This is a genomic window from Joostella sp. CR20, assembly GCF_038433465.1.
Taxonomy (GTDB): Bacteria; Bacteroidota; Bacteroidia; order Flavobacteriales; family Flavobacteriaceae; genus Galbibacter.
On sequence record NZ_JAESVF010000006.1, the window covers coordinates 57,672 to 115,342 of the forward strand.

56 protein-coding genes (2 of these 56 cut by a window edge) are annotated in these 57,671 nt (G+C 34.7%); 14 read left to right on the forward strand and 42 right to left on the reverse strand.

Translation table 11 applies throughout. From position 1 onward, the window contains the following. The 5 genes from JMA43_RS09455 to JMA43_RS09475 form a co-directional block, all read right to left on the reverse strand. A protein-coding gene (locus tag JMA43_RS09455) for a substrate-binding domain-containing protein (RefSeq protein ID WP_342156257.1) crosses the window boundary here: on the reverse strand, window positions 1-539 show its 5' portion. It extends 319 nt beyond the left edge of the window; the window shows 539 of its 858 coding nt (coding positions 1-539); its start codon is at window positions 537-539; the stop codon falls past the left edge of the window. A gap of 45 nt (window positions 540-584) precedes the next feature. Further along, entirely contained in the window at window positions 585-1,457 is an 873-nt protein-coding gene (locus JMA43_RS09460; RefSeq protein ID WP_342156259.1) for a nucleoside phosphorylase, read from the reverse strand. 4 nt (window positions 1,458-1,461) lie between these two features. Further along, window positions 1,462-2,394, reverse strand: coding sequence for a DUF1835 domain-containing protein (locus tag JMA43_RS09465; protein ID WP_342156260.1), 933 nt, complete (start codon window positions 2,392-2,394; stop codon window positions 1,462-1,464). 129 nt (window positions 2,395-2,523) lie between these two features. Continuing rightward, entirely contained in the window at window positions 2,524-2,853 is a 330-nt protein-coding gene (locus JMA43_RS09470; RefSeq protein ID WP_342156262.1) for a translation initiation factor, read from the reverse strand. A 23-nt stretch (window positions 2,854-2,876) separates the two neighbouring features. Next, window positions 2,877-3,827 carry an isopenicillin N synthase family dioxygenase gene (locus JMA43_RS09475; protein WP_342156263.1) on the reverse strand — a complete coding sequence of 317 codons (951 nt, stop codon included), beginning with the start codon at window positions 3,825-3,827 and terminating at the stop codon, window positions 2,877-2,879. 240 nt (window positions 3,828-4,067) lie between these two features. Between JMA43_RS09475 and JMA43_RS09480 the strand changes: the two genes are divergently transcribed. From JMA43_RS09480 to JMA43_RS09490, 3 genes are all read left to right on the forward strand, one after another. Next, the gene (locus JMA43_RS09480; protein WP_342156264.1) at window positions 4,068-6,071 is read left to right on the forward strand and encodes an alpha-ketoacid dehydrogenase subunit alpha/beta; all 2,004 of its coding nucleotides are present in this window, start codon (window positions 4,068-4,070) and stop codon (window positions 6,069-6,071) included. Between the two features lie 109 nt (window positions 6,072-6,180). Beyond that, window positions 6,181-6,678, forward strand: a complete 498-nt coding sequence (locus tag JMA43_RS09485; protein ID WP_342156265.1) for a lipocalin family protein — start codon at window positions 6,181-6,183, stop codon at window positions 6,676-6,678. A gap of 78 nt (window positions 6,679-6,756) precedes the next feature. Next, window positions 6,757-7,443 carry an OmpA family protein gene (locus JMA43_RS09490; protein WP_342156266.1) on the forward strand — a complete coding sequence of 229 codons (687 nt, stop codon included), beginning with the start codon at window positions 6,757-6,759 and terminating at the stop codon, window positions 7,441-7,443. A 69-nt stretch (window positions 7,444-7,512) separates the two neighbouring features. On the opposite strand, the gene hpf is transcribed toward JMA43_RS09490, so the two are convergent. The 15 genes from hpf to JMA43_RS09565 form a co-directional block, all read right to left on the reverse strand. Continuing rightward, window positions 7,513-7,815, reverse strand: coding sequence for a ribosome hibernation-promoting factor, HPF/YfiA family (hpf, locus tag JMA43_RS09495; RefSeq protein ID WP_342156267.1), 303 nt, complete (start codon window positions 7,813-7,815; stop codon window positions 7,513-7,515). A 132-nt stretch (window positions 7,816-7,947) separates the two neighbouring features. Further along, the gene (gene trxA, locus JMA43_RS09500; RefSeq protein WP_342156268.1) at window positions 7,948-8,247 is read right to left on the reverse strand and encodes a thioredoxin; all 300 of its coding nucleotides are present in this window, start codon (window positions 8,245-8,247) and stop codon (window positions 7,948-7,950) included. 85 nt (window positions 8,248-8,332) lie between these two features. Further along, window positions 8,333-8,629: a DUF3817 domain-containing protein gene (locus JMA43_RS09505; RefSeq protein WP_342156269.1), complete on the reverse strand. Its 297-nt coding sequence runs from the start codon at window positions 8,627-8,629 to the stop codon at window positions 8,333-8,335. A gap of 67 nt (window positions 8,630-8,696) precedes the next feature. Continuing rightward, window positions 8,697-10,517 carry an SLC13 family permease gene (locus JMA43_RS09510; RefSeq protein ID WP_342156270.1) on the reverse strand — a complete coding sequence of 607 codons (1,821 nt, stop codon included), beginning with the start codon at window positions 10,515-10,517 and terminating at the stop codon, window positions 8,697-8,699. A 209-nt stretch (window positions 10,518-10,726) separates the two neighbouring features. Next, window positions 10,727-11,776, reverse strand: a complete 1,050-nt coding sequence (locus JMA43_RS09515) for an NAD(P)-dependent alcohol dehydrogenase (protein ID WP_342156271.1) — start codon at window positions 11,774-11,776, stop codon at window positions 10,727-10,729. Window positions 11,777-11,786: 10 nt separating this feature from the next. Next, window positions 11,787-12,185 carry a (R)-mandelonitrile lyase gene (locus tag JMA43_RS09520; RefSeq protein WP_342156272.1) on the reverse strand — a complete coding sequence of 133 codons (399 nt, stop codon included), beginning with the start codon at window positions 12,183-12,185 and terminating at the stop codon, window positions 11,787-11,789. Window positions 12,186-12,300: 115 nt separating this feature from the next. Next, window positions 12,301-13,170 (reverse strand): helix-turn-helix domain-containing protein, encoded by an 870-nt coding sequence (locus JMA43_RS09525; RefSeq protein ID WP_342156273.1) that lies wholly within the window; start codon window positions 13,168-13,170, stop codon window positions 12,301-12,303. A 39-nt stretch (window positions 13,171-13,209) separates the two neighbouring features. Then, a complete protein-coding gene (locus JMA43_RS09530; RefSeq protein ID WP_342156274.1) occupies window positions 13,210-14,187 on the reverse strand; it encodes an aldo/keto reductase in 978 nt (325 codons plus the stop codon). Between the two features lie 146 nt (window positions 14,188-14,333). Beyond that, window positions 14,334-15,065, reverse strand: coding sequence for a LytR/AlgR family response regulator transcription factor (locus JMA43_RS09535; RefSeq protein WP_342156275.1), 732 nt, complete (start codon window positions 15,063-15,065; stop codon window positions 14,334-14,336). Then, entirely contained in the window at window positions 15,058-16,095 is a 1,038-nt protein-coding gene (locus JMA43_RS09540; RefSeq protein WP_342156276.1) for a sensor histidine kinase, read from the reverse strand. Before JMA43_RS09540 ends, JMA43_RS09535 begins: the two co-directional genes overlap by 8 nt. 1 nt (window position 16,096) lies before the next feature. After that, entirely contained in the window at window positions 16,097-17,314 is a 1,218-nt protein-coding gene (locus JMA43_RS09545) for an ABC transporter permease (RefSeq protein ID WP_342156277.1), read from the reverse strand. 19 nt (window positions 17,315-17,333) lie between these two features. Then, window positions 17,334-18,074, reverse strand: coding sequence for an ABC transporter ATP-binding protein (locus JMA43_RS09550; RefSeq protein WP_342156278.1), 741 nt, complete (start codon window positions 18,072-18,074; stop codon window positions 17,334-17,336). Window positions 18,075-18,095: 21 nt separating this feature from the next. Then, window positions 18,096-19,301: an efflux RND transporter periplasmic adaptor subunit gene (locus JMA43_RS09555; RefSeq protein ID WP_342156279.1), complete on the reverse strand. Its 1,206-nt coding sequence runs from the start codon at window positions 19,299-19,301 to the stop codon at window positions 18,096-18,098. 17 nt (window positions 19,302-19,318) lie between these two features. After that, on the reverse strand, window positions 19,319-20,653 hold the full coding sequence (locus tag JMA43_RS09560; RefSeq protein WP_342156280.1) for a TolC family protein: 1,335 nt from the start codon (window positions 20,651-20,653) through the stop codon (window positions 19,319-19,321). A 336-nt stretch (window positions 20,654-20,989) separates the two neighbouring features. Beyond that, window positions 20,990-22,270 (reverse strand): serine hydrolase domain-containing protein, encoded by a 1,281-nt coding sequence (locus tag JMA43_RS09565; RefSeq protein ID WP_342156281.1) that lies wholly within the window; start codon window positions 22,268-22,270, stop codon window positions 20,990-20,992. 129 nt (window positions 22,271-22,399) lie between these two features. Between JMA43_RS09565 and JMA43_RS09570 the strand changes: the two genes are divergently transcribed. Together JMA43_RS09570 and JMA43_RS09575 are read left to right on the forward strand one after the other, a co-directional pair. Next, on the forward strand, window positions 22,400-23,911 hold the full coding sequence (locus tag JMA43_RS09570; protein ID WP_342156282.1) for a family 43 glycosylhydrolase: 1,512 nt from the start codon (window positions 22,400-22,402) through the stop codon (window positions 23,909-23,911). Between the two features lie 7 nt (window positions 23,912-23,918). After that, window positions 23,919-24,734 carry a DUF1853 family protein gene (locus tag JMA43_RS09575; protein WP_342156283.1) on the forward strand — a complete coding sequence of 272 codons (816 nt, stop codon included), beginning with the start codon at window positions 23,919-23,921 and terminating at the stop codon, window positions 24,732-24,734. Window positions 24,735-24,809: 75 nt separating this feature from the next. Here the strand turns inward: JMA43_RS09575 and JMA43_RS09580 are convergent, their stop codons facing one another. Together JMA43_RS09580 and JMA43_RS09585 are read right to left on the reverse strand one after the other, a co-directional pair. Further along, on the reverse strand, window positions 24,810-27,068 hold the full coding sequence (locus tag JMA43_RS09580) for a xanthine dehydrogenase family protein molybdopterin-binding subunit (protein ID WP_342156284.1): 2,259 nt from the start codon (window positions 27,066-27,068) through the stop codon (window positions 24,810-24,812). Between the two features lie 37 nt (window positions 27,069-27,105). Continuing rightward, complete coding sequence (locus JMA43_RS09585) at window positions 27,106-27,564, reverse strand: (2Fe-2S)-binding protein (protein ID WP_342156285.1); 459 nt, start codon at window positions 27,562-27,564, stop codon at window positions 27,106-27,108. Between the two features lie 253 nt (window positions 27,565-27,817). On the opposite strand from JMA43_RS09585, the gene JMA43_RS09590 reads away from it, so the two are divergent. Beyond that, on the forward strand, window positions 27,818-28,822 hold the full coding sequence (locus JMA43_RS09590) for an NADP-dependent oxidoreductase (protein ID WP_342156286.1): 1,005 nt from the start codon (window positions 27,818-27,820) through the stop codon (window positions 28,820-28,822). 209 nt (window positions 28,823-29,031) lie between these two features. Here the strand turns inward: JMA43_RS09590 and JMA43_RS09595 are convergent, their stop codons facing one another. The 3 genes from JMA43_RS09595 to JMA43_RS09605 form a co-directional block, all read right to left on the reverse strand. Continuing rightward, window positions 29,032-29,337 carry a hypothetical protein gene (locus JMA43_RS09595; RefSeq protein WP_342156287.1) on the reverse strand — a complete coding sequence of 102 codons (306 nt, stop codon included), beginning with the start codon at window positions 29,335-29,337 and terminating at the stop codon, window positions 29,032-29,034. A 103-nt stretch (window positions 29,338-29,440) separates the two neighbouring features. Beyond that, window positions 29,441-30,388: an EamA family transporter gene (locus JMA43_RS09600; protein ID WP_342156288.1), complete on the reverse strand. Its 948-nt coding sequence runs from the start codon at window positions 30,386-30,388 to the stop codon at window positions 29,441-29,443. A gap of 2 nt (window positions 30,389-30,390) precedes the next feature. Further along, window positions 30,391-31,752 carry a DEAD/DEAH box helicase gene (locus JMA43_RS09605; protein ID WP_342156289.1) on the reverse strand — a complete coding sequence of 454 codons (1,362 nt, stop codon included), beginning with the start codon at window positions 31,750-31,752 and terminating at the stop codon, window positions 30,391-30,393. A gap of 103 nt (window positions 31,753-31,855) precedes the next feature. Here JMA43_RS09605 and JMA43_RS09610 point away from each other — a divergent pair, with 103 nt between their 5' ends. Then, window positions 31,856-32,437: a pseudouridine synthase gene (locus tag JMA43_RS09610; RefSeq protein ID WP_342156290.1), complete on the forward strand. Its 582-nt coding sequence runs from the start codon at window positions 31,856-31,858 to the stop codon at window positions 32,435-32,437. Here the strand turns inward: JMA43_RS09610 and JMA43_RS09615 are convergent. Both JMA43_RS09615 and JMA43_RS09620 read right to left on the reverse strand, forming a co-directional pair. Beyond that, window positions 32,432-33,439 carry a bestrophin family protein gene (locus tag JMA43_RS09615; protein WP_342156291.1) on the reverse strand — a complete coding sequence of 336 codons (1,008 nt, stop codon included), beginning with the start codon at window positions 33,437-33,439 and terminating at the stop codon, window positions 32,432-32,434. The genes JMA43_RS09610 and JMA43_RS09615 overlap by 6 nt on opposite strands. A 101-nt stretch (window positions 33,440-33,540) precedes the next feature. Continuing rightward, the gene (locus JMA43_RS09620) at window positions 33,541-34,809 is read right to left on the reverse strand and encodes an MFS transporter (RefSeq protein WP_342156292.1); all 1,269 of its coding nucleotides are present in this window, start codon (window positions 34,807-34,809) and stop codon (window positions 33,541-33,543) included. Between the two features lie 349 nt (window positions 34,810-35,158). Between JMA43_RS09620 and JMA43_RS09625 the strand changes: the two genes are divergently transcribed. Beyond that, window positions 35,159-35,992, forward strand: a complete 834-nt coding sequence (locus JMA43_RS09625; protein ID WP_342156293.1) for an OmpA/MotB family protein — start codon at window positions 35,159-35,161, stop codon at window positions 35,990-35,992. A gap of 140 nt (window positions 35,993-36,132) precedes the next feature. Here the strand turns inward: JMA43_RS09625 and arsB are convergent, their stop codons facing one another. The 10 genes from arsB to aroC form a co-directional block, all read right to left on the reverse strand. Beyond that, the gene (arsB, locus tag JMA43_RS09630; protein ID WP_342156294.1) at window positions 36,133-37,176 is read right to left on the reverse strand and encodes an ACR3 family arsenite efflux transporter; all 1,044 of its coding nucleotides are present in this window, start codon (window positions 37,174-37,176) and stop codon (window positions 36,133-36,135) included. Further along, complete coding sequence (locus JMA43_RS09635) at window positions 37,176-37,787, reverse strand: arsenate-mycothiol transferase ArsC (RefSeq protein WP_342156295.1); 612 nt, start codon at window positions 37,785-37,787, stop codon at window positions 37,176-37,178. Before JMA43_RS09635 ends, arsB begins: the two co-directional genes overlap by 1 nt. A gap of 16 nt (window positions 37,788-37,803) precedes the next feature. Beyond that, the gene (locus JMA43_RS09640) at window positions 37,804-38,274 is read right to left on the reverse strand and encodes a DUF6428 family protein (protein ID WP_342156296.1); all 471 of its coding nucleotides are present in this window, start codon (window positions 38,272-38,274) and stop codon (window positions 37,804-37,806) included. Window positions 38,275-38,326: 52 nt separating this feature from the next. Continuing rightward, window positions 38,327-38,665, reverse strand: coding sequence for an ArsR/SmtB family transcription factor (locus tag JMA43_RS09645; RefSeq protein ID WP_342156297.1), 339 nt, complete (start codon window positions 38,663-38,665; stop codon window positions 38,327-38,329). 101 nt (window positions 38,666-38,766) lie between these two features. Next, entirely contained in the window at window positions 38,767-39,441 is a 675-nt protein-coding gene (locus JMA43_RS09650) for a hypothetical protein (RefSeq protein WP_342156298.1), read from the reverse strand. A 197-nt stretch (window positions 39,442-39,638) separates the two neighbouring features. Further along, window positions 39,639-40,913, reverse strand: coding sequence for a carboxypeptidase-like regulatory domain-containing protein (locus JMA43_RS09655; protein WP_342156299.1), 1,275 nt, complete (start codon window positions 40,911-40,913; stop codon window positions 39,639-39,641). 377 nt (window positions 40,914-41,290) lie between these two features. Continuing rightward, window positions 41,291-41,659: a hypothetical protein gene (locus tag JMA43_RS09660; RefSeq protein ID WP_342156300.1), complete on the reverse strand. Its 369-nt coding sequence runs from the start codon at window positions 41,657-41,659 to the stop codon at window positions 41,291-41,293. 261 nt (window positions 41,660-41,920) lie between these two features. Next, window positions 41,921-43,081 (reverse strand): flavohemoglobin expression-modulating QEGLA motif protein, encoded by a 1,161-nt coding sequence (locus tag JMA43_RS09665; protein ID WP_342156301.1) that lies wholly within the window; start codon window positions 43,079-43,081, stop codon window positions 41,921-41,923. Then, on the reverse strand, window positions 43,078-44,514 hold the full coding sequence (locus JMA43_RS09670) for a dicarboxylate/amino acid:cation symporter (RefSeq protein ID WP_342156302.1): 1,437 nt from the start codon (window positions 44,512-44,514) through the stop codon (window positions 43,078-43,080). The genes JMA43_RS09665 and JMA43_RS09670 overlap by 4 nt, the downstream gene beginning before the upstream one ends. 50 nt (window positions 44,515-44,564) lie before the next feature. Next, on the reverse strand, window positions 44,565-45,635 hold the full coding sequence (gene aroC / locus JMA43_RS09675; protein ID WP_342156304.1) for a chorismate synthase: 1,071 nt from the start codon (window positions 45,633-45,635) through the stop codon (window positions 44,565-44,567). 186 nt (window positions 45,636-45,821) lie between these two features. Here aroC and JMA43_RS09680 point away from each other — a divergent pair, with 186 nt between their 5' ends. After that, entirely contained in the window at window positions 45,822-46,652 is an 831-nt protein-coding gene (locus tag JMA43_RS09680; protein ID WP_342156306.1) for a UDP-2,3-diacylglucosamine diphosphatase, read from the forward strand. 28 nt (window positions 46,653-46,680) lie between these two features. Here JMA43_RS09680 and JMA43_RS09685 read toward each other — a convergent pair whose 3' ends face one another. Further along, a complete protein-coding gene (locus JMA43_RS09685) occupies window positions 46,681-49,575 on the reverse strand; it encodes an FAD-binding and (Fe-S)-binding domain-containing protein (RefSeq protein ID WP_342156390.1) in 2,895 nt (964 codons plus the stop codon). Between the two features lie 69 nt (window positions 49,576-49,644). On the opposite strand from JMA43_RS09685, the gene JMA43_RS09690 reads away from it, so the two are divergent. Both JMA43_RS09690 and JMA43_RS09695 read left to right on the forward strand, forming a co-directional pair. Continuing rightward, the gene (locus JMA43_RS09690; RefSeq protein WP_342156308.1) at window positions 49,645-50,145 is read left to right on the forward strand and encodes a hypothetical protein; all 501 of its coding nucleotides are present in this window, start codon (window positions 49,645-49,647) and stop codon (window positions 50,143-50,145) included. Window positions 50,146-50,273: 128 nt separating this feature from the next. After that, the gene (locus JMA43_RS09695; protein ID WP_342156310.1) at window positions 50,274-51,383 is read left to right on the forward strand and encodes a TlpA disulfide reductase family protein; all 1,110 of its coding nucleotides are present in this window, start codon (window positions 50,274-50,276) and stop codon (window positions 51,381-51,383) included. A gap of 75 nt (window positions 51,384-51,458) precedes the next feature. Here the strand turns inward: JMA43_RS09695 and JMA43_RS09700 are convergent, their stop codons facing one another. Together JMA43_RS09700 and JMA43_RS09705 are read right to left on the reverse strand one after the other, a co-directional pair. Further along, window positions 51,459-52,145: an SIMPL domain-containing protein gene (locus JMA43_RS09700; RefSeq protein ID WP_342156312.1), complete on the reverse strand. Its 687-nt coding sequence runs from the start codon at window positions 52,143-52,145 to the stop codon at window positions 51,459-51,461. A gap of 102 nt (window positions 52,146-52,247) precedes the next feature. After that, window positions 52,248-52,895, reverse strand: coding sequence for a rhomboid family intramembrane serine protease (locus JMA43_RS09705; protein ID WP_342156313.1), 648 nt, complete (start codon window positions 52,893-52,895; stop codon window positions 52,248-52,250). A 56-nt stretch (window positions 52,896-52,951) separates the two neighbouring features. Between JMA43_RS09705 and JMA43_RS09710 the strand changes: the two genes are divergently transcribed. Further along, on the forward strand, window positions 52,952-53,860 hold the full coding sequence (locus tag JMA43_RS09710) for a lysophospholipid acyltransferase family protein (RefSeq protein WP_342156314.1): 909 nt from the start codon (window positions 52,952-52,954) through the stop codon (window positions 53,858-53,860). 405 nt (window positions 53,861-54,265) lie between these two features. Here the strand turns inward: JMA43_RS09710 and glmM are convergent, their stop codons facing one another. Further along, on the reverse strand, window positions 54,266-55,654 hold the full coding sequence (gene glmM / locus JMA43_RS09715; RefSeq protein WP_342156315.1) for a phosphoglucosamine mutase: 1,389 nt from the start codon (window positions 55,652-55,654) through the stop codon (window positions 54,266-54,268). A gap of 10 nt (window positions 55,655-55,664) precedes the next feature. Next, on the reverse strand, window positions 55,665-56,690 hold the full coding sequence (locus JMA43_RS09720; protein WP_342156317.1) for an L-dopachrome tautomerase-related protein: 1,026 nt from the start codon (window positions 56,688-56,690) through the stop codon (window positions 55,665-55,667). A gap of 220 nt (window positions 56,691-56,910) precedes the next feature. Between JMA43_RS09720 and JMA43_RS09725 the strand changes: the two genes are divergently transcribed. Both JMA43_RS09725 and ggt read left to right on the forward strand, forming a co-directional pair. Beyond that, window positions 56,911-57,495, forward strand: coding sequence for an acyl carrier protein phosphodiesterase (locus JMA43_RS09725; RefSeq protein ID WP_342156318.1), 585 nt, complete (start codon window positions 56,911-56,913; stop codon window positions 57,493-57,495). Window positions 57,496-57,498: 3 nt separating this feature from the next. Next, window positions 57,499-57,671: the 5' end (the start) of a gamma-glutamyltransferase gene (ggt, locus tag JMA43_RS09730; RefSeq protein WP_342156320.1), read on the forward strand. 1,510 nt of this gene lie beyond the right edge of the window; the window shows 173 of its 1,683 coding nt (coding positions 1-173); the start codon lies at window positions 57,499-57,501; its stop codon lies beyond the right edge, outside the window.

Below are 57,671 nucleotides of genomic sequence, written 5' to 3' on the forward strand. Positions count from 1 at the left end.
CAGTCGCTAATTCTTCTAAAAATACCTTTGTCTACCAACGGTTTTGTGGTGAAGTGCTCCCACATGAAATAATCGGCAGTACCATTTGTTAGCGCATCTACGGCGCCATTAATATTATTAACAACTTCAAACTTTAAATCGTTATGATCCCAACCATTATTGTTTGCGTTTACATACGCCATTAAATGACTTCCACTTCCGTATCTAGAAATAGCAGTGGTTGTGTTTTTTAAATCATTTAGAGTTTTATGATTTGATTGTGCGCCTACGTGAATACCCCAATACAATGGCGATTGCACAAAAACTTGTACAATTTTTGAAGGATTTCCGCCAACTATATCTTTTACAATACCTTCGGTAAGAATAATTGCAATGTCGGTAGTTCCTTCACGGAGCATATTGCACATTTTACCTGTTCCTTCTGGAACATCTGTCCATTCTAAATCGATTCCTCTTTCTTCAAAAGCACCTTCTTCGATTGCTAAATGCCAAGGTAAATTAAAGTGTTCTGGAACACCTGCAATTTTAATTGTCTTCATATAGCTGTTTTGTATGTAAGCAATATCAAAGCTAAGTAAAAGCGATTAAAAATTTGAGATTTTTTCTAAGGTATATTGAATTAGTTTTTCGGTTGCTGAAGTTGGATTTTTAGAAAAATTCTTATTCGGACGATTTGCTAAAATACAATTCATAGAAACTGCTCGGTGTCCTAAAAGGTTTGATAAACCATATATTCCAGCTGTTTCCATTTCTAAATTAGTTATTTTCAGTCCGTTAAAATCAAAAGATGCTAGTTTGTCATTCAGAAGAGGATCTTGTGTGTCTAATCTTAATTTTCGAGATTGTGGTCCGTAAAATCCAACATTGGTAGCAGTAAACCCTAAATGAACATTTTTAGAAAGTAGTTGCTTTCCTAAAGATTCATTGAATTTAACTACATACGGTGTCGATTTTTCTTTAAACCATTGCGTATGCTTCACTATTTCTTCTTGAATTTCTTTGTGCTGAATATGTTCACTTTTATAAAAATGAAGTAAACTATCAAACCCAACGGCATATTCACTCATCAGAAAATCGTCTACTTTAATTTCAGGCTGTAAAGAACCCGTAGTACCAATTCGGATAATGTCTAATTGTTGTAAATTACTTTTAACGGCTTTGGTTTCAAAGTCAATATTTACAAGCGCATCGAGTTCATTAAATACAATGTCTATATTGTCGGTACCTATTCCTGTTGAAATGACCGAAATTCGTTTTCCATTTAAATAGCCCGTATGGGTAACAAACTCTCGTTTTCCTTTTTTGAGTTCAACCGAATCAAAATATTTTGAAACTGTTTCAACTCTATCGGGGTCTCCAACGGTAATGATGGTATTTGCAATATCTTCTGGACGTAGATTTAAATGGTAGATACTCCCGTCGTCATTCAGGATAAACTCAGAAGCTGGAATTTTCACTCGATTATAATTTTAGCAGTTGCGCACCATCTTCTACAAACAAAAAAGAATATTTTGGCGTTCCACCTAAATATTCTTTGTCATTCCTAATGATAGGGTAGTAGTTTTCGATAGCTTCGGCTACATTCACTCCGGTTTTTGTAAGTTTAACGGGGTTAAACGATTTAAAAAGCGGTCTTAAAGTAGTAGCCATTTTTGAGAATTGTATATCGCCAAAACCATAAACTCCTTGGTCTTTAAGCATTTCGTGTACAATTTCTTCTTTTGAATTTAATGTTTGCTGAATGCTTTTCTGAAGCATTTTGTTTTCCAATTCATTTAAACCATTTTTTAAGCTTGGAAATCTATGAATATGTGCTTCCATTGCTTTTGATAAATAACTTAGCTGACTTTTGTTCTGTTTGATAGCATTCTGCAAGCGAATTGGGTTATTTTCACAATAAAGTTGCCAAATATAATCGCCGTATTCAATATCATCTTTAGTGAGGTAAACTCTATTTTTATAAAGATTTTTAAGAGATTCTTGTGTTAAATCGGTAAGGGCATAAAGTTTATCGGAAGCATCTTCGTTTCCAGCGCAAACAATAGCTATGGAAGCATCGCTTCTGTTTTTTTTAAGCCAACTTAACATTGCAATCATGTTTACCTGACAAAATAAATCGTATTCAAACCAAAGTACAATTTCGTCTTGCGTTTTTTGATTGCAAAGATTTCGATACTCCTTCAAAGTTTTATTGATAAAGGTATCCTTGGTAATTTTATAGGCTCTGTTTAAATATTCGTAACGTTGTCGCCAAAAAGTTTCGCTCCCAACATCGTTGCTAGTTTTACCTTCGCATAGCATTTCTCGCCATGTAATAATATCTCCAGAAATGTTGAGTTTTTCTAAAACAGCAGTAAAGCTGTCGCCGTTTGTAATATGAAGTGTTTTAGCCATTTAGTTATAGGTTGAGGACTGTAAATGTATTAATTATGAATTAATAAACAAGAAAAGTTACGTTAATTCTTAACTGGAAATTCAATAAAATATTGAATACTTCTTGTGGTTATTGCCCTTCAAAACACATTAACCACCTACACGCTTTACTTTGAATCCTTTTTCTTTTAACAAATCCATAATGGTATCTCGATAATCTCCTTGAATGATAATTTTATCATCTTTAAAAGACCCTCCAACACTTAGCTTCGTTTTTAATTCTTTAGCTAATTTTTTAAAATCTTCAGTAGCGCCGGTGTACCCATCAATGATAGTGATGGGCTTACCTTTGCGCTTTTCATATTTACACAAAAGCGGATCTTCTTGCATCCAAATAGCATCTGGATCGGCTTCTGGTTTTGGTTCTTCCTTAAACTGATGGTCTGGGAATAAGTTTTTTAACTGATCTTGTAAATCCATTGCTGTATTAACTTCAGTATAATTTATTTTTTAATTAAGCCTAGTTCAATTAAACGCTCGTGTAAAAATTCACCTGCAGTGATATCTTCATAAAGTTTCGGGTGCTCTTCATCAATACAATTCTCTAGTACATTTAGTGGCATCTCACTCACAGGATGCATGAAAAACGGAATTGAATATCTAGAAGTTCCCCACAACTCTTTTGGCGGATTTATAACTTGGTGTATGGTAGATTTTAATTTGTTGTTCGTATGTCTCGAAAGCATATCTCCAACGTTAATCATCAATTCATCTGGCTCGGCAATAGCATCAATCCATTCGCCTTCGTGGTTTTGCACTTGTAAACCTCTACCTTGCGCACCCATTAAAAGTGTAATCAAATTGATGTCTCCATGCGCTGCTGCACGCACTGCATTTTTAGGCTCTTGCGTAATAGGAGGGTAGTGAATTGGACGTAAAATAGAATTTCCGTTTTTGATGTATTTATCAAAATAAGTTTCTTCTAAATTTAAATGAAGTGCCAACGCACGTAACACGTATTTCGCCGTTTTTTCTAGTTGTTTATAAGTTTCTTCGCCAACTTTATTAAAATTGTCAAGCTCTTTAACTTCTACATTTGGTGGATATTCTTTTTCGAGTTTTGGATCGTCTTCTACATATTGTCCGAAGTGCCAAAATTCTTTTAAATCACCTTCTTTTTTACCTTTTGCATGCTCTTTCCCAAAAGAAGTATATCCTCTTTGTCCGCCAATTCCTTCAATTTCATAAGTGTCTTTTACTTCCTGCGGAAGATCGAAAAACTTCTTAATTTCACTATATAAATTATCAATCAATGTATCCGACAAAAAGTGTCCTTTTAAGGCTACAAAACCAATTTCTTCGTATGCCTTTCCAATTTCGTTTATAAATTTTTGCTTACGAGCAGGATCTTCCGATAGAAAATCACTTAAATCAACGCTAGGTACTTTATTCATTTGTATAACATTTTAAGTAGCTGCCACTACATTACATAACAAATGTAACGATTTCTTAGGCGATTCAATAATTTCAAAAAGAACTTTTTACAATCACGAAAAACACTACGCGGTAATCTTATTTTTTCTACATTTGAGTATATTACTTCGGAAAAAACTCGCCAAGTAATAAGTTGAAAACATACGGATTAGAACCTGTATGATAAAATTTAATCTCACTTTGAAAATAAAGTTTGGGTTATGAATAAAGCTACTGACACGCATTTTTTTGAATACGACAACCGATTTGTAAGTAACGAAACGGCATTGAATCTTTATAAAAACATGCTTAAACCTAGATTAATTGAAGAAAAAATGCTGATTCTCCTCCGACAAGGAAAGGTCTCAAAATGGTTTAGTGGAATAGGGCAAGAGGCGGTTTCGGTAGGAGTGACGATGGCTTTGGAAACCGATGAGTATATTTTGCCAATGCACCGAAATTTGGGTGTTTTTACAACTAGAAATATTCCTTTATACCGATTGTTCTCGCAATGGCAAGGCAAGGCAAACGGATTTACAAAAGGGCGCGACCGCAGTTTTCACTTTGGTACGCAAGAATATAAAATTATCGGAATGATTTCGCATTTAGGTCCGCAGTTAGGCGTAGCCGACGGAATTGCTCTTGCCCATAAAATTAGAAATGAAGCAAAAGTTACCGCTGTTTTTACAGGAGAAGGAGGAACTAGCGAAGGAGATTTTCACGAGGCGCTAAATGTAGCTTCGGTTTGGTCGTTGCCTGTTTTGTTTTGTATTGAAAATAATGGCTACGGACTCTCAACACCAACTTCCGAGCAGTACAACTGCGAAAACCTTGCAGATAGAGGCGTTGGCTACGGAATGGAAGCGCATATCATCGATGGAAACAATATATTGGAAGTTTATACAAAAGTTAGTGCTTTGACAAAAAGTATGAGAGAAAATCCGCGTCCGATATTGCTTGAGTTTAAAACCTTCAGAATGCGAGGACACGAAGAGGCGAGTGGTGTGAAATATGTTCCGAAAGAGATTTTAGCTGAATGGAAGCAGAAAGATCCTATTAGTAATTACGTTCAGTTTTTAAAAGACGAAGCAATTTTAACTGAAGAAAATGATAAAGCGCTTCATGAGGAAATTCAGAATGAAATTGATGAAAATCTAGTTATTTCTTTTGCTGAAAATGAAATAACTCCTGATGTAACTAATGAATTAAATGATGTTTTTCAATCATTTAAAAATAAAGAAGTTACAAAATCAGAAGCAACGAATACTATTCGGTATATTGATGCGGTTTCTGAAGGTTTAAAACAAAGTTTAGAAACACATAAAAACCTCATTGTCATGGGGCAAGATATTGCAGAGTACGGCGGGGTTTTTAAAATTACGGAGGGTTTTGTTGAGTTATTCGGAAAAGAACGTATCAGAAATACACCTATTTGTGAATCGGCTATTGTGGCGACTGCTATGGGACTTTCAATAAACCAAATGAAAGCTGTTGTAGAAATGCAGTTTGCCGACTTTGTTTCAAGCGGATTTAATCCCATTGTAAATTATTTAGCAAAATCTTATTATCGTTGGGGGCAAAATGCCGATGTGGTTATTAGAATGCCATGTGGTGGCGGTGTAGGAGCAGGGCCATTTCATTCGCAAACCAATGAAGCTTGGTTTACCAAAACACCCGGACTCAAAGTGGTTTATCCGGCTTTTCCTCAAGATGCGAAAGGACTTCTAATTGCATCAATAAACGATCCTAATCCAGTGATGTTTTTTGAGCACAAAGCGCTTTACCGTACCATTACAGCCGAAGTCCCTACCAATTACTATACTACAGAAATCGGCAAAGCTTCAGTTATTTCAGAAGGGAAAGATATTACTATAATTTCCTACGGAATGGGTGTGCATTGGGCTTTAGATGTAATTTCAGAAAATCAAAACATTTCTATTGAACTTATTGATTTAAGAACACTTTGTCCTTTGGATGAAAAGACCATATATACTTCAGTAAAAAAGACAGGAAAAGTATTAATTGTACAAGAAGACACACTTTTCGGCGGGATTTCGAGCGATATTTCTGCTTTAATTATGGAAAATTGTTTTGAGTATTTAGACGCACCCGTAAAAAGAGTTGCGAGCTTAGAAACACCAATTCCGTTTGATAAAAACCTTGAAAATCAATATTTAGCAAAGAGTAGATTGCAAAATGCCTTAGAAGAATTGCAGAGATATTAGTTTAGACTGAAATTAAATATATGTTAATTTAATAAGTATTTACTTATATTTAACAGTTTTTATTTACCTTTATAGGTACATCAACAATAATTTTTTAAACTAAACAATCATGAAAAATAAGGCGTATATTTTTATACTGATGGTGTCTTTAGTATTAACATCTTGCGGACTTAGCAAAGAGAACAAAGACAACAGAAAAACCTTAGACGGTACTTGGAAACTTACAAACATTGACTATCAAAACAACGAAGGTTATTTTAAGTCGGTGCTTTTTGGTGATGTTTCTGCAAAGTGCTTTAAAGGAAGTGAATGGTTTTTCCGTTCAAACAATAGTACAGGGTACTACAACATTTTAGAGCCAGGGGATTGTTCTCCAGGACAACGTAACATTCGCTGGTCTATTCAAGACGATCCTAACGGAAATCCTAATCGTTTTCAATTTAAATTTATTGACGAAAAGAAAAATGACGTTGGAGGAGGATATGGTTATGTTTTCCAAATCAACTCATTATCTCCACAAACAATGGTGATTTCTGCGGATGCTCCTGTAGGATCTGAAACTGTTACAGTGGTATATGAATTTACAAAGATTGCATCGCTTAGATAAGCAATTAAACCAACCAAACGAACGAAAACTCTCTTAAGTTTTTAATCGACCAATAAAAAAAATAATAAAAAATAACAGATGAAAAAAATAATCTTAAAAAGCGGAATCGTATTCACTTCTTTACTGATGTTAGTAAGTTGTGAAGCTATCAAAAATTCGAATAACACACAGCGTGGAACTGCAATTGGAGCAGGTTCTGGAGCAGCTATCGGAGGTATTATCGGGAATAATGTAGGAGACGGAAACAACTCTGTACTTGGTGCTATTATTGGTGCTGCAGTAGGTGGAGCTGTTGGTAACAGAATTGGTAATAAAATGGATAGAAATGCTGAAGCAATTGAAGAAGCAATTCCAGGAGCTGAAGTAACCAGAATTGGTGAAGGTATCAATGTTACTTTTGATGAAAACAGCGGTGTGAAATTCGCTTTAAATTCTGCTGATATTTCTCCAGAAGGGCAAGAAACACTTAGAAAAATGGCAGAAGTATTTGTTGAATATGATGATACAAATATTTTAATTGAAGGACATACAGATAGTTCTGGAGCAGATTCTTACAATATGTCTCTTTCTGAAAAGAGAGCAAAATCTGTAAGAGATTTTCTTGCTTCAAACGGAGTATCTACTTCAAGAATGACAACAAAATGGTATGGTGAAACACAACCAAAATTCGATAATACTACAGAAGAAGGACGTGTAAAAAACAGACGTGTAGAACTTGGTATTGTTGCTAGTCAAGAAATGATTCAAGAAGCAAAATCAGAATAATTAAGTACTAATTTCAAACAAAAAGGTCCGATGAATATCGGACCTTTTTTTATATCAAAAATCTAGCTTTTATTTAGCCTTCATCTTTTCTTTCTTTTTGCGAAGTTGTCTTTCTAAATCGTCTGCAGCTTCAGCAATAGACATTTCAAATTTCTCATGAGATGCCTCAGCAAATAGGCGAGGACCAGGTACACTTACACGAATGTTACAAATTTTCCCTGTATCCTTAGCCGATGTATTTTCAGTTTTAAAAAACACATCGGCACGAACAATAAAATCATACTTATCTACAAGTTTTTGGAGTCTTTTAGCTGTTAACTCCTCCAGGCGACTGCTCGCAGCCACACTGTCATACTCAAAGTTTATTTGCATATTAACCAGTTTTTATTCCTTATTAAAAAAGCATCAATTACCTTGATGTCTTCCTTATAAATTTACTAAAATTAATAATGCTGAAAAAGGATTTTTACTTAAAGTATAATTAATTTTTTAGGCGGAATTGGTCTACAAATGTTCGGTTAGTTTCTTTACTAAATCATTTTTAGAAACCATTCCAGATTGCCTCCAAACAGAAGCTCCGTTTTTAAAAACCATAAACGTTGGCACACCTCTAACTTGAAAACGCGCAGCTAATTCTTGGTTTTTATCTACGTTAATTTTTATAATATTTACATTGTTTCCCATTACTTTTTTTACATCATCAAGTATTGGCATCATTGTTTGACATGGGCCACACCAATCAGCAAAAAAATCAATTAAAACAGGCTTATTAACATCTATTATATCTTTAAAACTACTTTTCATTTACGCTTTTTTATGGGTTTTAATTCTTATAAAAGAATTCACTTTAAATTAATACGATTGAAACTATATTTTGGTCGTTATTAACTTAATTTCCTTGCGTTTTTTCTGGATGTAAATACTTTTTCTCCATCCAAAATGTACCAAACGGAATAATTGAACAAAGTAACACTATAAATAATGTAGTTATTGACCATTTTAGCCTTCTATAAAATACAAAAGCCATCACTACGTATGCAATAAATAAGATTCCGTGGAGCATTCCTACAATTCGGTTTGGTCCTTGGATATCCATTAAATATTTTAACGGCATTGTTACTCCAAAAAGTAATAAATATGAAATTCCTTCAAGGATGCTAACAAGTCTAAAGTTCTTTATATTCATCGATATTTTTTTTACAAAAGTAAACTAGCAAAATTAGTTTACTGCGTTTAAAGTGTTAAAATAGCGCTTATTTTGGAAGCATATTTCCAAGCAGGAGGGAAGCCACAATCCATAAAATAATAGAAAGTAAGCCGCCAATAATTAAAAAATGTTTGAATTTATAAATCCCTAATCCGTAAATTAACGTATTAGTTTGATACCCCAAAGGCGTAAAAAAACTAAAATTGGCTGAGAATAAAACAGCAAGAATAAACGGTTTAAGTGGTAAATTACTAGCCGATGCTAGTGAAATGGCAATCGGTGTCATAATTATAGCTGTAGCGTTGTTGGAAATAATCCCGCTGAGCAACATGGTAAATAAAAATATGAGTCCGATTATAATTGTTGGGGCTTTTCCTGAGATTAAAGCTAATAATTGTGTAGATACCCATTGGTCGGCACCGCTGTTATTCATTGCGATACCAAGCGGTATCATCCCAGAAAGAAGGAAAATAATTTCCCAATTTATATTCTTGTAAACATTATTAAGCTGAATACAATTAAAAAAGAGTAATAAAAAACAGCCCGTTAAAGCACTTGCCAAAATAGGTAAAACGCCTGTAGCTGCAAGTGCAATAACAGTTATTAGTATTCCAAAAGTTAATGCCTTTTTATAGGCTGGAATGTTAGAAAACGTAGTATGTTCTTGTAAAACAGCCATGTTTTCTATCGTTCCTAATTCGTTAAGGTTTTCTTTTGGTATTTCAACCAATAAACGATCGCCCACTTTAAGTTTAATATGCTCGGCACTTATATTTAAGAGTTTGTCCTTTACATTTTTAATGTTTTTTCTTCGTTTGATAGCTAGTGGAATTCCACCTAAAAATGTTTTGTTTTTAAGTTCGTTGAGTGAACGTTTCAATAAGGGAGCACCTGGTAACATCAAAATTTCAACGATAGCATTTTGTTGCGCATCAAATTCGTTTTTTTCATTTTCAGATGTATTTTTTTCTTCGGAAACACTGTAATTATTCAGTATAACTCCTTGCATTCCTTTTATTTCCATTAAAATATCTAGATTACAAGAGAGTAGGAGCTTGTCGCCTTTTTTCAAGGTAATGTATTTCCCAGGAGCTTTATTTGAAATGCCATTTCGGGTTAATTTTAATAGCGTGATTCCTTCATTTTTAAACAGAAATGTATCTTCTATTTTCTTATCAATACAATTAGCATTTTCAGTAAACTCAATACTAGTAAGGAATTGCTCTAGTTCATATTCTTTGGTAATATTTTTTGAAGTTCCCCACGGAAGTAAAAAAGAAGTCAAAGTAATAAATACAATTCCAATGCCTAAAAATATCAATCCGTATAAAGAAAATTCAAAAAAAGTAAAGCGTTCCGCACCAAATTTAGAAGCAATGGAGTTGATAATTAGGTTAGTAGAAGTTCCCATAAGTGTACAACTTCCGCCTAAAATACCTGCAAAAGATATCGGTAAGAGTAATTTTGATTGTGATATATTATGTTTAATAGAAAGTTCTGCTAGAATTTTAATAAATACAATAACAACTGCCGTAGTGCTTATAAATGCTGAAATTCCTCCAGAAATGATCATGAATGTTGGAATTAATAACAAAAGCGGTAGCACTTTAAATTTCTTTAATCCGTTGGCTAACATTTGAATAATTCCGTTTTGTTCTAAAGCTATAGCAATTATCATTAAGCAGAGTACGGTAATTGTTGCAGAATTTGAAAATCCGCTGATAGCTTCTTCAGGAGTTACAATTCCGAAGAGTAACAGACTCACAATTATAAAGAAGGCAATTTTATCTACAGGAAATATTTCAAAGGCAAAAAATACAATTACCAAAGCTAATACAACGAATACGTATATAATTTCTATTGTCATGGCGGTAGAATGGTTGGTTGTATTAAATGTATTTTATTTTGATGGAAGTGAGATTTTAATTGTAAATACTTTAACACAAATAGGTATAGGAGGTATTTCTAAATATTCTATTTTACATAATATAAATTATAAAACAAAAATGTGTAATAAAAAAAGCTATCATGATTGATAGCTTTAATTTGTAAATAATTATATGATGATATCTATGCTTAATTAAGCGTTTTTAGATCGATTACAAAACGATATTTAACATCGCCATTTTCTAAACGTGTAAAAGCTTCATTAACTTCTGGTACGCTAATTAATTCAATATCGGCTGTAATTTGATGTTTAGCACAAAACTCTAACATTTCTTGAGTTTCGGCAATTCCTCCAATATTTGAACCAGAAAAACTTTTACGACCGTTAACAACATTAAACGCACCAACTTCAAGAGGTTCATTTGGAAGTCCAACTAACACCAAACTACCATCAACATTTAATGCTTGTAAATATGTATTGACATCGTGTTTTGCAGAAACTGTATCCAAAATCATGTCAAAACCACGAGCCGTTTTCATTTGCGCTGGATCTTTAGAAAGTATTGCAAAATCAGCTCCTAAGCGTTTAGCATCAGCTACTTTAGCTTCCGAAGTTGTAAAAACAGTAACTTCGGCACCCATTGCTTTTGCAATTTTAATTGCCATGTGTCCGAGGCCTCCAATACCAATAATTCCTACTTTTTTACCGGGTCCAACTTTCCAATGTTTTAAAGGTGAATACACTGTAATTCCTGCACATAATAAAGGTGCGGCCGCAGCTAAATCATCGAAATCTGGCATTTTTAAAACGTAATTTGCATCAGCAACTATACGTTCTGAAAATCCGCCGTAAGTCATACCACCCAAGTGTTTATCTGGAGAGTTAAATACAACTGTCCATCCTTCTTCACAAAATTGTTCTTCTCCTTCATTACATTGATGGCAATGTCCACAACTATCAACAATACAGCCAATAGCCGCAATATCGCCCACTTTAAATTTGGTGACTTCACTTCCAATCTTTGTAATCTTCCCAACTATTTCATGCCCAGGAACAATTGGATATGTAGTTCCTCCCCAATCATTGTGTACAGCATGTAAGTCGGAATGACAAATCCCGCAGTATAAAATGTCTATTTCTACATCGTTGGCAAGTAAACCTCTTCTTTTAATATCTATATTTTGCATCGGTGCCTCCGCGGCGTCTGTACCATATGCTTTTACAATTGTTGTTTCCATAGTGTTTTATTTAAATTTTATAATCAGAATCGCTTACTTTTTCCATCCAAGTAACCGCTTCTCCATTAACTTCTTCTTGAATTGCAATGTGTGTCATCGATTTATGTTGCGATGCACCATGCCAATGCTTTTCATTGGGTGCAAACCACACAACATCCCCTGGTTTTATTTCTTCTACTAGGCCTCCTTCGCGTTGTACCCACCCTACTCCTTCTGTAACTATTAAAGTTTGTCCGGCCGGATGTGTGTGCCAAGCTGTTCGGGCTCCTGGAGTAAAGGTTACTTTTGCTCCTGCTGCCTTTGTAATTTCAGGTTGTTGCGTAAATAAAGGGTCTATTTGTACAGCTCCAGTAAACCAATCGTCTGGGCCTTTGACTGTGGCTTGTGCTCCATTTCTAATGATTTCCATATACTTATATTTATTTTATAAGAATTAAAACTTGAGTAGAGAACAAAATTACAAACAGTAGGTAGGGAATCTGCAATAATTATCAAACCAAAAAATATGATTTTCAAACAATAAATTAACTTCGGAAAGCTTTAGGGGTTGTATTGGTGTGCCTTTTTATAAAGTTATTAAAATATGTTGAATATTCAAATCCAAGGGCGTAGGCAATTTCGTTTACATTCCAATTTGTATGCTGTAACAAGGCTTTTGCTTCGTGTACAATTCGCTCTTGAATATGCGTAGAAGTAGATTTTCCAGTAATCTCTTTTACAGATCGATTGAGATGATTTACATGTACCGATAAAACTTCGGCATAATCTTTTGCACTTCGGAGTTTTAAAGGATTATCGGCAGTTTCAATTGGGAACTGACGCTCCAAAAGTTCTAAAAACACTGCGGTTAACCTAGCTGAAGCATTCATTTGTAATAGCTCGTCTTTTACAGGTTCTATTTTTAATGCCTCATGAATGATTAAGTGGATGTAGTTTCTAATTAAATCGTCTTTAAATGTATAGTCTGAAGCTTGTTCCTGAAGCATTTTTTCAAAAATAGCTTCTAAATTTTCTTTTTGCTGCTGATTGATTTTTAATACAGGAGTTCCATCAATTTTAAATAATGGTGATTGTAATATGCTTTCTGAACGATCGGATATTTTTAAAAATTCTTCGGAAAACAAACATGTAAATCCGCGGTAGGTAGTAGAAATAGTTTCCCACGAATAAGGAATGTGTGGATTGCCAAAAAACAACACAGTTCCCTCCTGCTCAAAACTTTTATCAGCATAATGAATTTTACTCTTTCCTGTGGTTAAACAGATTTTATAAAAATCTTTCCGACTGTAAACTTTTGTTGCATTTCCATCGCTCTCAATCTGAAAAACATTAAAGCCTTTTAGTTTGAGTTCGTTGTTAAATGAAGAAACGGAACGTGTGTTTTTATTTTCCATGTACAAAATTAAGAAATTCAAATAATAATATAAAGTAAATTACTTCCCTACTCTATCCTGTAAATGTTTTGGGTAACGATCACCTTGTACTTTTATATTGTTAAATGCAGTATTGATTTCAGCTAAATCTGTAGCCGATAAATCAATAGTAGAAGCTCCAATATTTTCGGTTAAGCGGTGTAATTTTGTTGTGCCTGGAATTGGTGTAATCCACGATTTTTGAGCTAAAATCCATGCCAATGCAATTTGTGCTGGCGACGCTTGTTTTTGATTTGCCAATGTTTCCAAAACGGTAATCAATACTTGATTTGCTTTTCGGTTTTCTTCGCTAAATCTTGGTACAATATTTCTAAAATCGGTTTTATCGAAGGTAGTAGTTTCATTAATTTTTCCGGTTAAGAATCCTTTTCCAAGCGGACTAAAAGGCACAAAGCCAATTCCTAATTCTTCAAGTGTTGGTAAGATTTCATTTTCTGGTTCACGCCACCACAAAGAATATTCGCTTTGCAAAGCTGTCACCGCCTGTTCTGCATGTGCTTTCTTTATAGAATCTACACCTGCTTCCGACATCCCGAAGTGCTTTACTTTTCCTTCATTAATAAGGTCTTTTACAGTTCCTGCAACATCTTCCATAGGTACATTTGTATCTACACGATGTTGGTAAAACAAATCTATTACATCGGTTTTTAAATGTTTTAACGACTTTTCGGCAACTGCTCTAATGCGCTCTGGACGACTGTCTTGCCCTTGACTAGAATCTCCATTTTTAAATCCGAATTTTGTGGCAATCACAACTTCTCTTCTAAAAGGCTCCAAAGCCTCTCCCAACAATTGCTCATTGATAGCGCCATATGCTTCCGCAGTATCAAAAAAAGTTACGCCCTGCTCGTATGCACTTCGAATTAATTTTATGGCATCTTCTTTGTCGGTTGCTGGTCCATAGCCAAAACTCAACCCCATACAACCCAATCCTAACTCAGAAACTTCTAATCCGTTTCCTAAAATTCTCTTTTTCATCTGTAAAGTTTTTTATACAATACAAATTTCTCGCTTTTTAGCTGCTTATTTGTATACATATTACAGATGTTTATACCATTTTTACTGAAAATAAATTGAAGTTCTAATTGTTAATAATGATACGAAGAAATACTTAGCAGTCAAGTTTAGCTAAGAGAATTGTCATTTATGAAGTTCAAAAAATCGGGTTTGTATTGCTCGGAAACTGTAATTCTTTTTCCATTGATAATAATCTGACTTCGCTCTACTTCTTCAATACTTTTTAAAGCCACAATATACGAACGATGCACCCGCATAAATTGATTTTTTGGCAACTCCTCCTCTAACGATTTTAAACTTTTAAGCGTTAAAATTGGCTTGGATTCGTTTTTAAGCCAAATTTTGATATAATCTTTCAAGCCCTCAAAATATAAGACATCAGAGAGCTTTATTCGTAAATGTTTGTATTCAGACTTTATAAACAGGAAATCACTCTCAGTTGAAGTATTTAGTCCAGATGAACTCTCGAGCATCGTAAACCATTTTTTTGCTTTATTGGCAGCTGTTAAAAACTCGGCATAGTCAAAAGGTTTTAAAAGATAATCGAGTGCTTCTACTTTAAATCCCTCCAAAGCATATTGATCGAATGCTGTGGTGAAAATAATTTTGGCATTTTTAGGGAGCATTTTAGATAATTCGAGTCCCGTTAAGTCAGGCATTTGAATATCTAAAAACAGTAATTGTACAGGGTTTTCAGAAACAAAATTTAGCGCTTCAATAGCATTGTGAAACTTTCCTCTTAAATTTAAAAAAGGTGTTTTTTCAATATAATTCACCACCAAGTTGGCTGCCATCGGCTCGTCATCAACAACAATACAATCTAGCATCAATTTATCCATCAATTTCGATATTTAATTCAGCAATAAATTTATCATCTTTTACCTCAAATTTCACTTCGTGCTTGTTGGGATACAGCAATTCTAATCGTTTTTTAATGTTTTGTAACCCAATACCAGAACCACTTTTATCAAAATCACTCTTTGGAAAATTATAATTTTCAGTTCTAAATTTTAACTGCTTGTCTGTTGTTTTTAAACTGAAGTCAATCGTACTTTTTTGAGTTGCAGATACCCCGTGTTTAAAGGCATTTTCGACTAACGAAATAAATAAAAGTGGTACTACTTTTACACTTGATTCTGTTTTATCAAATTGATAATTGACTTGGGTGTTTTCCGTCAGTCTTAATTTCATCAATTCGATATATTTTTCAAGGAAGTTAACTTCGTTTTGTAGCGAAACTTTTTGGGTATTTGTTTCGTACAATAAATATCGCATCAATTTACTTAAATTATGTATGGTTGCTTTTGCTTCTTCAGGAGAAGTGTCGACCATGGAGTAAATGTTGTTTAACGAATTGAAGAAAAAATGCGGCTGTAATTGGTATTTTAAGTGTTGTAATTCGGCTTCTAGCTTTATATTTTCAGCTTCTTTTCGTTCAGATTCCGCCTTTAAATAGCGTTCTGTAATTTTTAAGGCTATAGAAAAAATAAGCGGAATTAAATATGAACCTATTTGTAAATACAAAAATAACGTTCGTGGCGGACCATCATTGTCATGCGGTTTTGGTATTGCATTCTGAAAAAAAGTATCTATGATAAATCCTGAAAACGAAATAGCTGCTGTAATGAGAACAGCGTTTATGATAAAATATGGCACTAATTTCTTCGGAAAAAAATAGCGATCAATAAACACAAAGTAATTGGAATAAAAAACCATAGCATACATAGAAAGCGGTACCCACGAATGCGCTATAACTTTCGATAAACCTTCTTGCTGTCCAGCCAAAAATAGGTATGGAAAACTGTATAAAGCTAACCATACCAACACATGAAAAATTACAGTAGTAGTTTTATTTTTTTTGATAATCATACTATTCGTATCTCAAGGCGTTAATTGGGTCGAGTGCTGCTGCTTTTCGTGCAGGATACCATCCGAAGAAAATACCTGTAATTGCACAAACAGCAAACGAAATCATAATAGAAAAACTCGTAATACTAGTTGGCCAATTCAATAAATTTTCGACCAAATAGGTTGCCAATAAACCCAAAGATACACCAATTATTCCACCTGTAATACTTATTAAAATGGCTTCAATTAGAAATTGTTTTAAGATATCATCTCCTCTACCTCCTACTGCCATTCGCAATCCGATTTCACGGGTACGTTCTTTTACAGAGACATACATGATATTCATAATCCCGATACCGCCAATTAAAAGAGAAATTCCTGCAATGGCAACCAATAACACGGTTAACATTTCACTCGTGGAACTAAAAGTAGAAATTAATTCATCCATAGAAAACACGTTAAAATCATCTTCTTCATTCGAGCTAATTTGATGTTGTGTTCGTAAGATATCAGTTACTTGGTTGACAGCATCTTCAGCTTGTTCCTCGCTTACAGCAGACGCCACAATACTTTGGATATAATCAATCGCTAAAATACGCTTTTGTACCGTAGTGTACGGAGTTAAAATAACATCGTCTTGATCTTGACCAAAGGTGTTTTCTCCTTTTTCACTTAACACCCCAATCACTTTAAAAGGAGTATTGTCAAAACGAATCATTTTTCCAACCGGATTTTCATTCGGAAATAGATTTTCAACAATGGTTTGCCCAATAACAGCCACTTTTGCAAACGATTTCACATCGGCTTCTGTAAACATGCTTCCATCTTCTACAGTGAACTTTTTAATATCGATAAACGATGTAGAAACACCGTAAATACTCGTTGGCCAGTTGCTAGCTCCATAAATTACTTGTCCGCTTCCTGTTACCTGTGGAGAAACATCTGTAAGTAAATCGGCTTGCTCTTTTAACGCTTCGTAATCTTTGAGTTTTAAGGTTTGCATATCACTAGGATTCAACCGAACTCCACCCCTCATATCAGCTCCAGGTCTAATATTAATCATATTCGACCCCATGCTTGATATTTGTGTTTTTATACTTTCTTTGGAACCTTCTCCAATAGCCAACATGGTAATTACAGAAGCAACTCCTATAATTATCCCGAGCATAGTAAGTAAAGTTCGCACTTTATTGATGAGGATGGCATTCCAAGCGGTTTTTATTAAATTGGATATTTTCATGTGTATTGTATTAAGTTTGCTAATCTTCCTTCGGAAGTGAGGCAAGAGCTTCAGCAGCATTTAAAATATTGTTGTTATAGGCATCTTTTATAATATTTCCATCTTTTAAAACTATAGTTCGACTGCTAAATTCGGCTATATCGGGTTCGTGGGTTACAAACACAATCGTCTTTCCGTTTTTGTTTAACTCTTGAAAAAGCGACATAATTTCGTAGGAAGTACGTGTGTCTAGGTTTCCTGTAGCTTCATCAGCAAGAATTACAACGGGGTCGTTCACCAACGATCTTGCAATGGCAACACGCTGTTGTTGACCTCCCGAAAGTTGTGCAGGAGTATGGTGCAAACGTTCTCCAAGTCCTACTCTTTCTAAAGCGTTTACAGAACTTTCTTTTCGTATATCGGTACTTACCGAATTGTTGTACATTAACGGAAGTTCTACATTTTCAATAGCGCTGGTACGTGGTAACAAGTTGTATGACTGAAAGATAAATCCAATTTTTTCATTTCTGATTTTCGCCAATTCATTTTTAGAAAGTGTCTTCATTTTAACACCGTCAATTTCGTAAACTCCTTCGGTGGGCTGATCCAAACAGCCTAAAATATTAAGCATCGTACTTTTACCAGACCCACTAGATCCCATAATGGTAACAAACTCTCCTTCGTGAATTGTGAATGAAATTCCTTTGAGTGCATGAACAGTTTCTTCACCCATTTTAAAGGATCTCTTCAAGTTTTCGATTTTTATAATCTCTTTTTTCATCTGAATATTTTTAATTTGAGATTACTTCTTTTTTCCTGGAGGTTTTGGCATAAACGGACTCTCATTATCTCCCGGTGGAGCCGACATTACAGAAGAAGCTTTTAAGTTGTAAACCAATTTATCCCCTTCCGAGATTCCGCTAAGCACTTGTACATTAACCCCATCACTTTGTCCGAGTTTCACTTTTTTAGGCTGAATTTCTTTTCCATCTAAAACCCAAAGTATACTTTCTGAAGCAGTAGGTTGATTTAATTCTTTAGGCTTTATCGCTATTCCCTCCTGAAGTTCATAGGCGTGCAACACATTCATATCTGGCTGAAAATTAACAGCTTTTGCTTCTACAGTTAACGTATTTTGCAACTCCAAACTATAAATGTAAACCGTAGCTGTTAACCCAGGTTTTAGCTTTTGTTCAGGATTATCGGCTTTGATAACAACTGTATAGGTTATCACATTAGATTCTTCCGTAGGGTTTAAACGCACTTGTGTAACTTCCCCAACAAATTCTTGTTGTTGGTATGCATCTACGGTAAATGTAACACGTTGTCCTTCTTGAACTTCTCCAATATCAGCTTCATCAACATCGGCTTCCACCTGCATTTCTTTTAAATCTTTGGCAATGGTGAAAAGTGTTGGCGTTTCAAAACTAGCCGCTACTGTTTGCCCTTCATCTATTTCTTTTGAAAGTACAACCCCATCTATTGGCGAATAAATATCGGCGTAACTCAAATTAGTTTTTGCTTGTTGATAATCAGAATAACGTTGATCTACAGTGTTTTTTGCAGTGTTTAAATTGTACAAAGCTTCGTCGTAATCGGCTTCACTTATCACTCGATTGTCAAAGAGTGTTTTTTGACGATCATAAATTTTTTGCAGATATAGCTTTTCATTTAAAGCATTGTTATACGTTGCTTTTGCTTGTGCTAAGGCTGCTTTTAAATTTGTTTTATCGAGTTCGGCTATGAGTTGCCCTTTTTTAACTTCTGTATTAAAATCAACATAAATCTTCTCTACTTCACCAGAAACTTGTGTTCCAACTTCCACCTCAGTAAGTGGTTGTACAGTTCCTGTGGCAGTTACCATTTTGGTTACATTTCCTTTTTTGGCAACAATAGTTTCTACAGTAATTGGCGCTGTAGTGCTTTTGTTTAGCAGCTTATAAGCAACTCCCACTCCAATAAGTGCTATTGCTACAAAAGCTATTATTTTTATTTTTTTATTTTTCATGAGTTATGTTTATTCTTTTAAATTTTGATTTCGTTTCCTTGATAAAATTCTAACAATTGCGTGTATAAAATATTTAAGTATTTTGCTTGTAAGTAGTTTTGTTGCGCATTGGTAAACGTATTCTGACTGATAATTAAATCGGTTGAGTTGAGTCCTCCTAAATCGTATTTCTTTTGTGCCAGTTTATACGATTCCTCCGCAGCTGTACTTGCCGCTTTTGCAGCTTCCAACTGCTCTTGCGTTGCTACTACATTTTGATAGGCTGTTTCTACTTTTTTATATATTTCTTTCTGAATAGTTTGCTGCTGAATTTTAGATTGATCTATCGCAATTTTTGCTTTTTGAACTTCAGCTTTAGTTTGATTTCTATTGAATATTGGCACCGTCAATGAAAGTCCAACCCGCTGATTGAAATTGCTATTCATTTGATCTTTAAAGTTAAAATCTTGTACACTGGTATATCCAGATCCTAAACTTCCTGATAGCGCCAAACTAGGCAAATACGCTCCTTTGGCAATCTCCAAGTCTTTCTTAGAAACATCCACTCCCAAAGCCGCCGCTTCATATTCTGGTAAATATTCCAATGCAGCTTCGTAAACATTATTTCTATCGGAAATTATTGGTGCAATGTACGTTTCGGTATTTGGCGCTTCAATTTCAAAATTCACTAAAGGTTCTAACTCTAACAATTGTTTTAAAGTAATGAGTTGTTGCGCGTACGAGTTTTTTGCTTCTATTAAACTGTATTTATTGGTTGCCTCTTGCGAAATTGCATCTGTATAATCTTGCATAGCAATACTTCCAGCTTCATATCGAGCTTTGGCTGTTGCACTTTCTTTTTCTGAAGCTTCTAAGTTTTTTTCAGCAATTATAATTCCTTCTTTTGCATACAACGCCTGTAAATAAGCCTCTGTAACACTTAAAATGATATTGTTTTTAGCCTCTTCAACATAAAGTGAGTTTTGATCAACCAAGAGTTTACTTTGTTTGATTTGATTGTTTAACTGATTCCCTTGGAATATTGTTACAGATGAATTTAAATCAAAACTAGTTGAATGGATTTGTTCGTTTACAAAATCACTCGTAATAGGGTCGATAGATTGCCCATTTGTAAAAGTTTGCGAAGCCGAACTGGTTAAATTTGGTAACCTAGACGATTTTGATTGTTTGTAAGTAACCGTAGCTGTTTGCTCATTGTATTGCGCATCTTTTACCGTAATACTGTTTTCTACAGCGTAGTCTAAACATTCTTGAAGTGTCCAAACTTTTCCATCTGGAACTTGCGTTGAAACTTCTTGAGCTTGTATTTTAACAATGCTCAGTAAAAAAAATATAGCAAAGTATTTTTTCATTTTCGATGTGTTTAATTCTTCTTTAAGCGTTTTCTAGTTGGATTACGCTTCGAGATAATTCAATTACACATCAAAGGTTTTAATACTTTACTATATTTTAAAAGAGAATAGACGTTTGCCCTAATTCTCTATACATTTATGTTTATTTTATCGACGACATTTCATAGCTTGTAGTTTATAGTTTGTGGTTTGTTGTTCACTGAATACTAGCTATTATATATTGTCCCTATATTTGTGAAAGGGAATTTATTTTAAGTTTATGAAAAAATAAACAATTTCGCTTTTCCCTTTTCCCAAATCTCATCTTTAGGGTATTTGAGGTTTCAGACACTGCTATTAATCTTCAATTGCTTGATAGATCAAAGCTCTTAGTTTTTCATGATCATCTATGTTGTTTGCAGGAATTAATTGCGTAAAATACACCACAATTAAATCTTCTGCAGGGTCTACCCAATAAGTCGAGTGGTAAGCTCCTCCCCAACCGTATTCTCCAACACTTCCTAGCGTTCCGCGTTTTCCTAAATCTTCAAGTACCGTAAAACCAAGTCCAAAACCTGTTCCTTTTCCCCAAGAAAATTCAGCTTCATTTAAATTGTTGGTTGTCATTAATTCTACCGATTTACGCGATAAAATTCGAACGCCGTTTAAAGTTCCTTTATTCAGCATCATTTGTAAAAATCGTACATAATCGTTGGCTGTACTAATCAACCCTGCACCCCCTGAAAAACTCACTTTTGGTCCTTTCACATAATTCCCTTGAGACACCATTGTTCCTTCCGTAGGCGCTCTCTCGATACCATTTTCTGCGGAAGAATATACTGTTGCTACACGATTACTCTTTGCTGAAGGTACATAGAAATGAGTATCGTTCATTTGAAGCGGATTCAAAATTTTTGTGTGTAAAAAGTTATCTAAAGAAGTTTTTGAAACCACTTCGATAATCGCTCCTAAAATATCGGTATTATAGCCGTAAACAAACTGCTCTCCTGGTTGAGCTTCAAAAGGTAAACTCGCAATTTGTTTAACTGTTTCAAGAATTGGTTCATTTCTATCTGCAAAATACCAACCTTGGATTCCAGCTTTATTCCATTCTTTTTCGGCTACACCACCGCCGTAACCCACACCAGACGTATGCGTTAACAAATCGTGAATGGTAATTGGTCTCTTTGCAGGAACAACTTCATAACCTCCATTTTCATTTGCAACAGCTACCGTAGTATTTTGAAATTCTGGAATATACTTTCCAACAGGATCAGAAATAAGTAGTTTTCCTTCTTCTTGAAGCATCATAATTCCAACACTTACAATTGCTTTTGTTTGTGATGCAATACGGAATATTGTATTCTCTTGCATCGGAATTTTATTTTCAATATCCTGAAACCCTTCAGCATTAAAATAGGCTATTTTTCCATGTCTAGCGACTAATGTTACCGATCCAGATAATTTTTCATCTGTAACATACTGCTTAAAAGTATTGGTTAAAAACTCCAACCGTTCAGAAGAAAACCCAACAGATTCTGGATTTACTTTTGCTAAATTTTGAGCTGTTAGTGAATTTTGAAAAATAAAAAATACAAGTAGCAATACTATATTGCTAATACTTCTTTTATAGGTCATGTTTTATTGATTTTTTAATGGAGATTAAAAGTAAAAAAATATTCTAATCGAACAATTAATACTTATATTTATTTTGACTATAAGACCAAAAAAAGTTTAACTTTACTGCAATTATTTAATTTTTTTATAATGAAAAAACCAATTCTACTACTATTTTTTTTGCAATTATTCATAATAGCAAGTGCTCAAAAGCAAAATCCAAAGCACAACCTAGCTGATAATGAATACATGAACCCTATCTTTCCAGGTGATTATCCAGACCCAAGCATTCTGGTTGACGGAGACGATTATTATTTAACACATTCTTCTTTTGAATACCACCCAGGATTAACAATTTGGCATTCAACCGATTTGATAAATTGGGAGCCAGTTACCAATGCATTACAAAACTATATTGGCTCGGTTTGGGCTCCAGATCTTGTAAAACACAATGGCAAATATTACATCTATCTTCCTTCTAATAACACCAATTATGTTATTTATGCTGATAAAATTGAAGGCCCCTGGAGTGAACCAATCGACTTAAAAATTGGAAATATCGATCCTGGACATATTGCCGATGCTAACGGAAATCGCTATTTATATTTTAGCGACGGAGGTTACATAGAACTCACAAAAGATGGATTGGCGACCAAAGGGGAATTAAAGCATGCATATGATGGATGGGAAATTCCAAAGGAATGGACAATAGAATGTTTTTGTATGGAAGGTCCGAAAATTATGAAACATGGCGAATATTACTATTTAACAGTTGCTGAAGGTGGTACTGCAGGTCCAGCTACAGGGCATATGGTTATTTCAGCTAGATCGAAATCGCCTATCGGTCCTTGGGAAAACTCTCCTTACAATCCAATTATCCGTACCGAATCGGCAGAAGATCAATGGTGGTCGGTTGGGCATGCTACAATCTTTAACGGCACAAAAGATAATTTATGGATGATTTTTCACGGATACGAAAAGGATCATCAAAATATGGGGAGACAAACAATGCTTTCTCCTTTAGAATGGACTGAAGATGGTTGGTTTAAAATGCCCGAAAATGTACAAATCGATCAGCCTATAAAACTTCCGTATAAAAAGAATACACCAAGCAGTTTTACCTTGAGTGATGATTTTGATGGAAATACATTAAACCCACAATGGCACTTTTTCAATTCGGATGACAAAGAGCGTTATTCAGTTAAAAACAATACCTTAACAATAAAAGGAAAAGGGAATAATATTGCGAACAGTGCTCCAGTACTTTTGGTGCCTTCAGATCATTCCTACACTGCCGAAATTGAGTTAGAAACTACAGGAACAGCCATTGGTGGATTTACACTTTTTTACAACGACAGAGCGTTTTCTGGAGTTTTAGCAGATAAAAAAGATGTGTATACCAATTTACGCGGATGGCAATTTGTTACCGAAAAAGATGTATTAAAAAATAAAGTACACCTAAAACTTGAAAACAAGGAAAATGTTGTAAATATGTATTACAGTACCGATGGAAAAAACTGGAACAAAGTAGAGAGTTCGCTAGAGGTTTCTGCTTATCATCACAATGTTTTGGGTGGTTTTTTAAGTTTGCGAATCGGACTTGTAGCTATGGGTGATGGAGAAGTAAAGTTTAAGAACTTTACATACAAACCGATAAATTAAATACATTTTGAATACAGCTACTAAAAATATTCAACTTCAATTTCAAGGTTATTCAGATACGCCTTTGCTTTGGCATGGAAGTAATGTTTACAATTTAAAGCAGTTTGAATTTTCTACTGATAAAACAATTGTTTTCAACCGAAAACTCACTCCTAATTTAAGATTAGGGAAACTTGTGGAACAATTTGTAAGTGAAGAATTGGCAACTCAAAACGATGTTGAAATAGTAGCTGAGAACTATCAAGTACAAAACAACAAACAAACCATTGGCGAAATTGATTGTTTACTTTTTAAAGCAAATACCCCTATTCATTTAGAGATAATTTATAAGTTTTATTTGTATGATGAAACTGTAGGAACCACTGAAATTGAGCACTGGATTGGACCAAACAGAAAAGACACTTTATTGATGAAATTAACGAAGTTGAAAGAAAAACAGCTTCCACTACTCTACAATCCGTTTACACAGCCCTTATTAAATTCATTAAATATTAAGGTTGAAACTATTAAGCAGGAAGTACTTTTTAAAGCTCAATTGTTTCTTCCTTTCGGAAAATATTCAATTGATTTTAAACAAATAAATGAAGAATGTGTAACAGGTTTTTATATTCATCATACTGAATTGCAACAACTACAAGCGGGAAAGTTTTATATTCCATCGAAAAAGAATTGGCTTGTAAATCCGCACGCAGCAGTCGATTGGATTTTATTTGATGCGTTTTCAGCAGAAATTGAAAATCTTGTCAGTTTAAAAAAATCGCCTTTATGTTGGATAAAATATCCTAACGGAATTATTAAAAAGTTTTTTGTTGTTTGGTGGTGATACATTGAATTGTAAATCATAAAAAAGCCTACCGTTATTAATACTGGTAGGCATTTTTTATGTCTAAACTTTATATTAACTCACAACTTTTTTCTGTGTTATATACGGCTGGTGGTAATGACGTTGACCAGTAGCCTTGTATAAAGCGTTGGCAAGTGCTCCCATAATTGGAGGAAAAGGCGGTTCTCCAAGTCCTGTTGGATGCTCTTTACTCTCCACAAAATGCACTTCAACATCTTTTGGCGCTTCCCGATGACGTATCAATCTATAACGGTCAAAATTGGTTTGCTGTGGCTTTCCATCTTCAAAAGTTAGTCCGCTATACATAGCTTGACCGATACCATCAACTGTACCTCCTTCTACCATATTGGAGGCTGCAATTGGGTTAACAACAATACCACAATCTACGGCACAATATACCTTTTGTACTACTGGCGTATCATTTTCCATCGTCATTTCTAATACATTTGCTACGTACGAATTATGACAGAAATAAGCAGAAACACCTTTAAAAGTATTCGTAGAATTGTCTGACGCCCAATTCGATTTCTCCTTAACAAGTTCTAAAACACCTGCATATCTCTTAGGGTCATAATCGTTTTTCTCTCCAACAGGATTTTTTGCTGCACGCTCTAAAAGTTCAAGTCTAAATTCGAATGGATCTTTCCCGATAGTTTCGGCAATTTCATCTAAAAATGACTGCTCTGCACCCGCAATAAAATTTGAGCGTGGCGCTCTAAATGCACCAACCGAAATATTTGAAGCTACTGCCCAAGATTCAGCTAAATAATTATCGATTGCTCCAGCTGGAAAACGATTGGCAAAAAGCGGACTTTCTGGAATTCCTCCTGCTCTCACATGAAAACCAATTAAATTATTGTTTTCGTCTAAAGCTGCTCGGTATTGTGCATGGTATGTTGGACGATAATTTCCAAAGGTCATATCGTCTTCACGAGTGTACATTAACTTTATAGGACGTTGAATTTTCTGAGATATCACGGCCGCTTCAACAACAAAATGTCCGTAAAGGCGTCTTCCAAAACCACCGCCTTGACGCGTCATTTGGATATCGATTTTTTCTAGAGGTAAACCAAGTCTAGCTGCAACCGACTTCTCCATAAACTCTGGAGTTTGAATTGGTCCGCTAAGCAGTGCTTTGTCAGCAGTAACATCAGCAAAAAAGTTCATTGGTTCCATCGTATTGTGTGCCAAAAAAGGAGCTGTATAACTACGTTCTATAATTTTAGCTGCTTTTTTAAATGCTTTTTCAGGATCTCCATCTTTACGAACTTCTTTCGCTAATTTGGACGAAAGCTTTTCCATTTCTTCGGAATGATACGCACTACTCTCTGCACCATTTGGCACCGATTGAGAGAAAGTTCCGTTTCCAGAAAAATTACTAAACACTTCTTCGTAAGTTTCGAAAGGCTCCCAAGATGCTTTTACAGCTTTCTTAGCTTGCATTACTTCCCATGTTGTATTTCCTACAACCACAATTAATTCAGGGAAAGCATCAGCATCAAACATATTTTTATTGTAGCCTTCTTCATACGTTTTTATACTGATAACATCGTGAATTCCAGGCATTTTTTTAGCTTCGAAAGCATCAAAAGACTTTAATTTTAAACCAAATGCTGGCGGATGAATAGTCATTGCAATAAGCATATTCTCTTTGTACTGATCAATTCCAAACAAAGGTTTTCCTGTTGCTATATTTTGTCCATCTACATTTTTGGTATCAGTCCCGATAATATTAAAAGTATCAAGCTCTTTTAAAGCTACTTCTTTTGGAACTTCTAAAGTAGCCGCTAAAGAAGCAACTTCCCCATAACCGATAGATTGGTTAGATTTTTCATGGAGCAAAACACCTTCTTTTGAAGTGATTTCTTCCACAGGAACTTCCCACTTTTGCGCTGCCGCTTGCTTTAGCATTTGGCGTGCAGTAGCTCCAGCCATTCGTAAACCATCCCATCCTTGACGGATAGATTGGCTTCCTCCCGCTAATTGATTGGTATATATTTTAGTGTTTAAAGCTGCCTGCTCTACAATTACATTTTTCCATGCAACATCCAATTCCTCTGCAACGATCATCGGCATCGATGTTTTTACATTTTGACCAATTTCTGGATTTGGAGACATGATTGTTACCATGCCGTTATCTCCTATTTTTAAGAAACCGTTTATCTCAAACCACTCATCTGGTAGTTTTGCAACTTCTTTTGCCGAAGGATTACACGATGCTAGCCAACTAAAGCCAATCATCATTCCTCCTCCTGCTAATGCTGAAGTTTTTAAAAACGATCTTCTTCCGTATGTTGTTTTTATTAGTGCCACTCTGTTCTGTTTTAATGTTGGTGATTTTCTAAAACTATTATTTCTCTGCAGCAGCAGTTTTAATAGCTTTTTTAATACGTGTGTACGTTCCGCAGCGACAAATATTGCCACTCATTGCATCGTCAATTTCTTGATCGGATGGATTTGCATTTGCATTTAGTAATGCTGCAGCCGACATAATTTGTCCTGCTTGGCAATAACCACATTGAGGAACATCGTGCTCCAACCATGCTTTTTGTACAGGATGATCGCCATTTTCAGATAATCCTTCGATGGTAGTTATTTTTTGATCGCCAACCACAGAAACAGGTAGTTGACACGAGCGTACCGCTACACCTTCAATATGAATTGTACAGGCGCCGCATTGCGCAATTCCGCAACCAAATTTTGTTCCAACAAATTGTAAGTGATCTCTTAAGACCCATAACATTGGTGTTGTTTCATCTACAGATACGGTTTGTTCTTTTCCGTTGATGTTAAGTTTGTAATTAGGCATACCTTATTTTTTTGTTTAAATTAATGAATTTCAATGAATTGAATTATAAGAAATTCAAACAATAGCTTTTAGAATGCTATAAAATTCAACCAAAAAGTCTGACTAAATACTAAAAATGAAGCGTTTACTAACTATTTATTTTTGTTCTAAATTATGATGAAACTTAATTTTTTTGATTTTAACATAAAAATACCATTCTATTTTCTTGTTCCGCAGGAGTATTTATTAATTTCAAACTTTAAAAAAATGCATCATGAGTAAAACAATTATATTAAACAACCGCCCAGTAGGAATGCCTACTTTGGACAATTTTAAATTTATTTCAGAAGAAATTAAATCCTTAAACAAAGGAGAAATTAAAGTACAAGCAAAATACGTTTCTGTAGATCCTTATTTAAGAGGACGAATGAGCGCATCAAAATCTTATGTGGCGCCTTTTGAGGTTGGAAAACCTATTACTTCTGGAATTGTTGCTGAAGTGATTACTTCGGAAAATGAAAACTTTGCTGTTGGCGATTTTATTTCAGGAATACTCGATTGGAAAGAAGAGCAAATTCTAACTGCTGAAACTTTAAAAGAAATTAGAAAAGTTGACGGAAGTAAAATTCCGTTATCGGCTTATTTGGGTGTTGTTGGAATGACTGGTCTTACTGCGTATTTGGGACTTACACAAATTGGAAAACCGCAAAAAGGAGAAACACTCTTGGTTTCTGGAGCAGCTGGCGCAGTTGGAAGTATTGTTGGTCAGATTGGTAAAATATTAGGACTTCGTGTTGTTGGAATTGCTGGAAGTGACGAAAAAGTAAGCCTTCTTAAAAGTGAATTTGGGTATGATGAAGGAATCAACTACAACAGCACTGAAGATATGCAAAGTGCTATACATAAGGCTTGCCCAGATGGTGTTGATATTTACTTTGATAATGTTGGCGGAAGTATTTCGGATGCTGTACTTTTCAGTATAAATAAATTTGCCAGAATAATTATTTGTGGAGCAATATCTATGTATAACGAAACGAGTTTACCAACGGGAATTAGCGTACAGCCATTCTTGGTGAAAAACAGTGCTTTGATGCAAGGTTTTATAGTTTCTAATTATCAAGAAAAATTTCCTGAAGCTGCTAAGCAATTAGGTACATGGTTGGCAGAAAACAAGCTAACATACAGAGAAACAATTGTAGAAGGATTTGATAATATTCCACAGGCTTTTCTCGATTTGTTTGAAGGAAAAAACAAAGGGAAAATGATTGTGAAAGTATAATTCTTTTAACTAGATAAAATTTAAAATCCGTCTAAAAAGTTAAAGTAAATTACTTTTTAGACGGATTTTTTTATGTTAGATGATTGTCCGAATCTGTCCCCTCGAGCGTAGTCGAGAGGTTATTTGTCTTAACAAGCTTCAAATAGGGTCTCGACTACGCTCGACCTGACATTTTAATTTTGATATGAACATTACGGATATTCAAAATATTAATCTCTACTTCTACGCTCTTTTTTTCGGCTTTCGAAAAATGTTTTAAATTCTTCTAGCGTTACATCACCACTTTCATCGGTGTCAATGGTGTCAAATTGTTCCAACATACGCGCTCCCATTCTATCGTCTTTAATTTCTTCTTTTGTAACTACGCCATTTTCATCAGCATCCAATTTTTTAAAAATCTCTTCTGGTTTTGGCGGCTCTCTACGTTCTCCTCTTTGTCTGTCTTGCGCAAAAGTTGTAGTAGTAAAAAATACGGTTCCAACAATGGTTAGTGCTGTTATCACTTTCTTATTCATCTTCTTAAATTTAAAGTTATAACAACTTAGACTTCAGAAATAAAAAATAGTTTAACTCGTAGCGTTGAAGAATTGTATTTTAACTTTTTTTTCTGAAAAACAATTACATGTTCTCTCTGTATTTTTTGGCTATCCGATGAGAAAACCTTGAAAAAATCATGATTGTTTTTTTGGTGTTGATAAAGTATACGCCTGTTAATAATACTGCTGCTGCAATAACCGATTGTAATGAAACATATTCGTCTAAGAAAAACCATCCTAAAAACAGTGCAATTATAGGGTTTACATAAGTAGAAGTTGCTACTTTTTCGGGAGATACAACACGTAATAAATAGTTAAATGAAGTAAAGGCAACGATACTTCCGAAGATAATTAAAGCGCCCATAGCTAATTGAACTTTACCGCTCCATTGCGTAGGAAACGACCATTGCTCTCCAACAGCCAAACTTAACAACATTAATAAAGCGCCACCGATTAACATTTGATAGGCAGAATTGACAAAAAAGTTGGAAGGTAAAGATGCTTTGGACACAAAAATACTGGCGTAAGCCCAACTTGCCATACAAAGAAATATAACTAGAATTCCTGATAAACTATTCTCTTTTGCTACTAATGTTTGCTGACTTACCAGTAAATAAATTCCTAATATTCCGAGTAAAACTCCAATAAACGACATTAGTTTTATTTTCTTTCCTTCTAAAATTCTAAGTAGAATTAAAACAACCAACGGCTGTGCAGATATTTCGAGAGCGGCAAAGCCACTATCGACATGTTTCAACGCCCAAACTACAAATCCGTTTCCAACGGTTAAAAATAAAAATCCAGCAATAGCGGTGTTTTTGAATTGCTTTTTAGAAACTTTAATATCAAGCCCAATGCTTTTAGCAATAATAAACGCCAATGTTCCTGCACTCATAAATCTAATGGATGCAAGCATAAACGGCGGTAATTCTGAAACTGCAATTTTATTTAGAAAGTACGTAGATCCCCAAATTACGTAAATAGCAATAAAAGCGAGAACAATAAGAATTTTGTTTGGAGTGGGTTTCATAGTTATTTTTTCTTCTTTTTGTTGCGCCTGTTATAATTTTTATCGCCTCGAGTTTTTGGTTTTTTATATTTCTGTTTGATGGTTCTTCGGTAGGACCCTCCTTGATTTGTTTTTTTGTTTTTTTCCTTCTTTTCATGAAAGCTAGGCCCTGGCATATCAGCATCTACCCTTTTATGCGGATTGTCGGGTTCTATAACTCTTGGACGCTCTTCTGCGGTAAGTTGTGTGGAAATTTCAACTGCTTCAGGAAAAGCCTTTTCAGGAATTTCCATTTTCATTAATTCCTCGATAGTAACCTTGTTTTCCGCTTCTTTTTCAGTATAAAATAAAATAGCGCTTCCCTTCTCTTCTGCTCTACCTGTACGACCAATTCGGTGCATATAGTTTTCTGGAAATGTAGGAACGTCAAAATTAAAAACGTGAGAGATTTTAGTTAAGTCAAGTCCTCTTGCCATTACATCTGTAGTGACCAAAATACGGTGTACGCCTTCTTCAAATTCTTCTATGGAACGGAGCCTGTAATTTTGTGTTTTATTAGAATGTATTACACAAACATCGTCTTTAAAAGTTTCTGTCAAAACTGTAAACAATAAGTCGGCACTCTTTTTATTCGATACAAAAACCAACACTTTTTTAAATGCTTCCTTATCTTTTAATAAGTGATGAAGTAAATTAATTTTTGTGTAGAAATTTGGAACGCTGTAACAACTTTGATCAATATTTTCTAAAGGCGTACCACTAACAGCCACTGAAACTTTAGTTGTTCCGCGGAAAAAATCGTTGATTAAGGTTTCAATTTCATCGGTCATTGTTGCCGAAAACATAATGTTTTGTCGGCGTTCTGGTAAAAGTTCGAATATATTATTTAGCTGAAAACGGAAACCTAAATCGAGCATAACATCGACTTCATCAATCACAAGTTTTTTAACCGATTTTAACTGAACAGCTCTGCTAATTACCAAATCATAAAGTCGCCCTGGCGTAGCCACTACAATATCTGTACCTTGCGCCAAAGCCTCTTTTTGCCTGTTGATGTTTGTTCCTCCAAAAACACCTTCAACACGCACATTCATATACTTACTAAACTTAGCAATTTCTTCTACCACTTGCACCACTAACTCTCTGGTTGGAACCATGATAAGTACACGCGGATTTTGCTGTTTCGAAAACTTCAAATCTTGAAGAATTGGCAACATATAAGCAAATGTTTTTCCGGTTCCAGTTTGTGCAATACCAATTACATCTTGCCCAGACATAACCACTGGAAATGCCTTTTCCTGAATAGGTGTTGGAGTTTCAAACCCTAAATCGTCAATAGCGTAACGTAATTGCTTGGAAATATTAAATTCTTCAAAAGATGACATTCGACTGCGTTTTAGTAAGCCACAAAGGTACAATCTTAGATGTTATAAATTGCCCTATGTTCTTGAAAACTACAAACAAGAAAAAGCAGTAACTTTGTGCAGAATGACAACAACTACAAAAAACCATATACATTACAAGCTTTATAAACCCTACGGAATTATAAGTCAGACGCATAGTAACGATAAACGTCAAGCTCGTAAAAAGCGCTTTTTAAAAGAACTTTTTGATTTTCCTGAAGGAATAATGCCAATTGGAAGATTGGATGAAAAGTCGGAAGGACTTTTACTGATGACTACCGATGGAAAATTAAGCGACACCATTAACAGAAGCGGGATCGAAAAAGAATATTACGCACAAGTTGATGGAGCCATTACCGATGAAGCGATTGCTCAACTGCAAAATGGACTCAAAATTGGATTACACGGCGAAAAATATAATACACAACCATGCGTCGCTAAAAAAATAGAAGTACCTAATTTACCCGATAGAAACAAAAAAATTAGGGATAGTAGACATGGTCCAACAAGTTGGATAAGCATCATACTAACCGAAGGAAAGTTTCGGCAAGTTCGAAAAATGACATCGGCTGTTGGCTTTCCTACACTCCGATTGGTACGAGTTAGAATTGGCGATATTCACATCGAAAATCTTCAACCTGGCGATGTAGAAAAAATAGCCCTATAATAAAATTTGATTTACCGCTTCAATTGGTTCTGGAATATTGACTTCGTCAAGCATTTCTCTTAAATCAATCTCGATAGTTCTGCTAAGTCCTGCCATCGGAATATCATTTGCTCCACCTTCAAAAGGGTTTGCAGTGTGTTGCCCAACTTGTTCTAACGAAATAAAAACCCAACCAACAACTACGCTAAAAGGAATTGTGAACCAAACGCCATAAGTTCCCATTGCTGAAAAAGGAGCTAAAAGTCCAAAGGGTAATAAGAACACAAAGATGTTGATGAAAAATAAACTCACGCTTGAAAACTGACTCGGATATGGGAAGTTTTTAATGCGTTCTGCCTTTCCTTGATGCGTAAAAAAGTCTTTTAAACAACTTTCTAAAGCTACGTATGGATAGGCTTCAACCAAATTCTTGGAACGCAACTTTTTTAAATCTCTAGATTGTAAGCTTAGCAGTTGTGTAGCCCTGTTCTTTTTTGAAAGTACATACTTCAATTCTTCAGCACTAAGTAATGGCTTTAATTCTTCTTCCAAACTCTGCTCCCATTCTGGTACCGTATAATTTCTTTTATACTCTCTAGCATTATGGGCTTCCATATTTTCCCATGGTTTTGGAGTTCTCAACTGATGTCTCAAAGCTGTTAACCATGCGATATGACGATGTACTAATCTAGAGTGGTCGGCTGTAATATTGGTATTTGCATTTTCTTCCGAAGCAATAAAATCTTTCACCATCATTCCCCAGCTACGGCTATCGTTTACAATAGCGCCCCAAATTTTTCTAGCTTCCCAAAGTCTGTTATAGGTTTGCGTATTTTTAAACCCAACAATAAAAGCTGCAGCCGTACCAATTAAAGCAATTGGCACCCACGGTAAAGCAATCCATTTGATATTAAATACTGAAAAAATTACGGTTGGAATTGCCGCAACAGCGATTAAATAGTAAATATACCTGCGTGTCCAAAGTAAAAACTCTTTTATTTTATAGTGCCTTCCCGTATGCATCTTTTTAATTTTAAAGATTACTGAATGAGTAAACTTACTAAATTGTAAAGAAAATACGATTTATTTAGCAAATAAAATTTATACTTCAGATGAAATTTCGATTATTCTTCTTTCTCACTATCTTCAATATCTTTACGCAAATCGAGCTTCCTAAATGCAGGAGAAACAACACCCGTTGCAACCACGGTAATAAGTGTCATTGTTCCACCGAAAACAACAGCAGTAACTGTACCCATTAATCGAGCAGTAAGTCCGCTTTCAAAGGCACCTAATTCATTTGAAGACCCCACAAACATTGAATTTACTGATGCTACACGTCCGCGCATATGGTCTGGTGTGCGCAGTTGTAAAATTGTTTGTCTGATAATCATTGAAATTCCATCGAATACTCCACTGAAAAACAACGCCAATACCGAAACCCAAAACCACGTTGAGAGTCCGAAAACAATAATACAAACTCCAAATCCGAAGATGGCACTTAAAAGTTTTAGACCCGCATTTTTATTGAGCGGAAAATGTGCCGAAGTAAACATGGTAATAAGCGCACCCACAGCTGGAGCAGCTCTTAGCACCCCAAAACCTTCCGATCCTACATGTAAAATATCTTGAGCAAAAACAGGAAGTAACGCTACAGCTCCACCAAATAAAACGGCAATCATATCTAATGTAATCGCTCCTAAAATGGCTTTGGTACTGAATACAAATTTTACACCTTCTTTTAAGCTTTTAAAGACATTCTCACCAATTTTAGGATTTAATATTGGTTTCTTCGGAATTTGGAACAAACTTATTAAAGCCATTAACGAGAACCCAAAAATTAAACACATCGACCAGTGTACGCCAATCCAATTAATACTGAAACCCGCTAGTGCAGGCCCTAGTACTGCTCCCATTTGCCAAACCGAACTACTCCAAGTAGCGGCATTTGGATATACTTTTTTAGGGACAATTAATGAGAAAAGTGAAAAAATTGTAGGCCCTAAAAAGGCTCTAACAAAACCACCTAAAAACACTAAAAAGTAAATGCTATACAAAATTACGTTGGTAGACCACTCACCCACTACTTTTGGCCAAGTGAGTAAAAACAATCCAAAACTAATTACTGAAAAGCCTAAAATACATTTTACTAATAGATTTCGTTTTTCTTTTTGATCGACAACATGACCTGCAAAAAGTGCTAAAGACACAGAAGGAATTACTTCCATTAAACCAATAATTCCTAAAGATAAAGGATCTTTTGTGATACTATACACTTCCCATTCTATCACTACAAATTGCATAGACCATGCAAAAACCATGGCAAATCGGACAAGTAAAAATATATTGAATTCTTTATAACGCAATGCTGCGTACGGATCGTTTTTTTTCAAAATTAAGCTAATTAGTAGTTGTTGTTTTTCTTTTTCAGTTTGCAAATAAGAATCAAAGGTAATGATATATTGAAATGGTTGTAATGCATTTTCATATAAAATTAACAACTAAAAAAACTACGCCAAGCAATGTTATTTAAAGGACTTTTTAGACGTTTAAGTGAGATGTTTTAACGATGAAATACAAAATTTTAACATTTTAAAATAATCTAACTTGAAAATTCATCCGTAGGTATTACAAAATCAATTTAAAAATTGTCGGCTTTTCACTTTCAAGAACGGTTGTTTTTTCAGCAGAAAAAAATCAGAAATAAAAGTTGACACAACCAATAATTAAAAAATAATTCAGATGAAAAAAACTGTCATTACCTTATGCTCGATAGCGATATTAACATCGTGTGTTTCAAAAAAGAAATACGTAGAATTAGAACATGAAAAAGGAGAACTTCAAAGTCAGTTACAAAAAACACAAGTTGAAAAAGAAGAATTAGAAGCAAAGTTTTCTGTAATTCAAAATAGAGTTGACGAATACAACACTAAAATTAATAGCTTAACTGCAGAAAGTGATAGCAAAATGGTAACCGTTGATAATGTTGCTGTAATTTCGGAAGAATCTAAAAGAGCTATGCGCGAAACGCTTAAAAATGTAGATGCTACTGAATTGAGCGAGGCTAAAACCTTAAAAGACTCTATGAATTTGGCTGTTTCGTACAATCTTCAAAAATCGATAAACACTAGTAGTTTAAATGAAGATGAAGATATTGCAATTGATATTGATGAAACAGTTGTGATGATTTCGATTTCAGATAAATTACTTTTTAACACTGCGAGTTACCGTGTAAGTAATAAAGCAAACGATATTCTTCAAAAACTTGCCGACGTAATTAATTCTGAGCCAAGTATCGAAGTTATGGTTGAAGGGCACACTGACTCCAGAAGTATTCACAACGAAAAGGTTCAAGATAACTGGGATTTGAGTGTACTTAGAGCGACATCGGTTGTGAGAAAATTACAAAACGATTATCAAGTAAGTCCAGATAAATTAATTGCTTCTGGTAGAAGTAGTTTTCAACCTCTTGTTGATAATGAAACTAAAGAAAACAGAGCTAAAAATAGAAGAACTCGAATTGTAATTCTACCAAACATCAATAAGTTTTTTGCATTGATGGCTTCTAATGAATAAACCATCCTATTTATAACACACACTTTAAGCCGAAAACGTCTTACTATTATGGTAAGGCGTTTTTTTTGTTTAAAAAAATGCCTGAAAAGTATCTTAATATCTTTTCAGGCATTACAAAACAGAAATTTAGGGTAACTATTTTAAGCTGAGGCTGGATAGTATTTTTTACGCAACCAAAATGCTACTCTTACTAATAAAATCAGTGCAGGAACTTCAACCAACGGACCAATAACTCCTGTAAATGCTTGTCCAGAATTGAGTCCGAATACAGCAATAGCAACGGCAATAGCAAGTTCGAAGTTATTTCCCGCAGCGGTAAACGCAATGGCTACATTTTCTTTGTACGGAGTTCCTTTGGCTTTACTAACAAAGAAGCCAATAAAAAACATTACCGTAAAATAAATAAGTAACGGAATTGCAATACGCACAACGTCTAGTGGGATTTGCACGATAAGTTCTCCTTTTAAAGAAAACATTACCAAAATGGTGAATAACAAAGCGATTAAAGTTAGAGGAGAAATAAACGGAATAAAAGTGTTGTTGTACCACTCCTCCCCTTTAATTTTCACTAAAATTAATCTGCTTAAAAAACCCAGCACAAATGGAATTCCAAGGTAAATAGCAACACTTTCCGCAATGGTTTCAATAGAAATATCTACAATAGCGCCTTCAAAACCGAAAAGCGGTGGCAACTTGGTAATAAAAAGCCAAGCGTAAAAACTATAACCAAATACTTGAAAAATACTATTTAAAGCCACTAAACCAGCACCGTATTCGTTGCTTCCTTCGGCTAAATCATTCCAAACTAAAACCATTGCAATACATCTAGCAAGACCGATAAGTATAAGCCCTACCATATATTCTGGGTAATCGTGAAGAAAAATAATTGCCAAAAAGAACATCAAAAAAGGGCCAACAATCCAATTAAGCACCAATGAAATCGAAAGTACTTTTACGTTTTTAAACACCTTTGGAAGCAATTTGTAGTTAACCTTTGCAAGTGGCGGATACATCATTAAGATAAGTCCGATTGCGATTGGAATATTGGTAGTACCTTTATTAAATGAATTTACTATATTGGCGACATTTGGATATAAATAACCAATAAAAACGCCAAGCGCCATGGCTACAAAAATCCACAAGGTTAAATTTTTATCGAGAAAACTTAATTTTTTTGAACTCATTATGCGGTAGCTTTTAAAAATACGTAATACATTTCTGTAGCGATTTGAAGACTTCGCTCTTGATACTTTTCGGCTTGTTCTGGTGTCCCGTCAAAGAGTTTAGGATCTTCATAAGTAATTGGAATTCTCTTTTCTGCACCTACAATAAACGGACAACCGCCATCAGCTTGAGAGCAAGTCATAATAGCTGCAAAGCCCGAAATAGGATTGAAAGCATCGTCATATCTTTTTGAAAAACCGATAATTGGATGTTCGTTTTCGCTGTATTTAATTGCATAAACTGGATTTGAAGCTTCAGCTAATTTTTCAATTGAAAATCCGGTATTTTTCAAAGTCTCTGCTACCATAGGAAACATGGCTGTACTTTCTGTTCCTCCAGAATAACAAAACACATTTTTCAGCTTAAAATAATGAGCTATTGTTTGTGCCCAGATTTGTGACAGATGACTTCTTCTAGAATTATGCGTACAAATAAAGTTGATGTTAACTAACTCATTTGAAGCTTCTTTACTCTTTATAAATTCAACTAACGGTTGAAGTGTTTCTTTTCTTTCTTCTGAAATAACTGAAACATCTAAAGCTTCAATTGTTTCTTTAATTTGTTGGTTCATTTTAAATTGATTTTTATTAACAACAACCACTTCCTGGAGTGCAGGCGTTTTGAGAATTTGCACTAATATCAGCAAGCTTAACTTTCTTCTTTTCTGGAATTCCGCAAGCATCTTTTGCTAAACAATCGGTTTGTTTTGTGGTAAGTTTAAAAACATCATTTTCAATTTCTAAACCGTATTTACTGATGCTTTCCCCTTGATACTCCACCTCTATTTCATGGTCTTGTAAGCCTAAGGTTTTTTCGGATAATTCTATGATGTGAATTAACTTTTCTGGATGCAATCGATGGTCGTAATCATTGGCTTCCCATAATTGAAAATTAATTACGTTCTCCGCTCTTACAGTTCCTCCGCAGTCGATAAACTTTTTGGAAATAGCGCCTACTTCGGTTACGTGAAAATGACTTGGGACCAAATTTCCGTTAGGCAATTGAAATGCGATGGTGTCCAAACCTTCTAAATGCTTTTTAAATGTTGACAATTTCATGTTTTATAAATTTGTTTATTGCAATATTACAATGATTGAATCTAAATTTTTTTTAACAGCAAGAATCTGATGCTATTTCAATACTTGGCTGATTAATAAACTCCCCAAGAGTTTTAGTCATTTTATTCCATGCATCTGGATTGATGCAATAACAAACACTTGTGCCCTCGATAGTTCCTTGAATAAGGCCGATGTTTTTTAATTCTTTTAAATGCTGAGAAATTGTTGGTTGCGCCAACCCTATTTCATCAACTAAATCTCCACAAACACAAGCCTTAGCTTTGATTAAGTGTTGAAGAATTGCAACACGTGCAGGATGACCAATAACTTTGGCCAACGTAGCAATTTCGTTTTGAGTTGCTGAAAATATTTCTGCTTTTGTAACTCCCATATTGATTTATTTATTGCAATATTACAATTAATGATTGAAAGAATAAAATTATCCGTAATAATTAATTCTTAAATATTGTTTGAATTGTTTGTTTAGGATGATTATTCTTCCTTAATAATTAAAATTGAAGCCTTTACACCTGTGGCTAAATTCCAAATGTTTGATGCTATTTCATTTCCTTTATCATCAAAAACAGCAAATTGAGCTGTGTTTGGTCCAGAGCTACCTTGGTTAAGTGCCTTGAATTCAATTTTATTAAAACCTTTTTCTAAATCAATATAAAAACCTTTAAAAGTAGACTCTAAATAAACGTTTGGAGAAACTACTTTTCCGTTAACCATTACGCTAACTCGGTCTCCATCGACATATTGATGGTCACGACAAAGTATTTTAATCGACTTTGCATTACTTTTAAAATCGCCAAAATACTGCGTAGTTGTAGATCCCATTTTTTCATTATCGCCGTTACCGTTAAAGTTTTTATTTAACTTCTTCTGAAAACGATCTCCAGGATCTAGAAAAGCTTCTTGTGGCGCTGCCATATTTACCTCCTTGTTGGCTAAATCGGTTGCCGAAGGCGTTTTAGGCGCTTCAGGAATTATTTTAATATCGGGTTCTGCTTTTATATTTAAATCGGTTTTTTCTTCCTTTTCCTCATTCGGAAATTGCGTTGCATTTAAACCTTCTAACTTTATAGGTGTATTGGTTGTTTCTACTTGTGCATGCGCCGAAACGCCACAAATAATAACTAATATAAATGTTACAAAAAACCTCATGCTATTCGTTAAATTCATAATCGGGCTAAATATAGATAATTATGCTGGTTTGACAATTAAATTAGTCAATCCGATGTAATCGTAAAAGTAATATCCATTTTTATGCCAAAGATTTAAAGTTTGTTAATTTACAGCAATAAAAAAGCCATCTTTTAACAAATTTAAGATGGCTTTGGGTTATTTTTTTGCTTTTGAGCTTATCCTTTACTTTTCTCTAATTGTTTCTGAATTTTATAAATAGCCGATTCGATAGACTTTTCAGGTTCGATAACATTGTAAGCACCCCAAAACTCAGGATCTGAAAAACCTGAAGCTTCATCGGCAATAATTATCGAAGGGCGCATTCTGTTTACGACTTCACTATTACTTGAAAGTTCATAATCTTCCCAATCGGTAATTGCCATTTCGCTTCGCACACTGTATTTTGAGTTAAACCACTTCCCTTTTTTATCAACCACAAAAGTAAGCTGTACATTTGTATATCCGTAGTACCACTTCCCGTCTTTTATTCGGTAATCTACACGGTAACTCGCCTCCGTAGGGTAAACATCGGTACGATACGGTTTGCGTTTTACCAACATTTCGCTCACGCGTTTTTTGTTTTCCAAATTAAGGTCAAAAACTGCTGTTGCTAAAGCATGTGTTTCAGCATCGATATATAATTTCCCGTAGAACAATGGTTCTAACACATTTGGCTTTTGCTTGAAGTTAACCACATAAACAGGCTTGTTGTTTACTGTTGTTGATGCGTCAAATTTAAAGTCGTAATACTCCACCAATTCGTTTGTAAAAATATAATGAGGATATTTCATTACATCAATATATAAAGGTGTAAATGGGCCACCTTGCAATTTCAGCGCCACAGTATCTAGACGTGAGTAATTTGTACTTTTTCTCGATTTATAAAGGTCGATGATATCTCGTTTCCCATTAGAGTTTGGTTGTTTATATAAATGAACAACAGCTTCCGATAAAGACGCATTTTTATTTCTTTTCTTTATAGTTTCTCGGTAAAAAGCCGTCATTTTAACTGGCTCCGAAATGTAATTATATCCACTCTTACTCAACATCGATTTCACTAAAGTAAGCGCATCTTTTGGAGCATCAATACTTATTTCTGAAAGCGCTATCGAAACGGGTTCTAGTTGTATTTCATTGTTTTCTTCAGAAAGTGATTCGAGTGAAATACTTTTCTTCTGATATCCTAAAAAGGAAACCACGAGGTTTTTACTAGCAATATCGAGAGGAACTTTAAGCGAGAATTCACCTTCAGAATTTGTAATTGTTGAAATATTAGAATTTTCAATAGCCAAAGTTGCATAAACTAAGGCTTTGTTTGTTTGTGCGTCAAACACAGCTCCGTTATATTCTTTAAAATTTGCAGTGTTTTGCGCTTGAAGTGTCATTGAAAAGCAACTCAACAACATTATTATAAATGTTGGAATGACTAAAGTTTTGGCGGGATTTTTCATGAGTTTAGCGTTTTAATTCATCTAGATAAACAGCATTGTAAAATATTAAAGTAACTATTAAACAAAGTTCAAGGTCTGTAAACCCATAAAAGATACAAAAAAATACGAATCAAAATACAAGGTAGTGTGTTAAAAAACAGAAGTTTACAATAAAAAAGCCTTCTTAATTTTAAGAAGGCTTTTTAAAAGTAGTAATTCAGGTAAGACTTGGGGTAAGTCTCTTTAAAAAGCAACAATGTTTTGGGGCTATCATTGTTGATTTATTACAAAGTAAATGTACCATGGTATTGCAGAATTTAAAATTTTTTGTTGTAAAACGGCAAGTTTTGTATGTGAAGTTTAATTTTAAGCTATTATCTTAAAAATATCGCAATAAATTAAGCTTCCATTTCGTCTATTTGCGACTGCAATTCGATTACAACCAATTGGTACTCTACTTTAAAATCGGTAATTAATTGTTTAATGTTTTGATATGTGTCTACATATTGACACTCTTTTTGAATCATGTCCAGATAATCTAAAAGCGTAAAAGCCTGCACCATTTCTAGTCCGTTTTTAACTTTATGCGCAGCTCTTGAGATAGAAAACCTATCTTTTGCTTTTAAATAAATTTCTGTGTTTTCGTAAAACTCATCAATATTATTGTTGATAAGCAACATTATTTCATTGAGATAGTCTTTGTCTGCCAAACAATCTTCTTTAATTTTAGAGATGTTTGCTTTTTTCTTTCCATGTTCTTTTTTCACAGTAGAAAAATTAAAAATGTTAATCATTAATTTTTTAGGTAGTTAAGTTTAGTGGTTAAGCTCAAACAATGCGTAAACGTTAGGGGAATTTACACACCATTAGCAAATTGCTTTTATTGCAAACATAATAGTGAACACTACTATTATAAACTTTTTGTTGTGTACGCTTAAAAATTGTATATGAAAATATCTACAAATGAAATGAGGTTTACCCTAGTTAAATACTTGGTTAAACGAGAAGAATAAAAGTTTTAAAATGTATTATTTTAAGTTCTGAAGAATAAAATCAATCGTAGGATTTTGGTTTTTATTTTGCGCATACGAATCGGTTATATGCTCCGATTTATTTGCTAGTCCAAGCTCTTGAAGTTTTATAATCGACTCTACTCTATCCAACGAAACCTTACCTGTTAAGAGAGGTGCTAAATTATTTCCTTCTGAATAATACTCGTATATTTTTTTTAATCCTGTGAGGTATAAATAGTCTTTTGTAAACCCACCGCCACGATGAATTCTCAGGGTGATGATAAAAGCCTTATCGCGATCTAATTTGTATTGATTGTGAAGCAAATCAAACGTATCGGCAAACGAATACCCTTTAATCAAACTATCCGCAGCAATAACTCTATACGCCAATATTTTAAGTCGACTTAAAGTAAGCGCTCCACTCATGTACTCACTAAATACTGCCAAGCCTTCCTGAGTTTCTACATTTTTTGCAAAACCATTTGAGAATATTTTTAACGGCTGATTAATACCGTTAAAGGTAGTAACCATATGCACTCCAATCTCGTGGTTTGCCAACGTTTTTAGCTGATTATCATTAAAACGTGCATTCTTTTTAATGTACAAAGTTTGCGTGCTGTTGGACACCATCGCATCCGCAGCAATACTTGTAGATAATTTAATATTTAACGGAAAGTTGTAGCGTTGTACAAAGTCTTCAAAATAAGCCTTTGCATCGAGTGCTGTATGTTTTTTTTCTGAATTTTCAGCAGTTTTATCATCTTTTATATGAAGAATAAAACGTGCATTTGCAACGTCTTTCTCTTTTGGAGTTCCATATAATTTCAGACTATTATAAAAAAACTTTTTACGAACACCAATAGCTTCGGCGCATTGCACCATATTGGCGTAGTAGTAAATAATTCCTTGGTATAACGAACGGATTTCGTCGTTTTCAATCTTTTCTAATTGGTTAGAAAACAACGAACGTTGTAGCTTAAATGCATTAAAGTTTTGCTTCGGATATTTAAAATTTGGTTCTTCAGTATATTTAGAAGAAAAAAAACGTTGCTTTTCCTTTTCAGTATTTAAAGGATTTAAGTAGCTAAGCAACTCAATACGCTTAATTAATCTATCGAGATTTTTATCAATAGTAAATAAAGAAGCGTGTTCTTTTAAAATATCCTCAGCTATCATGCAGAAACTTCTTCTTTAGTTTTTTCTCCTGGATAGTTAAGCATCCCTTCGCTTTTAGCAATTAGCGAACAAACAGTTGCATCTCCAGTAACGTTTACCACAGTACGCATCATATCTAAAATTCTATCTACAGGAAGAATAATTCCGATCCAAGCAGGGTTTAACCCAACCGATTGCAACACAATAATAAGCATTACCAACCCGGCACTAGGCACCGCCGCAGATCCAACAGAAGCTAAAGTAGCAGTTAAAACGATGGTGAGTTGTTGCGCAATGGTAAGGTCTATCATATGCAATTGAGCCAAGAAAACTACCGCAACGGCTTGGTATAAACAAGTCCCGTCCATGTTTACAGTGGCCCCAATAGGAAGTACAAAACTGGTTATTTTTTTACTAACCCCTAGATTGTCTTCAACACATTCCATTGTAACTGGCAATGTTGCAGCACTACTCGAAGTTGAAAAAGCAAGTGTTTGCGCCGGACTCACAGCTTTGAAAAATCCGAAGTAAGAAATAACTCGAATAAAAATCTTAAAGATTCCTGGATAGACAACAAATATCATCAATGCCAAACCGAGCGTTACGGTTAATGAATACCAACTTAGTCCTTTAAAAATTTCAACAACTTTCCCGATATCATCTCCCGCCATTTTACTCACAACACCCGCTAAAAGTGCAAATACAAAAAATGGAGCCGCTTTCATAATCAATGCTACCATTTTTAAAAATACTTCCATTATACCGTCTATAAAAGCTTCTACGGGTTTAGATTTTTCATCTGGAATGAGCAATAAACTTATCCCAAAAAACAGCGCAAAGAATATCACTTGGAGCATTAATCCATTATCAGCTAAAGATTTAAAAATATTTCCTGGTACAATATCAACCAATGGTTGTAACGGCCCTGCTTCTTTTGTTTCGTTTGCAGTGTTTAACTTTTCGTCTACAGTTGCGTTTTTAAGTTCGTCTCGAGAAAGGTCTGAAATTCGCTCTGCTCTATCTAAAAACTCAGGATCGTGCAAATAATTTACACCATCTTTAATTTCAATATTTTGCGAAGCAGCCCACAATTCGTAACTAATTCTGTTGTCTATTCGGCTTTGCTCATCGATAAGCTTTCCTGGTTTAATTACATTCACTAGAACGAGTCCTAATCCAACCGCCAAAATAGTGGTGGTTAAATACGCCAACAGCGTCTTCCCTCCCATTCTTCCTAAACTCGAAGGATCGCCAATGTTTGAAACTCCATTGATGATTGAAAAAAGCACTAACGGAACGGCGATTAATTTTAATAGATTGATAAAGATAGTTCCAAAAGGTGCAATCCAATTAATGGTAAACTCGCTCCAACCAAGTTTACTCGACAAAATTGCCCAAATAATTCCTAAAACTAATCCTATTATAATTTGCCAGTGTAATGCTATTTTCTTCAAATGAATCTATTTTAAGTTAATTACAACGTTAAAGTTGTTTCAAATATAATTTATTTTGTGTGTTGTAAACTATTATTTATCAAAGTATAATCTGCCAACACCAAAGCAGCCATCGCTTCCACAATTGGTACAGCTCTAGGAACAACACATGGGTCGTGCCTTCCTTTCCCCTGCATTTCTACGATGTTTCCTTTGTTATCGATAGTTTCTTGCGTTTGCATAATTGTTGCAACAGGCTTAAATGCTACTCTAAAATAAATATCCATTCCGTTGCTAATACCTCCTTGAATTCCGCCAGAAAAATTAGTTTTTGTAGTACCGTCTTCATTATACAAGTCGTTATGCTGACTCCCTTTTAAAGCTGCTCCGTCAAAACCACTTCCGTATTCAAACCCTTTTACAGCATTAATCGAAAGCATCGCTTTTCCTAATTCTGCATGCAATTTATCAAAAACAGGTTCTCCAAGACCAACAGGCACATTCTTAATTACGCAGGTAACAACTCCTCCAACAGTATCTCCTTCCTTACGAATTTGCTTAATGTAATTTTCCATTTCTTTCGCAAGTTCGGTATCTGGACAACGTACAATGTTTATCTCTGCGTTTTCTATATTTACTTCGGAATAGTGTTTGTTTAAATGAATGTTTCCTACGGAAGAAACATAGGCGTTAATTTTAATATCGCCCAACATTTGCTTAGCAATAGCACCAGCTACCACTCTACTTGCAGTTTCTCTAGCAGAACTTCTTCCGCCACCGCGATAATCTCTAAACCCATATTTTTGGTCGTACACATAATCGGCATGCGATGGTCTGTAACTGTCTTTTATATGCGAATAGTCGTGAGATTTTTGATTGGTATTTTCAATAACAAAACCAATAGGAGTTCCTGTAGTTTTTCCTTCAAATACTCCCGAAAGAATACGTACTTCATCTGGTTCTTTACGCTGCGTAACTATAGCAGATTGCCCTGGTTTACGTCTATCTAAGTCGTGTTGTATTTTGTTTAAGTCTAGTGTAATGCCCGCTGGACATCCGTCTATAACACCTCCTAGAGCCGCTCCGTGTGACTCGCCAAAAGTTGATAACTTAAAGAGGTTTCCGAAGGAATTTCCTGCCATAAAATTTTGGTTTTGACAAATGTAATTTTTAAAAAAGAGAAACAAAAATTAAATATGCGTAATCATAAATTAAACTTTACTTGTTAAAAAGCTTGGTTTCTTAACAATCAAATCATAAATAATTAATTATCAAGTAATACAATCCCTAATAATCTTTCTTTTATTCGTAATACTAAACTTTTACTATTGAGAAAAAGAAAATTAGATGTCGTTGTAATCTCAGATGTACACTTGGGTACATTTGGCTGCCATGCAGGAGAACTGCTCTCATACCTTAACAGTATTTCTCCAAAAAAACTTATTCTGAATGGCGACATTATCGATATTTGGCAGTTTAGAAAACGTTACTTCCCAAAGAATCATTTACAGGTAATTAAAAAAATAATCGATTTATCTACCAAAGGCACCGAAGTGTATTACATTACTGGAAATCACGACGAAATGCTTCGGAAGTTTAGCGATGTTACCATGGGAAATATCCATATTTTAGATAAGTTAATTCTGAATTTAGACGGAAAGAAAGCCTGGATTTTTCACGGAGATGTATTTGATGCTTCTATACAACACACCAAATGGATTGCTAAACTTGGCGGTTGGGGTTACGATTTTTTAATATTGATTAACCGGTTTATAAATTGGATTTTAGTTGGACTTGGGAAAGAGAAATACTCACTTTCCAAAAAGATAAAAAACAGCGTTAAAAAAGCCATTAAATACATTGCAGATTTCGAAAAAGTAGCCTCAGATTTGGCTATCGAAAACGGATACAAATATGTTGTTTGCGGACATATACATCAACCTCAAATGCTTCGAAAGGTCAATAAAAACGGCACTTGTCTTTATTTGAATTCTGGCGATTGGATTGAAAATTTAACCGCTTTAGAATACCACAACAAACGTTGGGAACTCTACCATTTTAATGAAGATAAATTGAGTCCGTTTTACTCCGACGAAGATTTAAAAACTATGAATTACAAAGAGTTATTGGCGGCAATCACCATTACTGGCAAAAAATAGCATTTCGAAATTGCTGTTTCACAAACTATTACTTTAACGCTCTACGCAATAAAGTTACTGGATGAATAGCCTCTCTCATTGTTCCGTCTTTTATTTGATGCCTACAACTTGTTCCGTTTGCAACAATCACCGTATCGGCTGAAGCTTTCCGAACCGCAGGAAACAAACGTAATTCGCCAATTGCCATACTCGTTTCGTAGTGTTCTTTTTCATAACCAAACGAACCCGCCATTCCGCAACAACCAGAATTTATCATGGTTACCGAAAAGTTCTTCGGTAAGTTGAGCACATCGAAAGTAGCTTTTGTATTTGATTGTGATTTTTGATGACAATGTGCATGGTATTTTATCGTTTTTTCTTCTGAAGAAAATTGTTCCGAAGTTATATTTTCTCTTTTTATTTCTTCGGAAAGGAATTCTTCTATTATAAAACTATTCAATGCTAGATGTTTAGCCTTTTCCTTATCGGATGCTAATCGCAAATATTCATCTCTAAACGACAAAATAGCTGAAGGTTCCAAACCTACAACAGGACAATTTGAACTTACCAACTTTTCTAAATTTGAAATGTTTTTATTGGCCAACGCTTGCGCTTGCTCTAAAAATCCTTTAGACAAAAATGTGCGTCCGCTTTCACCAAAATACAAAGTGATATCGTACCCTAAAGCTGTTAATAACTCAATAGCATCTTTACCAACTTCAATGTCAGAATATTGTGTAAATTCATCTATATATAAAACAACTTTGTTTTTATTAACATATTGTTTTTTAGATGATTGCAAGTGTTTACTGAAATTAAAACTTTCAATTTTAGGCAAAGTTCGATTAGGAGCTACATTTAAAACATTTTTCACAATCTCCCCAGAAAATCGATTGTTTACCATCCACGGAAAAACACTCCCGAGTTTACTTAATTTTGTGTTGTAAGCAAATGCTCTATCGCGTAACGAAGGTGCATTTTCTTTATAATACTGATATAAAAATTCAGCTTTTAAAGTAGCAACATCCACATTGCTTGGACACTCGCTACTACAAGCTTTACAACTCACACACAAATCGAAAACCTGTTTTAACTCCTCTTGATTAAACTTATTTTGTTTTTCTGAAGTTGTTAAATACTCTCGCAAGGCATTTGCACGAGCACGAGTAGTGTCTTTTTCATTTTTTGTAGCATGGTAACTCGGACACATTGCTCCGTTGGAAAGATGTGTTTTTCGGCAGTCACCACTACCGTTGCACTTTTCCGTAGCTCTCAAAATTCCTAAGGAATCTGAAAAATCTAACAAGGTTTCAATTTCAGGTTCTTCTCGGTCGGGTTGGTAGCGCAAAGAAGAATCCATTGGAGCGCTGTCTATAATTTTCCCAGGATTAAAAATGTTATTTGGGTCGAAAGTTTGCTTTATTCTTTTAAGGAGTTGATAGTTTTCCGTACTTATCATCAGCTCGATAAATTCGGCACGCACTCTCCCATCACCATGTTCGCCACTCATCGAACCTCTATATTTTTTCACCAAATGCGCTACATCGGTAGTGATTTTCCTAAAAAGGGCAACATCTTCCGATTTTTTCAAATCTAAAATCGGACGCAAATGCAATTCTCCAGCACCCGCATGTGCATAGTAAACTGCATTTTGCTTATGCTTTTGCATGATTTCGGTAAATTCAGCAATATAATTACTTAAATCTTCAATACTCACCGCCGTATCTTCAATACAGGCAACTGCTTTTTTATCGCCTACAATATTCCCTAAAAGTCCCAATCCAGCTTTTCTAAGCTCAACCGCCTTATCGATATCTTCAGCAACTAGCGTTGGATTAGCGTAGCTAAGTCCTGTTTCTTCCAGTGTTTTTAATAAGTTTAATCGCTTTTGCTCTAAAACTTCTGCATCATCATCACGAAGCTCGAGCATTAAAATAGCTTCTGGGTCGCCTTCAATAAAAAAACGATTTGGTAATTGCGATTTGTTATTCTTGGTACAATCTAAAATAACTTTGTCCATCATTTCGCAAGTGTACAAATCGTGTTGCATCACTGCATAAACCGAATTACAGCAATCGGCCACACTTTTAAAATGTGACGCAACCATAACAGCTTGTTTAGGCATTAAAGTATCTAACTGAACTTTAATTTTGGTTGTAAAAGCCAAAGTTCCTTCACTTCCAGAAAGCAACTTACACATGTTAAATTGACCTCCGTTTTCGTTAAAAGGCTTCAATTTTAATAATTCATCTACAGCATAACCTGTGTTTCTTCGGTGGATTTCTGGCTTCGGGAAGTTGTTTGCTATTTGCTTAGGAATACCTTCAGCAGAAAGTTCTTTGTAAATATTCTTGTAAATTTCACCTTCAAGCGTATTAAGTGTTAGCTTCTGTTTAAATTCTTCCGCAGTTAAACTTTTAAAAACCACTTCGCTACCATCACTTAAAATAGCTTCAATTTCTAAAACTTTATCGCGTGTTACTCCATACTTTATAGAGGTGGTTCCACTAGAGTTATTTCCTGTCATCCCTCCTATCATACACCTGTTTGAAGTGGATGTATTCGGACCAAAAAACAAACCGTATTGCGATAAATGCATATTTAGTTCATCACGAATAACTCCAGGTTGAACTGTTGCCGTTCTAGAAGTTTCATCAACCGAAAGAATCGAAGTGAAATGTTTTGAAACATCTACAACAATTCCATCTCCCACACATTGTCCTGCGAGTGAAGTACCTGCTGTACGCGGAATAATCGACAATTTATAATCATTACAAAAAGCAATGATTTTTTTGATGTCTTCTATCGATTTTGGATACGCGATAGCTGTTGGAATTGAGCGATATACAGACGCATCTGTAGCGTAGATGATTTTATGCAAATCGTCGAAAAATAAAGCCCCTTCAAGCTTTTCTTCCAATTCTTGTAAGAGGTTTTTAGAAATATTTAACAAGACTCTATGAACTTTAAGTTAATTTAGTAACGTATGTATTACAAATCAAAAACCAAATTTATGAAAAAACTATTTTTATTTAGTCTTTTAGCAATCGGATTTGCAACAACAGCTCAATCTCAAGAAATCGCAAAAAACGCCTTAGGACTTCGCTTAGGTGATGGCGATGGCTTTGGCGCTGAAATTTCTTATCAAAGAGGCTTAGGGGCAAATAATAGACTAGAATTGGATTTAGGATGGCGCGACAGTAATCATTACGACGCTTTTAGATTAACCGGTCTTTACCAATGGGTTTTTCCTATTGAAGGAGATTTTAACTGGTACGTTGGTGCCGGTGGTGGTTTAGGTGGTTATGACACCGATGATGATTACGACTTTGACAACAACGACCACGACGACAGCGGTATGTATGGTTTTGTTGCCGGAGATATTGGTGTGGAATACAATTTTAACTTCCCGCTATTATTGTCGTTAGATTTCCGTCCAGAAATTGGGTTTAACGATATTGACGACGACGATTTTGATTTCGATATTGCACTCGGAATTAGATACCAATTCTAAAAAAATAAGCACAAAAATGTTTAAAAGCCTTGAATACATTGTATTTAGGGCTTTTTTTGTTAATTGTCTTTTAGGATTGAAATGAAATTTTAACTTTGTATCAAACTAAACTGTTTAAATAATTTTTAATGAAAAAAATAGGAAGTATTCTTTTATTACTTGTTGCACTTGTTGCTTGTAATAAAACTGAAAAAGACACTTATAACGTTACCGTAAGTGTTGATGGTGTTGAAGATGGACAACATGTATATTTACAAAAACCAGTAGACGGACAACGACCAGAAATTATTGATACGCTGGAAGTAATGCAAGGGAAATTTGAGTTCTCTGGAAAAGCTGAAAGTCCGCAACTACACTACTTACTTTTTGAAGGTGTTAGAGGTGTTTTACCAATCATTTTAGAAGAAGGAAACATTAATGTAACAGCTTACAAAGACAGCCTAAACTTCTCTAAAATTGCTGGTTCTCCTTCGAATGACGATTTTACTGCTTTCATTCAAGGGTCAAAAAACATCAGAGATAAAATGTCTGAAATTCAGAAAAAAGGTATGGAAGCACAACAGGCAAACGATACTGTTACCATGAATACCTTAAGAGAAACTTTTGTTGAAGTACAAGATGAAGCTAGAAATTACGAAAACGAATTTGTTGCCAACCACAAAGACTCATACATTTCGTTATTGGTTATCCAACAAATGTTACGTGCTAAAACAAAAACTTCTGAAGAAATTGGTGAGCTTTTCAACGGTTTAACCGAAGATGTTAAAAACACTGACTTAGGAAATACAATTGCTACTGAATTAAAAAAGCTTAACAAGTTTTCTATTGGTGCTGCGGCTCCAGATTTTTCTGGTCCTACGCCAGAAGGTGAAACTGTTTCGTTAAAAGAATCTTTAGGGAAAGTAACCATTCTTGATTTTTGGGCTGCTTGGTGCAAGCCTTGTAGAGCAGAAAACCCAAACCTTGTAAAGCTTTATGCTGATTACCACGAAAAAGGATTAAATGTTGTTGGAGTTTCTTTAGATAGAAAAGCTGAAGATTGGAAAAAAGCAATCGAAGAAGACAATTTACCTTGGACACATATTTCTAACTTAAAATTTTGGCAAGACCCAATTGCTCAAGAATATAACATCCGTGCAATTCCTGCTACTTTTATTTTAGATGAAAACGGAAACATCATCGCAAAAGATTTAAGAGGACAAGCTTTAAAAGATAAAATTGCTAGCATTTTAGACTAATTATCTTTTTTACAGAAATAAAAAAATCCCGAAATGAATTACATTTCGGGATTTTTTTATGTTATTACTTTTAATTTATTTTAACTGAAAAGTAACATTTACTTCTGCCTCAATAACCATTTCACCAATGGCAATGGTTTCCATACTTCCACTTGCATCTGCTGAGGCTTTCATCATTTCCATTCTATAAATAGGTTGCGGTGCACTTACAGAACCTGTTTCAGAAATACTTAACGCCTTCCCTACTGTTTGCCCTAAAACACCTGCATATTCTTCCGCTTTTTTCTTAGCATCTTTTACAGCAGCAATTCTCGCTTTGGTATTGTAACTTTCAATATCAGACGACTGAAAAGTAACCCCGTCGACTCTATTAATTCCTGCGTTAAGCAATCCTTCAGTAAAAGTAGCATACTTGCTTAAATCTTTCAGTAAAATAGAAATCGATTGATTGGCTACATATTTGTATTCTTTTGTTTGATAGTCGTAATTTTTATTAATGTTGATGTATTCTGTTTTTACATCCGACTCTTTAATTCCCATCGACTTGGTGTATTTCAACACTTTATCAATCGCCACATCATTCTCTGTTTTTACTTGTTGTGCCGAAGTTCCTTCGTTCTCAACTCTAACTCTTATTAAAACTTGATCTGGAGTAACTTTTACTATTCCTTCTCCAACTACAGAAACCGAAGGTGTTACTTCTTGTGCTTGTAAACTATTCATACCAATAAATGCTGTTAGTAATAAAATTATTTTTTTCATATTCTCTTTTTAATGTTTTTTCAAAGCTTTCGAAAAGTCAAAAGCAATTCTTTTTTTGATTTTGTGTTTTGTTATTTCAGTATAAACAAAGAGAGTGCCAAACTATATTTTTCCTGTTTTTTCTAAAACGAATAATACAACTATCGGAATCGCTAAAAGCAATACCATTAAGGTTTCTTGTACAATTAATGATGGCATTAAAAGCAATGTTAAAACATATCCGCCAATGGCACCACCAAAATGTGCAGTGTGCCCAATGTTACCAATTCTCGATTTCATTCCGTAGATAGAGTATAATAAATACCCAATTCCGAAGATATAAGCAGGAATCGGAATCGGTATAAAGAAAAACGCCAATCGCATTTCTGGTTGTAAAAGAATAGCTGCATATAAAATTCCGGTTACGGCACCACTCGCGCCAACAGCACTGTAATGATATTCGTTTTTATGAAAACTAAGTGAGAGTAAGCTCCCTGCTAGTAAACTTCCGAAGTAAATCAATAAAAATTTAATGTCGCCAAAATACTGTACTACAATAGGTGCGAAAAAGTACAACGTAAGCATATTAAAAAGTAAATGCGAAACGTCAACATGCAGAAAACCAGACGTTATGGTTCTAATTTGTTCGCCACGACGAATAGCGCCGATATTGAATTTATACTTTTCGAAGAACGAAAAGTCGTTAAATCCCTTAAAAGAAGCCAAAACTGTCGCTCCAATAATAACTATGGTTACAATGCTTAAATTCATAAAAACAATAAAGGTTTAGCATCAAATATAGCTATATTTGCTAAAATTCATACGGAATGCAATTACTTATTTACCTACTAGTTTACCCCATTTTATGGTTTATTTCAATACTCCCTTTCCCTATATTTTATAAGGTTTCCGATTTTATATACTACTTACTATACTACATTATTGGGTATCGTAAAAAAATGGTTTACGAAAATTTAAAACGTTGTTTTCCTGAAAAATCAGAAGAAGAAATTCTTGGCATCCGAAAGCGTTTTTATAAGCATATGGCCGATTTGTTTATGGAAATGATAAAAACATTAAGTATGTCTCAAGAAGAAATGAAGAAAAGGGCAAAATTTCATAATACCGAACTCCTTGATGAATATGCCAAACAAAACAAAAGCGTAGCACTACTCTGCGGGCATTATGCAAATTACGAGTGGGTACTTTCATTAGGGCAGCACATTCAGCATGATGGCTTCGGAATTTACGCACCGTTATCGAACAAATATTTTGACAAACTCATTAAGAAAACCAGAAAAAAACACGGTGGCACTTTAGTTTCTAGATACGAAACAGCACGACTTGTTTTGAAGAATTACAAAGAGCAACATTTATCGTTATACGGTTTTGTTAACGACCAATCTCCACAGGTGAGTCATACTCGCTATTGGAGAGAATTTTTCGGAACCGTTGTGCCGGTACATACTGCTGCTGAAACATTAGCCAAAAAATTTGATATGGCTATTGTTTTTTTCTGTGTAAAGAAAATAAAAAGAGGTTATTACGAAACAACTATTGTGAATATTACCGACAATCCAAAACAGTATAAGGATTTTGAAATTACTGACATTTACACCAAAATGTTGGAAGAAGAAATTCGTCGAAAACCTGAATATTATTTATGGACGCACAACCGATTTAAACACCGAAATAAAGTTCCTGCTGAATTCCAAAAAGCAACTAATCCTGCATAAGAGGTTTTTGGTTTTAAGTTTCTTGTTTGAGGTTTCTTGTTTTTAATTGCAAAGTTTCAACCGATAAAATCTTAACTCGTCACCACTTCACTTCTCCTAAAAGGTGTGATACCTCGACTCCACTCGGTATGACAGCGAGAGAACCTTAACTTATTATCTCATTAACTCTTTCACTTCTACTAAACAATTAACCGATTAAACACTTCAACAGTTAAACTTTATGTGATACCTCGACTCCGCCTGTCTAACGACAAAGGCAGGCTCGGTATGGCTAAAAGAAAACCTTAACTTATTATCTCATTCTCTATTTCACTTCTACAAAAAACCACAAACGCCAACCTGAACTTGATTCAAATTAGCGTTTGGGTAGAGAAAGAATCTCTCTCAATATATATGATTATTACTTTACAATCCTGCTACAGCTCCAATTTCAGCTATAAATTTATCAGCTAAGGCATCGGCTTCTTGTTGTGAGCTTGCTTCTGTGTATATTCTAATAATTGGTTCGGTATTCGACTTTCTTAAATGCACCCAATTCTCTGGAAAATCAATCTTCACACCATCAACAGTAGTTATATCTTCGTTAGCATAGCGCTCTTCCATTGTTTTTAAAATAGCATCCACATCGAGTTCTGGAGTTAAAGCAATTTTCTTTTTACTCATAAAATACGATGGATAACTCGCACGCAATTCGGCAACCGAAATTTCTTTTTCAGCCAAATGTGTTAAAAACAAACCTACTCCAACCAAAGCATCACGACCGTAATGACTTTCAGGATAAATAATTCCGCCGTTACCTTCTCCTCCAATAATTGCGTTATTCTTTTTCATGAGTGTAACAACATTTACCTCGCCAACTGCCGAAGCTTCATAAGTTCCTCCATGTTTTTCAGTAACATCACGAAGTGCTCTTGAAGACGACATATTAGAAACCGTATTTCCTTTTGTTTTTCCCAATACATAATCGGCACAAGCCACCAACGTATATTCTTCACCAAACATTTCTCCATCGTTACTAATAAATGCTAGTCTATCTACATCTGGGTCTACTACAATTCCCAAATCGGCTTTCTCTTTTACAACCAATTCGCAAATATCGGTAAGGTGTTCTTTTAACGGTTCTGGATTGTGTGGAAACTGACCGTTTGGTGTGCAATACAACTCAACCACTTCTACTCCTAATTCTTTTAATAACTTCGGAATAGCAATGCCTCCTGTAGAATTCACACCATCAACCACAACTTTAAATTTAGCTTGCTTTATTTTTTCAGCATCAACTAAAGGTAAATTCAACACTTCGTCAATATGAATATCGATATAAGAATCGTTTACTGTAATTTCGCCTAAATCGTCAACTTCAGCAAAATTAAAATCTTCGCTATCGGCAATTTCTAAAATAGCTTGCCCGTCGGCACCGCTTAAAAATTCCCCTTTATTATTGAGTAATTTTAAAGCATTCCACTGCTTCGGATTGTGACTTGCGGTTAAAATAATTCCTCCATCGGTTTTTTCCAACGGAACAGCAATTTCTACTGTTGGCGTCGTTGAAAGACCTAAATCGATTACATTGATACCGAGACCAACCAAAGAAGATGCAACTAAATTTTGAATCATTTCTCCAGAAATTCGAGCATCGCGACCTATTACAACGGTTAATTTTTCACCTTTAGCTTGCGATTTTAACCATGTTCCATATGCCGAAGCAAATTTCACAGCGTCCAAAGGCGTTAAATTCTCACCTGTTGCTCCGCCAATAGTTCCACGAATTCCTGATATTGATTTTATTAATGTCATCTGTTATATCTTATTTTAAACTAACTTTTTTTATACTGAACGAAATATCTTCGATACTCCCTTTTGCCAAATGAATTGCCGAATTTGTGTAATACAATTCTCCGTTAAAAATACTAAATGTATCTGCCCATTGAATATCCTCTGAGCTATCTAAAAATACCGTTTCTTGGTTATTTTGCACATCGTATTTCATTATTTTATGATGTTCTAAATCGGCGTAATACAAATTCCCGTCTGCATCCATAATCATTCCATCTGGCGCAGTCGTTTTAGTAACAAACTCTACACTTTCTGCTACTTCACTTTTCTTCTTTTTCACTAAAATCTCAACAGGAATTCTGTACAAACTATACCCTGTTAGCGCATGAAAATACAGCATATCATTTTTAAGGTCGAGCGCTATCCCGTCTGAATGCACTGTATTTTCCCATTTCTCACCATCAATCGTTAAAAAGTCTTGTTCACTTTTTGTGGAAGAATGATTGTCTAAAACACGCTTCGTATTACCATTTTTCAAGTTCAATATTACAATTCCTGCATGTCCAGAATCTGTAAAATAAGCCAATTGACGTTTTTCGTCGATACGAACATCGTTAATGTACGAATCTTTGTGATACGCATTTTTAAGAAATGTATAAGTTTTCAATAAATTGTTGGTGTTTAAATCGAAAACAAAAACTTTAGGCGCTCCCAAAACCCCTTTAAATTTAGGATTTCGAGTATCTAAAACATACAATTTATCACCCGAAGCAACCACCGATTGCACAGCTACAAAAGTAGTTTCTGCAAGCGGTTTTCCAAGCTCCCAATTGTTCCAAGATTCCGAAGGAAAGGCTACAGATTTCCCGTCTTTTACTTCTACAACAGCATTCTCAACCCCTGCTCTCCATCTTGGAAAATTGGCAAAAACTCGTCCAGAATTACTTACGGTTACCCCTGTAACTTGTTGCCCTTGAAAAGTTGCTACAGTTTGAACAGAATTTCCACTACAGCCTACAATTAACATTGTAAAAAGTGCATAAAATAGTATTCTCATTTCTTTACTTTTTAGCAAATATAACGGTTTTCAGATGCAAATTAGTGTTCTATTCCGCATTCAAAATAGTTATCGAACTTGTAAATCAACGCTATTTATTTATACTGAAAGAATTAAGTGTTGAATTTTGTCAATTCAACTTATAGAAAATTATTCAACTATTGTAAGATATTATCGTAAAAAGTAAGTGCCATTTCAATGGAATTTGTACATTTAGTAAATGAATTTTTTAGCGCACATTTATTTATCTGGAGAAAACCCTGAAGTAAAAGTAGGAAACTTTATGGCTGATAGCATCCGAGGGAAACAATATCTAAAGTATCCCGAAGGATATAAAAAAGGTATTTTATTACATCGGGAAATCGATACGTATACCGATGCTCACCCAACTGTTCGTCTCAGCACCAAAAAATTACACAAAAACTACGGGCATTACAGCGGAGTTATTGTAGACATTTTTTACGATCATTTTTTAGCTAAAAATTGGAGTGACTATTCTGAAACTCCGTTAGATATTTATGTAGATAATTTTTACGATTTATTGGGAGAACACTATGCGATACTTCCAATGAATGTAAAAAAACTAATGCCTTATATGATTGCCGATAATTGGTTGCTGAATTATGCAAAACTCGATGGGATTTCAAGAGTTCTTGACGGCATGAATCGTAGAACAAAAAACAAATCGAAAATGAATTTTGCCATTGAAGATTTACAAACACATTATCGCGAATTTGAAACAGAATTTACTTCATTTTTTGAAGAATTACGTACGTTTTCAACTCAAAAGCTTAACTCCCTATAACCTATGATAAAGAAAATAATATTACTCTTTGCTATTGTATTTATTAGTAGTTGCAAAGAGAAACATAAAAACAATCTCGGTGTTACTGCCCAAAACGGCATGGTAGTCTCTGCACGTGTGGAAGCTTCTAAAATTGGAGTAGATATTTTAAAACAAGGCGGAAATGCTTTTGACGC

Excerpts from the sequence above, each read along its gene's own strand:
- JMA43_RS09465 (WP_342156260.1), bottom strand. The coding sequence starts at position 2,394 with ATGGCTAAAACACTTCATATTACAAACGGCGACAGCTTTACTGCTGTT.
- JMA43_RS09470 (WP_342156262.1), bottom strand. The coding sequence starts at position 2,853 with ATGGATTTACAAGATCAGTTAAAAAACTTATTCCCAGACCATCAGTTT.
- JMA43_RS09475 (WP_342156263.1), bottom strand. The coding sequence starts at position 3,827 with ATGAATAAAGTACCTAGCGTTGATTTAAGTGATTTTCTATCGGAAGAT.
- JMA43_RS09480 (WP_342156264.1), top strand. The coding sequence starts at position 4,068 with ATGAATAAAGCTACTGACACGCATTTTTTTGAATACGACAACCGATTT.
- JMA43_RS09485 (WP_342156265.1), top strand. The coding sequence starts at position 6,181 with ATGAAAAATAAGGCGTATATTTTTATACTGATGGTGTCTTTAGTATTA.
- JMA43_RS09490 (WP_342156266.1), top strand. The coding sequence starts at position 6,757 with ATGAAAAAAATAATCTTAAAAAGCGGAATCGTATTCACTTCTTTACTG.
- hpf (WP_342156267.1), bottom strand. The coding sequence starts at position 7,815 with ATGCAAATAAACTTTGAGTATGACAGTGTGGCTGCGAGCAGTCGCCTG.
- trxA (WP_342156268.1), bottom strand. The coding sequence starts at position 8,247 with ATGAAAAGTAGTTTTAAAGATATAATAGATGTTAATAAGCCTGTTTTA.
- JMA43_RS09505 (WP_342156269.1), bottom strand. The coding sequence starts at position 8,629 with ATGAATATAAAGAACTTTAGACTTGTTAGCATCCTTGAAGGAATTTCA.
- JMA43_RS09510 (WP_342156270.1), bottom strand. The coding sequence starts at position 10,517 with ATGACAATAGAAATTATATACGTATTCGTTGTATTAGCTTTGGTAATT.
- JMA43_RS09515 (WP_342156271.1), bottom strand. The coding sequence starts at position 11,776 with ATGGAAACAACAATTGTAAAAGCATATGGTACAGACGCCGCGGAGGCA.
- JMA43_RS09520 (WP_342156272.1), bottom strand. The coding sequence starts at position 12,185 with ATGGAAATCATTAGAAATGGAGCACAAGCCACAGTCAAAGGCCCAGAC.
- JMA43_RS09525 (WP_342156273.1), bottom strand. The coding sequence starts at position 13,170 with ATGGAAAATAAAAACACACGTTCCGTTTCTTCATTTAACAACGAACTC.
- JMA43_RS09530 (WP_342156274.1), bottom strand. The coding sequence starts at position 14,187 with ATGAAAAAGAGAATTTTAGGAAACGGATTAGAAGTTTCTGAGTTAGGA.
- JMA43_RS09535 (WP_342156275.1), bottom strand. The coding sequence starts at position 15,065 with ATGGATAAATTGATGCTAGATTGTATTGTTGTTGATGACGAGCCGATG.
- JMA43_RS09540 (WP_342156276.1), bottom strand. The coding sequence starts at position 16,095 with ATGATTATCAAAAAAAATAAAACTACTACTGTAATTTTTCATGTGTTG.
- JMA43_RS09545 (WP_342156277.1), bottom strand. The coding sequence starts at position 17,314 with ATGAAAATATCCAATTTAATAAAAACCGCTTGGAATGCCATCCTCATC.
- JMA43_RS09550 (WP_342156278.1), bottom strand. The coding sequence starts at position 18,074 with ATGAAAAAAGAGATTATAAAAATCGAAAACTTGAAGAGATCCTTTAAA.
- JMA43_RS09555 (WP_342156279.1), bottom strand. The coding sequence starts at position 19,301 with ATGAAAAATAAAAAAATAAAAATAATAGCTTTTGTAGCAATAGCACTT.
- JMA43_RS09560 (WP_342156280.1), bottom strand. The coding sequence starts at position 20,653 with ATGAAAAAATACTTTGCTATATTTTTTTTACTGAGCATTGTTAAAATA.
- JMA43_RS09565 (WP_342156281.1), bottom strand. The coding sequence starts at position 22,270 with ATGACCTATAAAAGAAGTATTAGCAATATAGTATTGCTACTTGTATTT.
- JMA43_RS09570 (WP_342156282.1), top strand. The coding sequence starts at position 22,400 with ATGAAAAAACCAATTCTACTACTATTTTTTTTGCAATTATTCATAATA.
- JMA43_RS09585 (WP_342156285.1), bottom strand. The coding sequence starts at position 27,564 with ATGCCTAATTACAAACTTAACATCAACGGAAAAGAACAAACCGTATCT.
- JMA43_RS09590 (WP_342156286.1), top strand. The coding sequence starts at position 27,818 with ATGAGTAAAACAATTATATTAAACAACCGCCCAGTAGGAATGCCTACT.
- JMA43_RS09595 (WP_342156287.1), bottom strand. The coding sequence starts at position 29,337 with ATGAATAAGAAAGTGATAACAGCACTAACCATTGTTGGAACCGTATTT.
- JMA43_RS09600 (WP_342156288.1), bottom strand. The coding sequence starts at position 30,388 with ATGAAACCCACTCCAAACAAAATTCTTATTGTTCTCGCTTTTATTGCT.
- JMA43_RS09605 (WP_342156289.1), bottom strand. The coding sequence starts at position 31,752 with ATGTCATCTTTTGAAGAATTTAATATTTCCAAGCAATTACGTTACGCT.
- JMA43_RS09610 (WP_342156290.1), top strand. The coding sequence starts at position 31,856 with ATGACAACAACTACAAAAAACCATATACATTACAAGCTTTATAAACCC.
- JMA43_RS09615 (WP_342156291.1), bottom strand. The coding sequence starts at position 33,439 with ATGCATACGGGAAGGCACTATAAAATAAAAGAGTTTTTACTTTGGACA.
- JMA43_RS09625 (WP_342156293.1), top strand. The coding sequence starts at position 35,159 with ATGAAAAAAACTGTCATTACCTTATGCTCGATAGCGATATTAACATCG.
- arsB (WP_342156294.1), bottom strand. The coding sequence starts at position 37,176 with ATGAGTTCAAAAAAATTAAGTTTTCTCGATAAAAATTTAACCTTGTGG.
- JMA43_RS09635 (WP_342156295.1), bottom strand. The coding sequence starts at position 37,787 with ATGAACCAACAAATTAAAGAAACAATTGAAGCTTTAGATGTTTCAGTT.
- JMA43_RS09640 (WP_342156296.1), bottom strand. The coding sequence starts at position 38,274 with ATGAAATTGTCAACATTTAAAAAGCATTTAGAAGGTTTGGACACCATC.
- JMA43_RS09645 (WP_342156297.1), bottom strand. The coding sequence starts at position 38,665 with ATGGGAGTTACAAAAGCAGAAATATTTTCAGCAACTCAAAACGAAATT.
- JMA43_RS09650 (WP_342156298.1), bottom strand. The coding sequence starts at position 39,441 with ATGAGGTTTTTTGTAACATTTATATTAGTTATTATTTGTGGCGTTTCG.
- JMA43_RS09655 (WP_342156299.1), bottom strand. The coding sequence starts at position 40,913 with ATGAAAAATCCCGCCAAAACTTTAGTCATTCCAACATTTATAATAATG.
- JMA43_RS09665 (WP_342156301.1), bottom strand. The coding sequence starts at position 43,081 with ATGATAGCTGAGGATATTTTAAAAGAACACGCTTCTTTATTTACTATT.
- aroC (WP_342156304.1), bottom strand. The coding sequence starts at position 45,635 with ATGGCAGGAAATTCCTTCGGAAACCTCTTTAAGTTATCAACTTTTGGC.
- JMA43_RS09690 (WP_342156308.1), top strand. The coding sequence starts at position 49,645 with ATGAAAAAACTATTTTTATTTAGTCTTTTAGCAATCGGATTTGCAACA.
- JMA43_RS09695 (WP_342156310.1), top strand. The coding sequence starts at position 50,274 with ATGAAAAAAATAGGAAGTATTCTTTTATTACTTGTTGCACTTGTTGCT.
- JMA43_RS09700 (WP_342156312.1), bottom strand. The coding sequence starts at position 52,145 with ATGAAAAAAATAATTTTATTACTAACAGCATTTATTGGTATGAATAGT.
- JMA43_RS09705 (WP_342156313.1), bottom strand. The coding sequence starts at position 52,895 with ATGAATTTAAGCATTGTAACCATAGTTATTATTGGAGCGACAGTTTTG.
- JMA43_RS09710 (WP_342156314.1), top strand. The coding sequence starts at position 52,952 with ATGCAATTACTTATTTACCTACTAGTTTACCCCATTTTATGGTTTATT.
- glmM (WP_342156315.1), bottom strand. The coding sequence starts at position 55,654 with ATGACATTAATAAAATCAATATCAGGAATTCGTGGAACTATTGGCGGA.
- JMA43_RS09720 (WP_342156317.1), bottom strand. The coding sequence starts at position 56,690 with ATGAGAATACTATTTTATGCACTTTTTACAATGTTAATTGTAGGCTGT.
- JMA43_RS09725 (WP_342156318.1), top strand. The coding sequence starts at position 56,911 with ATGAATTTTTTAGCGCACATTTATTTATCTGGAGAAAACCCTGAAGTA.